The organism is Bacillus sp. ATD (assembly GCF_050585765.1).
Taxonomy (GTDB): domain Bacteria; phylum Bacillota; class Bacilli; order Bacillales; family Bacillaceae; genus Bacillus; species Bacillus stercoris.
This window is the reverse complement of record NZ_JBOBQH010000004.1, coordinates 285,072-342,742: the sequence shown is the minus strand read 5'-3', so window position 1 is coordinate 342,742 and position 57,671 is coordinate 285,072. Positions and strand designations below refer to the sequence as shown.

57 protein-coding genes, 1 pseudogene and 1 other annotated feature (1 of these 59 only partly in view) are annotated in these 57,671 nt (G+C 44.5%); of the genes and pseudogenes, 45 read left to right on the top strand and 13 right to left on the bottom strand.

What is annotated here, in order from left to right; genetic code table 11:
• Positions 1-258 precede the first annotated feature (258 nt).
• Both ACQXR1_RS12420 and ACQXR1_RS12415 read left to right on the top strand, forming a co-directional pair.
• The gene (locus ACQXR1_RS12420) at positions 259-969 is read left to right on the top strand and encodes an ABC transporter ATP-binding protein (protein WP_134975928.1); all 711 of its coding nucleotides are present in this window, start codon (positions 259-261) and stop codon (positions 967-969) included.
• A complete protein-coding gene (locus ACQXR1_RS12415) occupies positions 966-2,123 on the top strand; it encodes an ABC transporter permease (RefSeq protein WP_430772248.1) in 1,158 nt (385 codons plus the stop codon). Before ACQXR1_RS12420 ends, ACQXR1_RS12415 begins: the two co-directional genes overlap by 4 nt.
• Before the next feature lie 39 nt (positions 2,124-2,162).
• Here the strand turns inward: ACQXR1_RS12415 and pbuO are convergent, their stop codons facing one another.
• Complete coding sequence (pbuO, locus tag ACQXR1_RS12410) at positions 2,163-3,461, bottom strand: hypoxanthine/guanine permease PbuO (protein WP_306289570.1); 1,299 nt, start codon at positions 3,459-3,461, stop codon at positions 2,163-2,165.
• Positions 3,462-3,557: 96 nt separating this feature from the next.
• Between pbuO and pepV the strand changes: the two genes are divergently transcribed.
• A complete protein-coding gene (pepV, locus tag ACQXR1_RS12405) occupies positions 3,558-4,949 on the top strand; it encodes a dipeptidase PepV (RefSeq protein WP_069150092.1) in 1,392 nt (463 codons plus the stop codon).
• A gap of 33 nt (positions 4,950-4,982) precedes the next feature.
• Here pepV and cysK read toward each other — a convergent pair whose 3' ends face one another.
• On the bottom strand, positions 4,983-5,918 hold the full coding sequence (gene cysK, locus ACQXR1_RS12400) for a cysteine synthase A (RefSeq protein ID WP_069840143.1): 936 nt from the start codon (positions 5,916-5,918) through the stop codon (positions 4,983-4,985).
• 148 nt (positions 5,919-6,066) lie between these two features.
• On the opposite strand from cysK, the gene thpR reads away from it, so the two are divergent.
• The 5 genes from thpR to ACQXR1_RS12375 all read left to right on the top strand — a co-directional run bounded on the left by thpR (position 6,067) and on the right by ACQXR1_RS12375 (position 11,687).
• Positions 6,067-6,618: an RNA 2',3'-cyclic phosphodiesterase gene (gene thpR, locus ACQXR1_RS12395; protein WP_418657396.1), complete on the top strand. Its 552-nt coding sequence runs from the start codon at positions 6,067-6,069 to the stop codon at positions 6,616-6,618.
• A 25-nt stretch (positions 6,619-6,643) separates the two neighbouring features.
• Positions 6,644-7,552, top strand: a complete 909-nt coding sequence (locus ACQXR1_RS12390) for a hypothetical protein (RefSeq protein ID WP_430772247.1) — start codon at positions 6,644-6,646, stop codon at positions 7,550-7,552.
• A 48-nt stretch (positions 7,553-7,600) separates the two neighbouring features.
• Positions 7,601-8,530 (top strand): YegS/Rv2252/BmrU family lipid kinase, encoded by a 930-nt coding sequence (locus ACQXR1_RS12385; protein ID WP_430772246.1) that lies wholly within the window; start codon positions 7,601-7,603, stop codon positions 8,528-8,530.
• Positions 8,531-8,553: 23 nt separating this feature from the next.
• Entirely contained in the window at positions 8,554-10,710 is a 2,157-nt protein-coding gene (gene pulA, locus ACQXR1_RS12380) for a type I pullulanase (protein ID WP_430772245.1), read from the top strand.
• A gap of 179 nt (positions 10,711-10,889) precedes the next feature.
• Complete coding sequence (locus ACQXR1_RS12375) at positions 10,890-11,687, top strand: phosphotransferase family protein (RefSeq protein ID WP_009967993.1); 798 nt, start codon at positions 10,890-10,892, stop codon at positions 11,685-11,687.
• On the opposite strand, the gene ACQXR1_RS12370 is transcribed toward ACQXR1_RS12375, so the two are convergent.
• Entirely contained in the window at positions 11,688-11,966 is a 279-nt protein-coding gene (locus tag ACQXR1_RS12370; RefSeq protein WP_003237926.1) for a YtzH-like family protein, read from the bottom strand.
• A gap of 206 nt (positions 11,967-12,172) precedes the next feature.
• Between ACQXR1_RS12370 and trmB the strand changes: the two genes are divergently transcribed.
• The 3 genes from trmB to ACQXR1_RS12355 all read left to right on the top strand — a co-directional run bounded on the left by trmB (position 12,173) and on the right by ACQXR1_RS12355 (position 15,513).
• Positions 12,173-12,814 carry a tRNA (guanosine(46)-N7)-methyltransferase TrmB gene (gene trmB, locus ACQXR1_RS12365; RefSeq protein ID WP_014665023.1) on the top strand — a complete coding sequence of 214 codons (642 nt, stop codon included), beginning with the start codon at positions 12,173-12,175 and terminating at the stop codon, positions 12,812-12,814.
• A 70-nt stretch (positions 12,815-12,884) separates the two neighbouring features.
• Positions 12,885-13,730, top strand: coding sequence for a YtnP family quorum-quenching lactonase (locus ACQXR1_RS12360; RefSeq protein ID WP_418657394.1), 846 nt, complete (start codon positions 12,885-12,887; stop codon positions 13,728-13,730).
• Between the two features lie 82 nt (positions 13,731-13,812).
• The gene (locus ACQXR1_RS12355; RefSeq protein WP_040082118.1) at positions 13,813-15,513 is read left to right on the top strand and encodes an NAD-dependent malic enzyme; all 1,701 of its coding nucleotides are present in this window, start codon (positions 13,813-13,815) and stop codon (positions 15,511-15,513) included.
• 51 nt (positions 15,514-15,564) lie between these two features.
• Here ACQXR1_RS12355 and ACQXR1_RS12350 read toward each other — a convergent pair whose 3' ends face one another.
• Positions 15,565-15,882 carry a PepSY domain-containing protein gene (locus ACQXR1_RS12350; protein ID WP_014477682.1) on the bottom strand — a complete coding sequence of 106 codons (318 nt, stop codon included), beginning with the start codon at positions 15,880-15,882 and terminating at the stop codon, positions 15,565-15,567.
• Positions 15,883-16,040: 158 nt separating this feature from the next.
• Here ACQXR1_RS12350 and ACQXR1_RS12345 point away from each other — a divergent pair, with 158 nt between their 5' ends.
• A complete protein-coding gene (locus ACQXR1_RS12345; protein ID WP_430772244.1) occupies positions 16,041-17,114 on the top strand; it encodes a M42 family metallopeptidase in 1,074 nt (357 codons plus the stop codon).
• Between the two features lie 54 nt (positions 17,115-17,168).
• On the opposite strand, the gene ACQXR1_RS12340 is transcribed toward ACQXR1_RS12345, so the two are convergent.
• Entirely contained in the window at positions 17,169-17,615 is a 447-nt protein-coding gene (locus tag ACQXR1_RS12340) for a YtoQ family protein (RefSeq protein ID WP_014665018.1), read from the bottom strand.
• 78 nt (positions 17,616-17,693) lie between these two features.
• Between ACQXR1_RS12340 and ACQXR1_RS12335 the strand changes: the two genes are divergently transcribed.
• The 13 genes from ACQXR1_RS12335 (at position 17,694) to motS (ending at position 29,779) form a co-directional block, all read left to right on the top strand.
• The gene (locus tag ACQXR1_RS12335; RefSeq protein ID WP_004399150.1) at positions 17,694-17,810 is read left to right on the top strand and encodes a hypothetical protein; all 117 of its coding nucleotides are present in this window, start codon (positions 17,694-17,696) and stop codon (positions 17,808-17,810) included.
• A gap of 39 nt (positions 17,811-17,849) precedes the next feature.
• The gene (locus tag ACQXR1_RS12330; RefSeq protein ID WP_014665016.1) at positions 17,850-18,173 is read left to right on the top strand and encodes a thioredoxin family protein; all 324 of its coding nucleotides are present in this window, start codon (positions 17,850-17,852) and stop codon (positions 18,171-18,173) included.
• A 14-nt stretch (positions 18,174-18,187) separates the two neighbouring features.
• The gene (locus tag ACQXR1_RS12325) at positions 18,188-18,997 is read left to right on the top strand and encodes a DUF1444 domain-containing protein (protein WP_151257202.1); all 810 of its coding nucleotides are present in this window, start codon (positions 18,188-18,190) and stop codon (positions 18,995-18,997) included.
• A gap of 15 nt (positions 18,998-19,012) precedes the next feature.
• Positions 19,013-19,618: a YtpR family tRNA-binding protein gene (gene ytpR / locus ACQXR1_RS12320; protein WP_418657393.1), complete on the top strand. Its 606-nt coding sequence runs from the start codon at positions 19,013-19,015 to the stop codon at positions 19,616-19,618.
• A 159-nt stretch (positions 19,619-19,777) separates the two neighbouring features.
• The gene (locus ACQXR1_RS12315; protein WP_151257203.1) at positions 19,778-22,621 is read left to right on the top strand and encodes a DNA translocase FtsK; all 2,844 of its coding nucleotides are present in this window, start codon (positions 19,778-19,780) and stop codon (positions 22,619-22,621) included.
• Between the two features lie 249 nt (positions 22,622-22,870).
• On the top strand, positions 22,871-24,169 hold the full coding sequence (murC, locus tag ACQXR1_RS12310) for a UDP-N-acetylmuramate--L-alanine ligase (protein ID WP_014665012.1): 1,299 nt from the start codon (positions 22,871-22,873) through the stop codon (positions 24,167-24,169).
• A gap of 161 nt (positions 24,170-24,330) precedes the next feature.
• A complete protein-coding gene (locus ACQXR1_RS12305) occupies positions 24,331-24,753 on the top strand; it encodes a DUF948 domain-containing protein (RefSeq protein WP_014665011.1) in 423 nt (140 codons plus the stop codon).
• A 30-nt stretch (positions 24,754-24,783) separates the two neighbouring features.
• Positions 24,784-25,236: a YtxH domain-containing protein gene (locus ACQXR1_RS12300; protein ID WP_040082123.1), complete on the top strand. Its 453-nt coding sequence runs from the start codon at positions 24,784-24,786 to the stop codon at positions 25,234-25,236.
• Between the two features lie 23 nt (positions 25,237-25,259).
• Entirely contained in the window at positions 25,260-25,586 is a 327-nt protein-coding gene (ytxJ, locus tag ACQXR1_RS12295; RefSeq protein ID WP_014665009.1) for a bacillithiol system redox-active protein YtxJ, read from the top strand.
• Positions 25,587-25,823: 237 nt separating this feature from the next.
• Entirely contained in the window at positions 25,824-26,900 is a 1,077-nt protein-coding gene (locus tag ACQXR1_RS12290) for a bifunctional 3-deoxy-7-phosphoheptulonate synthase/chorismate mutase (RefSeq protein WP_040082124.1), read from the top strand.
• Positions 26,901-27,175: 275 nt separating this feature from the next.
• On the top strand, positions 27,176-28,180 hold the full coding sequence (gene ccpA / locus ACQXR1_RS12285) for a catabolite control protein A (RefSeq protein ID WP_014665007.1): 1,005 nt from the start codon (positions 27,176-27,178) through the stop codon (positions 28,178-28,180).
• Positions 28,181-28,242: 62 nt separating this feature from the next.
• On the top strand, positions 28,243-29,061 hold the full coding sequence (gene motP / locus ACQXR1_RS12280) for a flagellar motor protein MotP (RefSeq protein WP_071581142.1): 819 nt from the start codon (positions 28,243-28,245) through the stop codon (positions 29,059-29,061).
• Entirely contained in the window at positions 29,051-29,779 is a 729-nt protein-coding gene (gene motS, locus ACQXR1_RS12275) for a flagellar motor protein MotS (RefSeq protein WP_014665005.1), read from the top strand. Before motP ends, motS begins: the two co-directional genes overlap by 11 nt.
• Before the next feature lie 10 nt (positions 29,780-29,789).
• On the opposite strand, the gene ACQXR1_RS12270 is transcribed toward motS, so the two are convergent.
• The 3 genes from ACQXR1_RS12270 to acuA are packed head-to-tail and all read right to left on the bottom strand — an operon-like array spanning position 29,790 to position 32,253.
• Positions 29,790-30,953: an acetoin utilization protein AcuC gene (locus ACQXR1_RS12270; RefSeq protein ID WP_069840130.1), complete on the bottom strand. Its 1,164-nt coding sequence runs from the start codon at positions 30,951-30,953 to the stop codon at positions 29,790-29,792.
• Complete coding sequence (locus ACQXR1_RS12265; RefSeq protein WP_014665003.1) at positions 30,950-31,594, bottom strand: acetoin utilization AcuB family protein; 645 nt, start codon at positions 31,592-31,594, stop codon at positions 30,950-30,952. The genes ACQXR1_RS12270 and ACQXR1_RS12265 overlap by 4 nt, the downstream gene beginning before the upstream one ends.
• Before the next feature lie 26 nt (positions 31,595-31,620).
• On the bottom strand, positions 31,621-32,253 hold the full coding sequence (gene acuA, locus ACQXR1_RS12260; RefSeq protein WP_014665002.1) for an acetoin utilization protein acetyltransferase AcuA: 633 nt from the start codon (positions 32,251-32,253) through the stop codon (positions 31,621-31,623).
• Positions 32,254-32,412: 159 nt separating this feature from the next.
• Here acuA and acsA point away from each other — a divergent pair, with 159 nt between their 5' ends.
• The 3 genes from acsA to sr7p all read left to right on the top strand — a co-directional run bounded on the left by acsA (position 32,413) and on the right by sr7p (position 36,002).
• Entirely contained in the window at positions 32,413-34,131 is a 1,719-nt protein-coding gene (gene acsA, locus ACQXR1_RS12255) for an acetate--CoA ligase (RefSeq protein ID WP_014665001.1), read from the top strand.
• A 54-nt stretch (positions 34,132-34,185) separates the two neighbouring features.
• Positions 34,186-34,423: a binding site (T-box leader), on the top strand.
• Between the two features lie 50 nt (positions 34,424-34,473).
• Positions 34,474-35,742 (top strand): tyrosine--tRNA ligase, encoded by a 1,269-nt coding sequence (gene tyrS, locus ACQXR1_RS12250; RefSeq protein ID WP_095432436.1) that lies wholly within the window; start codon positions 34,474-34,476, stop codon positions 35,740-35,742.
• A gap of 131 nt (positions 35,743-35,873) precedes the next feature.
• Positions 35,874-36,002, top strand: a complete 129-nt coding sequence (gene sr7p / locus ACQXR1_RS12245; protein ID WP_041521401.1) for a small protein SR7P — start codon at positions 35,874-35,876, stop codon at positions 36,000-36,002.
• Between the two features lie 21 nt (positions 36,003-36,023).
• Here the strand turns inward: sr7p and rpsD are convergent, their stop codons facing one another.
• Positions 36,024-36,626 (bottom strand): 30S ribosomal protein S4, encoded by a 603-nt coding sequence (gene rpsD / locus ACQXR1_RS12240; RefSeq protein ID WP_014664997.1) that lies wholly within the window; start codon positions 36,624-36,626, stop codon positions 36,024-36,026.
• A gap of 294 nt (positions 36,627-36,920) precedes the next feature.
• Between rpsD and ACQXR1_RS12235 the strand changes: the two genes are divergently transcribed.
• Positions 36,921-38,660 (top strand): diguanylate cyclase domain-containing protein, encoded by a 1,740-nt coding sequence (locus ACQXR1_RS12235; RefSeq protein ID WP_430772243.1) that lies wholly within the window; start codon positions 36,921-36,923, stop codon positions 38,658-38,660.
• A 37-nt stretch (positions 38,661-38,697) separates the two neighbouring features.
• On the opposite strand, the gene ACQXR1_RS12230 is transcribed toward ACQXR1_RS12235, so the two are convergent.
• Entirely contained in the window at positions 38,698-39,189 is a 492-nt protein-coding gene (locus ACQXR1_RS12230; protein ID WP_243572125.1) for a GAF domain-containing protein, read from the bottom strand.
• 126 nt (positions 39,190-39,315) lie between these two features.
• Here ACQXR1_RS12230 and refZ point away from each other — a divergent pair, with 126 nt between their 5' ends.
• Positions 39,316-39,939, top strand: coding sequence for a transcriptional regulator RefZ (refZ, locus tag ACQXR1_RS12225; protein ID WP_014664994.1), 624 nt, complete (start codon positions 39,316-39,318; stop codon positions 39,937-39,939).
• Here the strand turns inward: refZ and hisJ are convergent.
• Positions 39,936-40,742 carry a histidinol-phosphatase HisJ gene (gene hisJ / locus ACQXR1_RS12220; RefSeq protein WP_136654343.1) on the bottom strand — a complete coding sequence of 269 codons (807 nt, stop codon included), beginning with the start codon at positions 40,740-40,742 and terminating at the stop codon, positions 39,936-39,938. The genes refZ and hisJ overlap by 4 nt on opposite strands.
• Before the next feature lie 196 nt (positions 40,743-40,938).
• On the opposite strand from hisJ, the gene ezrA reads away from it, so the two are divergent.
• Complete coding sequence (gene ezrA / locus ACQXR1_RS12215) at positions 40,939-42,642, top strand: septation ring formation regulator EzrA (protein ID WP_326272938.1); 1,704 nt, start codon at positions 40,939-40,941, stop codon at positions 42,640-42,642.
• Between the two features lie 104 nt (positions 42,643-42,746).
• Here ezrA and brnQ read toward each other — a convergent pair whose 3' ends face one another.
• Positions 42,747-44,084, bottom strand: a complete 1,338-nt coding sequence (gene brnQ / locus ACQXR1_RS12210) for a branched-chain amino acid transport system II carrier protein (RefSeq protein WP_040082135.1) — start codon at positions 44,082-44,084, stop codon at positions 42,747-42,749.
• A gap of 201 nt (positions 44,085-44,285) precedes the next feature.
• On the opposite strand from brnQ, the gene ACQXR1_RS12205 reads away from it, so the two are divergent.
• The 5 genes from ACQXR1_RS12205 to ACQXR1_RS12185 all read left to right on the top strand — a co-directional run bounded on the left by ACQXR1_RS12205 (position 44,286) and on the right by ACQXR1_RS12185 (position 50,320).
• A complete protein-coding gene (locus tag ACQXR1_RS12205; protein ID WP_326272940.1) occupies positions 44,286-45,431 on the top strand; it encodes a cysteine desulfurase family protein in 1,146 nt (381 codons plus the stop codon).
• Positions 45,432-45,434: 3 nt separating this feature from the next.
• Positions 45,435-46,640 carry a tRNA uracil 4-sulfurtransferase ThiI gene (thiI, locus tag ACQXR1_RS12200; protein WP_014664989.1) on the top strand — a complete coding sequence of 402 codons (1,206 nt, stop codon included), beginning with the start codon at positions 45,435-45,437 and terminating at the stop codon, positions 46,638-46,640.
• A 93-nt stretch (positions 46,641-46,733) separates the two neighbouring features.
• Positions 46,734-46,943, top strand: coding sequence for an alpha type acid-soluble spore protein SspA (gene sspA / locus ACQXR1_RS12195; protein ID WP_003223491.1), 210 nt, complete (start codon positions 46,734-46,736; stop codon positions 46,941-46,943).
• Positions 46,944-47,121: 178 nt separating this feature from the next.
• On the top strand, positions 47,122-48,711 hold the full coding sequence (gene mbcS, locus ACQXR1_RS12190; RefSeq protein ID WP_014664988.1) for an acyl-CoA synthetase MbcS: 1,590 nt from the start codon (positions 47,122-47,124) through the stop codon (positions 48,709-48,711).
• A 19-nt stretch (positions 48,712-48,730) separates the two neighbouring features.
• On the top strand, positions 48,731-50,320 hold the full coding sequence (locus tag ACQXR1_RS12185; protein WP_326272943.1) for an amidohydrolase: 1,590 nt from the start codon (positions 48,731-48,733) through the stop codon (positions 50,318-50,320).
• Positions 50,321-50,352: 32 nt separating this feature from the next.
• Here ACQXR1_RS12185 and ACQXR1_RS12180 read toward each other — a convergent pair whose 3' ends face one another.
• A complete protein-coding gene (locus ACQXR1_RS12180; protein ID WP_040082141.1) occupies positions 50,353-51,156 on the bottom strand; it encodes an NAD kinase in 804 nt (267 codons plus the stop codon).
• A gap of 185 nt (positions 51,157-51,341) precedes the next feature.
• On the opposite strand from ACQXR1_RS12180, the gene sppA reads away from it, so the two are divergent.
• The 9 genes and pseudogenes from sppA to ACQXR1_RS12135 all read left to right on the top strand — a co-directional run.
• Positions 51,342-52,349, top strand: a complete 1,008-nt coding sequence (gene sppA / locus ACQXR1_RS12175; RefSeq protein ID WP_147772362.1) for a signal peptide peptidase SppA — start codon at positions 51,342-51,344, stop codon at positions 52,347-52,349.
• 12 nt (positions 52,350-52,361) lie between these two features.
• Entirely contained in the window at positions 52,362-52,856 is a 495-nt protein-coding gene (locus ACQXR1_RS12170; protein ID WP_128738120.1) for an RDD family protein, read from the top strand.
• Between the two features lie 74 nt (positions 52,857-52,930).
• Entirely contained in the window at positions 52,931-53,611 is a 681-nt protein-coding gene (locus ACQXR1_RS12165) for a DUF2953 domain-containing protein (RefSeq protein ID WP_430772242.1), read from the top strand.
• Positions 53,612-53,624: 13 nt separating this feature from the next.
• Complete coding sequence (ytfJ, locus tag ACQXR1_RS12160; protein WP_003223504.1) at positions 53,625-54,080, top strand: GerW family sporulation protein; 456 nt, start codon at positions 53,625-53,627, stop codon at positions 54,078-54,080.
• A 108-nt stretch (positions 54,081-54,188) separates the two neighbouring features.
• A complete protein-coding gene (gene tpx / locus ACQXR1_RS12155; RefSeq protein WP_003223506.1) occupies positions 54,189-54,692 on the top strand; it encodes a thiol peroxidase in 504 nt (167 codons plus the stop codon).
• A 59-nt stretch (positions 54,693-54,751) separates the two neighbouring features.
• Complete coding sequence (locus tag ACQXR1_RS12150) at positions 54,752-55,741, top strand: class I SAM-dependent methyltransferase (RefSeq protein ID WP_430772241.1); 990 nt, start codon at positions 54,752-54,754, stop codon at positions 55,739-55,741.
• Positions 55,713-55,915: pseudogene (locus ACQXR1_RS12145) on the top strand (hypothetical protein). Before ACQXR1_RS12150 ends, ACQXR1_RS12145 begins: the two are co-directional and overlap by 29 nt.
• Before the next feature lie 172 nt (positions 55,916-56,087).
• Positions 56,088-57,275, top strand: coding sequence for an acetate kinase (locus ACQXR1_RS12140; RefSeq protein ID WP_003223511.1), 1,188 nt, complete (start codon positions 56,088-56,090; stop codon positions 57,273-57,275).
• Between the two features lie 84 nt (positions 57,276-57,359).
• On the top strand, positions 57,360-57,671 hold the 5' portion of the coding sequence (locus ACQXR1_RS12135; protein WP_306289580.1) for a MogA/MoaB family molybdenum cofactor biosynthesis protein. Its footprint extends 201 nt past the window's final position; 312 of the gene's 513 nt are visible here — the first part of the coding sequence; its start codon is at positions 57,360-57,362; its stop codon lies off the right edge, out of view.

The window sequence follows — 57,671 nt, the reverse complement described above, 5'->3', positions numbered from 1 at the left end:
ACTTGACTAACCACAACTCACGACTATCAACTGCGTACGAAATAGCAACAAAGGCAGACATCTGTAATTGTTAAAATAATTCGCCCTCATTATACACGATATTGCAGCAATGAATCTAGGGATAACTCCTATTAATTTTTTCCAATTCTCGTTGGGCAGCCATCCTTGTTGGATTACTATGTATTTCGGCTCAATATTATTATGCTTAAAGAAACTTTTTTTATTCTGTTTCGTAGTAAATTTTGGAGGTGGGTGAGTTTGACAAATTTACTTGAAGCTTCAATAGAACACGCGGGGTATACAAGCCGTAAAAAAGTGCTCACCGATATTTTTCTGGAAGTCGGAAAAGGGGAGCTGGTCGGGCTGATCGGAGCTAACGGTGCCGGAAAAAGCACCGCAATGAAGGCGATACTCGGCCTCTCAGAAGATTTTAAAGGGCAAATTGCCTGGAACGGCTGTTCATTTGCATATATTCCGGAGCATCCGTCCTTCTACGAAGAACTGACGCTGTGGGAGCATTTGGATCTGATCAGCACACTCCACGGCATTGAAGAGAGTGAATTTGCACAACGGGCCCAAAACCTGCTGCAGACATTTTCGCTTGATCATGTCAGGCATGAGCTGCCTGTCACCTTTTCAAAAGGCATGCAGCAAAAACTGATGCTTATTCAGGCTTTTCTCTCTAAGCCTGATATCTATGTGATTGATGAACCGTTTATCGGGCTTGATCCGATATCGACGAAACGTTTTGTGGACATGCTTAAAGCTGAAAAAGAACGGGGAGCCGGCATTCTCATGTGTACACACGTGCTCGATACCGCGGAAAAGATCTGTGACCGGTTTTACATGATTGAAAAAGGTTCTTTATTTCTCCAAGGCACGTTAAAAGATATTCAGGACAAGACCGGATTAGAGGGGCAGTCATTGCTTGACTGTTTTTATAAGGCAGTTCAAGGTGATCGGCCATGAACGGGCGTACGCTCTTTGTTCGGAGGCTGTTTGACTATTACAGGTATCAGTTTAAGGTATTACATGCCGTTATTGACTGGACAGTCGCTCTCTATATCGTTTTGCCGGCTTTTGCTTTTGTCGTCTATCAGTATATTGATTTGATGAACGGAAGAGGCCTTCTTTATGAGTGGTCTGAAGTGGCGGAATGGAGATGGCTGTATGCTGTGTGTGTGCTGATCATGTTTACAGGCTCGATTCGCACATTTTTAATGGAAGCGGACAAAGTGTTTTTGCTGCAAAAGAAAGAAATAATCTATCAGTTAAAACGGTATGCGCTTTTGTATTCTTTTTTGGTCACGCTGGCCAAATGGCTGCTGCTCTTTTTCATTGTCTTTCCTTTAATCAGTCATTCTGTTCACATCACATTCGCAGGAAGCGCGCTTCTAATATGTTACTTATTTGGCCTTCATATGTTCTTTTTATCCTCAAAGCAAGACAGGATCAGAAAGCCGCGCTCCATTTCGAGATGGATTGGCGATATCTCTGCAAGAGCTATTCTTTTTGCTGGTTCTGCTATCTTGATTGTTTTGACTGAGTGGCATTTGCTTGCACTTTTTGGCATTTTATTTTTGCTTTTCTCAGCCGTCCGCAGTTTGAAAAAGACAGCCACGTTTACGGCTTTTGAAGCTGAGGTGACTGAAGAGAAAAAAAGAAGGCTTGCCCTTGCAGGACTTGTGATGATGATGAGCCAGGAGGCGGGAATGCCGAAAGTAAAAGACAGGATGAGAAGAAAACCGTTATTATACCGCAATTCAAAAAGGATATTTAAAAGGCGAACGATCTGCACTGGCTATAAGGAATTGTTTTTCAAAGTCATGCTGAGGAATGGCGAGTATATGAGGGAAATGTACATGCTTTTGTCGGCCTTTACGATTTTGATTTTTGTCTCCCCGATTTGGCTGAAGGTGATCGCGCTTCTGGTTTATACAGGTGTTTGCCGTTATATCCTGACGCTTATTTTTGACAAGGTCATGGATGCCCCTTTTTTAATTGGCACCGATATGGAAAGTGATGAATATTACCGGGCCAGAAAAAGCTGTATCAACACTCTGCACTATGCGTTTGCCGCTTGCTGTTTTTTTGCGGCCGCCGTCTCTTTATTATTCACATAAAAAACCCAAACGACTGAGCGTTTGGTTTTTCTTTATTTTTTATAAAATAAACAACTGGATGAAAAACAGTATGGCGAAAACGATAACGAGCGGATGAATCTCTCTCCATTTTCCCCGTGCCGCTTTTACAATCGGATACGAAATAAAGCCAAGGGCGATTCCTGTAGAAATGCTTGATGTCAAAGGCATAGCCAAAATGACGAGAAACGCTGGGAATGCTTCGTCCATCTCTTTCCAGTTCATATTGGAAACTGAGCCCATCATCAGACTGCCTACAATAATCAAAGCAGGCGAGGTGATGGCAGCTATGCCGGACAAGGCGCTGACAAGCGGACTGAAAAACATTGATGCCGCAAACATCACCGCCACAGTCAAAGCTGTAAGCCCCGTTCTTCCCCCGGCTGCGACGCCTGCGGAAGATTCGATAAATGCCGTCGTCGGGCTTGTGCCGAACACAGCTCCTACTGTCGTCGCGGTTGAATCAGCAAGCAGCGCTTTTCGCACGTTCGGCAGCTTATTGTTTTTCATGAGCCCTGCTTGCTCTGCTACTCCGATCATTGTGCCTGTCGTATCAAAAATGGTGACCAATAGAAAAGAAAAGACGACAGCGTACAGGCCGTGATGAATGACGTCGCTAAAAGCGGTAAATGGATTTGAGATCATCAATCCTTCCGGCAAATGAGGAAACGACATAAATCCCTTTGAAAAATGAAGCTGTCCGGTAAAAAAGGCGATCAAAGCGGTAGCTGCCATTCCGATAAATAAAGCGCCGCTTACATTCAGCACCATCAGGACCACGCTGATCAAAAGGCCGACGAGTGTTAAAATGACACCCGGTGAATGCAGATTGCCGAGAGTAACCAGGTTTGATTCATCAGCTGCCACAATTCCCGCTTGACGCAAACCGATAAAAGCAATAAACAGCCCGATCCCTGTTGTGATCCCGTATTTTAAATTGTTTGGAATCGCTTCTATAAGTTGTTTTCTTAAAGGCGTTAACGATAAAATAATGAAGAGAACCCCTGCTGTAAATACTGCGCTGAAAGCTGTTGCGTATGTGATGCCGCCATCGCTTGCGCTTACGACATGAAAGGCTAAATATGCGTTCAAGCCCATGCCGGGCGCAATAGCAATCGGATAATTTGCTGCCAGGGCCATCCACAGCGTTCCGACAATGGAGGCAATGATCGTTGCGGTGAAAACCTGGTCGAAAGGAACCCCGGCGTTAGCCAAAATGACCGGATTAACCACGACGATATAGACCATTGTGAAAAAGGTCGTCAGCCCTGCTATGATTTCTTGCTTTATGGATGTTTGCTGCTCTTTTAGATGAAACATAGTATCCTCCAATTACGAACGTTTTAACAAAACACCATTAATATTATTCGTTTTATTTGGTTTTTGCAAGTCATTTCTTGCGGAAAGGGGATCATTATGAACTGGGAAGTTGAAGTGATCAGAAGAAAAGAGGATTTAATTCGTGATACGCAGGAATTTTTGAGAATCAACAGTGTCATGGACGAAACAACCGCCGGACCCGGCAAACCGTTTGGAGAAGGGGTAAACGCCAGCCTGACTTCACTGCTGGAGCTTGGAGAAAAAGAAGGCTTTACAACAAAAAATCTTGATGGCTTCGCAGGTCATATTGAATGGGGCGAGGGCGATGACATTGTCGGCGTACTTTGCCATGTTGACGTCGTGCCGCCGGGAGACGGGTGGACGAGTGATCCGTTTTCAGCTGAAATCCGTAATGGGCGGATTTATGCAAGAGGCGCCATTGATGACAAAGGCCCGACAATGGCAGCATTCTATGCGCTGAAAATCGTAAAAGACATGAATTTGCCGCTGTCCAAGCGAGTCAGAATGATTATCGGAACAGATGAAGAAAGCGATTGGAGATGCGTAGAGCATTACTTCAAGCATGAAGAAATGCCAACACTTGGCTTTGCGCCTGACGCCGATTTTCCGATTATTAACGCGGAAAAAGGGATTATCGATGCTTCTTTACTTATCCCGCATGTCTCAAATCAAGCCGAGCCAAAGGCAGTGCTTGTCTCGTTTCAGTCAGGCCTCCGTTTGAACATGGTGCCTGACGCTGCTGAAGCCGTCATTGAAGGGCCGAAAAAAGAAGAGATTCTGTCTTCATTTAAAGACATGCTCCGCACGACGGATCAAAAAGGAGAAGCTGAAATAGAGAACGGACAGCTCATTTTGCGTATGTACGGACTTTCCTGCCATGCGATGGAACCGAACAATGGGATCAATGCCGGCATTTTATTGTGCGAATTTCTGCAGCAGACTGAGCTTGACGATGCAGGACTGCGGTTTGTGCAAGTGGTGACAGACAAATTCTCAGGTGATACAAGAGGAAAGAAACTGAACATCGACTGTGAGGATGAAATCAGCGGTGAGCTGACATTAAACGTCGGAACACTGCGCTATAAGGAAGGGCAAGGAGGCGAGCTCGGGATCAATATCCGCTATCCTGTGACAGCAGAAAGCAAAGCAATCCGGGATGCATTCGAAAGCGCAACTGAATTTGAGCTGGGCGAATTCAAAGACAGCAAGCCGCATCACGTGTCAGCAGATCATCCGCTAGTCAAAACCCTGCAAAAGGTTTATGAAGGCCAGCTGGGTAAAAAAGCTGACTTAATCTCAATCGGCGGAGGGACGTATGCCAGATCGCTAAAAGCCGGTGTCGCCTTCGGCCCGCTGTTCCCCGGACGCCCTGACAGCGCACATCAAAAGGATGAATATATTGAAATTGATGACCTTCTTAGATCGACAGCATTATATGCGCAGGCCATTTACGAGCTTGCAAAATAAAAGGACCGGCTTCTGCTGAAGCCAGTCCTTTTTTTAAATAAATGACCATAAATCAGTTGATAAGTACCGTTCTCCTGTATCGGCTGTCATGCAGACGACAACTTTGTCAGGAGAGAGGCGTTTCGCTGTTTCGATTGCCGCGAAGCAGGCTGCTCCTGATGAAGGGCCGACAAGAATTCCTTCTTCAGCAGCAAGCCGTCTTGTCGTTGTATATGCGTCTTCATCAGAGATTTTGATAATTTCATCATAAACGTCTTCATTTAAAATCGGCGGTATAAAGCCTGGGCTCGTTCCTACAAGTTTATGCGCGCCGGGTTTTCCGCCGGATAATACAGGCGAACCCGCTGGCTCAACAACATGAACCGTGATATCTGGAAAAAGCTCTTTGAGCGCCTCACCTGTTCCGGTAATGGTTCCGCCCGTTCCCGATGAGGCTACAAAAGCGCCGAGCGGTTTTCCGATTTCCTCTATTGCCCGGGCAATTTCAGGCGCCGTTGTTTTCCGGTGCGCATCAGGATTGGCAGTGTTATCGAACTGCATTGGAATATAGCTGTTCGGAATTTGTTCGGCAAGCTCCTTCGCTTTTTTAATGCTGCCCGGCATTCTTTCCTCTCCGGGAGTTAATACAACCTCTGCGCCGTAAGCTTTAAGCAGGTTGATCCGTTCCTTCGTCATCGTATCAGGCATCACTAAGATTGCTTTATATCCGCGTGCTGCCGCATTCATAGCGAGCCCGATTCCGGTATTTCCGCTTGTCGGCTCTATAATAACTGATCCCGGCTTGAGCAAACCGTTTTGTTCAGCTTCTATGATCATTTGATAAGCTGCTCTGTCTTTCACACTGCCGCTCGGATTGAAAAATTCAAGCTTTAAATAGATTTGTGCCGCATTTTCCGGCTGAAGCCGGTTCAATCTCACTAGCGGTGTATCTCCTATCAGATCAGCTGTGTTTTCAACGATTTTCAACATTGTCATTCCTTTCTGAATAAAACAAGTGTCATATAATATCCTAACATAATAAACGTTTGTGCGAGAGTGTTTTCATACACTGTTCCTCTATCCGCACAGCCTCTTTATTGATAAAATAATAGCTGTTAAAGAAGGGAGTGTCAGACGGATGCCAGATATACGGCCTCATTATTTCATCGGCGTTCCCATACCTGAGGGAATTGCAAATCCGATTTACCAGGCTGCGAAAAACGAGCCGCTATTGACGTTTCAAAAATGGGTGCACCCGCTTGACTATCATATCACGTTAATTTTCCTCGGAGCGGCGGATGAGACACAAATAAAGAAGCTTGAAGGTTCGCTAGCCGAGATTGCTTCAGAAATCGATCCATTTTCAATTGAGTTTGGCAAGATAGATGTATTCGGCGACCGCAAAAGGCCGCGCGTTTTACACCTGGAGCCAAAGAAAAACAAAACGCTAGAAAGACTGAGGGAACATACAAAGCAGGCTGTGCTTCAGGCTGGTTTTCAAGTGGAAAAAAGACCGTATCATCCTCATATGACGCTGGCGAGAAAATGGACAGGCGAAGAAGGATTTCCGGCTCATGTTCCGTTTGAAAACGGCGAGGTTTCGATGATGGCTGATCGGTTTTCGCTCTTTCAAATACACTTGAACCAATCACCAAAATACGAGGAAATATTCAAATTTCATTTATCTTAATTCATTGCGGAGTGGAGAAACAAACATGGCACAAATCATCAAAATTCATGATTATATATCGAGATATGAGCTTGATCCGTACCATTATATCAACCAGTTTGTACGGCTGAAAAAAGAGCGCTGGCTTTCACTGGTAGAAGCGGCGGAACGCCAGCAAGAAGAAAGGCAAGCCAGCGCTGAAGAACCGGTGCAAAAACGAAAAAAATTTTCATTGAAAAGAAGAAAAGAAGAGATAAAAGCCGATATACAAGAAGAGAGACACCAATGGTTTGAGGATGAAGAAGATATTCATGTAAGGCTCCCGAAGAGCAGGATGGCGCTTGCTTCTTTTTATAAAAGACATTTATATGATTTTCAGCTCAAATGGGCAAGCTCTACTCTTTCAGAAATATCTCAACTCTCAAACCAGGTGAAGCAGGACCGCATTTTGCGTTATCTGACCCAACAGCTGCCCGATTCTTATTTCATTATGTATAAGCCTGTGCTGAGAATTCAGCAGGCGGCGGTTGAATTAAGCATTGTGATTATTTCTCCTCTGGAAATTTATTGCGTTTCTATTTTAGAGGCCGAGGAAGACAGTGTCTACATAGGGTCTAAAAATCGTTTTTGGGACAAGAAAACAGCCTCTCAGACTGCATCAGTGTTAAATCCGGGGCTGAGCCTGTTTCGCACGGACTCTGTTGTGTCAAAGATCGTAAAGGAAAAACAGGCCGAGATTCCGGTTCGAAAATTGCTTCTGAGCAGAACGTCGTACATCGATTACCCTGAGCCGCCATACGGCTTAGAAATTGCGGATAAGCGGAGCGCGGAAGAATGGATTGAGCGGCAGAAGAAAAACACTGCTCCGATCAAACACCATCAGGTAAAGGCTGCGAAGGCTCTATTGTCTTACTGCATGTCTGACTCCTATCGCAGACAAGAGTGGCTGGAGTAAAAGAGAACGATTTGAGCGGTTTTCTCATAACATAAGCAGGTGAGAAAGATGAGCCATTGGTTTTTTATTATTAATCCGACAGCAGGACATCGAAACGGCCTGCGTGTTTGGAAGTCCATTCAAAAGGAATTAATCAAACGAAAGGTTGAGCACCGTTCGTTTTTAACTGAACATCCGGGACACGCCGAGGTGCTCGCCAGACAGATTTCAACGATACAGGAATATAAGCTGAAGCGCCTGATCGTCATTGGCGGAGACGGAACCATGCATGAAGTTGTCAACGGCCTGAAGGATGTAGACGATATTGAACTGAGCTTTGTGCCAGCGGGCGCGTATAATGATTTCTCACGGGGATTTTCTATTAAAAAAATCGACCTGATACAGGAAATTAAGAAGGTAAAGCGTCCGCTAACAAGAACCTTTCATTTAGGGAGCGTCAATTTCCTTCAGGATAAATCACAAATTCTTTATTTTATGAATCATATCGGGATTGGTTTTGACGCATATGTCAATAAAAAGGCGATGGAATTTCCGTTGAGACGGGTTTTTCTTTTTCTCCGCCTTCGATTTCTGGTGTATCCGCTTTCTCATTTGCACGCCTCAGCAACCTTTAAGCCGTTTACGTTAGCTTGTACAACGGAAGGCGAGACGCATGAATTTCATGATGTCTGGTTTGCGGTTGTATCCAACCATCCGTTTTACGGGGGAGGCATGAAGGCGGCGCCGCTAGCAAATCCCCGCGAGAAGACATTTGACATCGTAATCGTTGAAAACCAGCCGTTTTTGAAAAAATATTGGCTTTTATGTCTGATGGCATTTGGAAAACATACAAAGATGGATGGCGTTACGATGTTTAAAGCAAAAGACATTACGTTTTACACGAAGGACAAAATCCCGTTTCATGCTGACGGAGAAGTCATGGGCACTACCCCGTTTCGTCTGGCATCTAGTCCTGCACCCCTCAGGATCAAAACATAAACGTGTTTGGAGGAGAGCTTCCGATGGTCAGCATCCGCCGCAGCTTCGAAGCGTATGTCGATGACATGAATATCATTACCGTCCTGATTCCTGCTGAACAAAAAGAAATCATGACACCGCCGTTTCGGCTTGAGACAGAAACAACAGATTTTCCTCTGGCTGTCAGGGAGGAATACTCCCTTGAAGCGAAATACAAGTACATCTGCGTATCCGACCATCCTGTGACATTTGGAAAAATCCATTTCGTCAGTGCATCCAGCGGCCACAAAACCGATCTCCAAATCGGCGCGGTCATCCGGACGGCTGCATTTGATGACGAATTTTATTATGACGGAGAGCTCGGCGCCGTTTATACTGCGGATCATACCGTATTTAAAGTATGGGCGCCTGCTGCAACCTCAGCTGCTGTCAAGCTTTCACACCCCAATAAAGGCGGGCGCACATTCCAAATGACTCGCTTGGAAAAGGGCGTCTATGCTGTTACGGTCATGGGTGACCTCCACGGGTACGAGTATGTGTTCTGCATCTGCAACAATTCAGAGTGGGCGGAAACCGTTGACCCGTATGCAAAGGCCGTGACAGTAAATGGAGAGAGGGGTGTCGTCTTGCGCCCGGATCAAATGAAATGGACTGCTCCGCTTAAGCCATTCTCAAACCCTGTGGATGCCGTCATCTATGAGACGCACCTTCGCGACTTCTCCATCCATGAAAACAGCGGCATGATCAACAAGGGAAAATACTTAGCATTAACGGAAACTGATACACAAACCGCAAATGGCAGTTCTTCTGGACTGGCGTATATAAAAGAGCTCGGTGTTACACACGTCGAGCTACTGCCGGTGAACGATTTTGCCGGAGTTGATGAAGAGAAGCCGCTTGATGCTTATAATTGGGGATATAACCCGCTTCATTTTTTTGCCCCGGAGGGAAGCTATGCCTCAAACCCTCATGATCCTCAAACGAGAAAAACAGAGCTGAAACAAATGATCAATACCCTGCATCAGCACGGTCTACGAGTCATTCTGGATGTTGTTTTTAACCATGTGTATCATCGCGAGAATTCACCCTTTGAAAAAACAGTGCCCGGTTATTTTTTCCGGCATGACGAATTTGGGATGCCGTCAAACGGCACTGGCGTTGGCAATGATATTGCATCAGAAAGAAGGATGGCGAGAAAGTTCATTGCGGATTGCGTGGTCTATTGGCTTGAAGAATACAATGCCGACGGCTTCCGTTTTGATCTGCTCGGCATTTTAGATATTGACACCGTGCTTTATATGAAAGAGAAAGCAATTAAGGCAAAGCCCGGAATCCTGCTTTTTGGAGAAGGATGGGATCTGGCTACACCGCTGCCGCATGAACAGAAAGCTACTTTGGCGAACGCACCAAGAATGCCCGGTATCGGTTTTTTTAATGATGTGTTTCGTGACGCTGTAAAAGGGAACACCTTTCACCTCATGGCAGCAGGGTTTGCGCTCGGCAGCGGTGAATCAGCGCAAGCTGTTATGCACGGGATTGCCGGCTCTTCCGGATGGAAGGCATTGGCACCGATTGTTCCGGAACCAAGCCAGTCCATCAATTATGTTGAATCACATGACAATCACACCTTTTGGGATAAAATGAGCTTCGCGCTTCCTCAAGAAAATGACAGCCGAAAGAGAAGCAGGCAAAGGCTTGCCGCCGCGATTATTTTGCTAGCCCAAGGGGTGCCGTTTATTCATAGCGGCCAGGAATTTTTCCGGACGAAGCAGGGAGTGGAAAACAGCTATCAATCCAGTGACAGCATCAACGAGCTGGACTGGGATCGGCGTGAAACGTTCAAAGAAGATGTTGACTATATCCGCAGGCTGATCTCGCTGAGAAAAGCGCATCCCGCATTCCGTCTCAGGTCCGCTGCAGACATCCGGCGCCATCTTGAATGTTTGACGCTAAAAGAACACTTTATCGCATACAGGCTTTATGATCTTGACAAGGTTGACGAATGGAAAGATATCATTGTTATCCATCATGCGAGTCCGGACTTTGTCGAGTGGAGGCTGCCAAACGATAAACCATATCGGCTTTTATGTGATCCATCAGGATTTCAGCAAGACCCAGCAGAAATTAAGAAAACGGTTGCAGTAAACGGCATCGGAACAGTTATCTTATATTTAGCATCAGATCTTAAGAGTTTTGCTTGACGAAGTTTGTGCTATAGCGCTAAAATTTAAAGGACGGCTATTGATTAGCATATGAGACTCTCAATAGCTGTCTTTTTTATTTTCATACGATTCGTACGAAAAAGGCGCTCGCTGGATAGACTAGAGACGATTCGCCTTTATTCTAAAATATTTTAAGAAATGATGGGTTGAACATTGATATGAACTGGTTGGGACAATTACTAGGTAGCGATTGGGAGATCTTCCCCGCCGGAGGAGCTACAGGAGATGCATATTATGCGAAACATAACGGGCAGCAGCTTTTTTTAAAACGTAATAGCTCACCTTTTTTAGCTGTTTTATCCGCCGAAGGCATTGTTCCGAAGCTGGTTTGGACAAAACGGATGGAAAATGGGGACGTCATTACGGCCCAGCACTGGATGACCGGCAGAGAGCTGAAGCCTAAAGACATGAGCGGACGGCCCGTTGCTGAATTGCTTCGTAAAATACACACATCAAAAGCCTTGCTGGACATGTTGAAGAGACTTGGAAAAGAACCGCTGAACCCGGGGGCTCTTTTGTCTCAGCTGAAGCAGGCTGTATTTGCTGTGCAGCAATCTTCGCCGCTGATTCAAGAAGGGATCAAGTATTTGGAAGAACACCTGCATGAAGTGCATTTCGGTGAGAAAGTCGTTTGCCATTGTGATGTCAATCATAATAACTGGCTATTGTCTGAAGACAACCAGCTGTATTTAATTGACTGGGACGGCGCCATGATCGCTGATCCGGCGATGGACCTCGGACCTTTGCTGTACCACTATGTCGAAAAGCCAGCTTGGGAGAGCTGGCTGAGCATGTACGGCATAGAGTTGACAGAAAGCCTTCGGTTGCGAATGGCTTGGTATGTGTTATCTGAAACAATCACTTTCATTGCCTGGCATAAAGCAAAAGGCAATGACAAGGAATTTCATGATGCAATGGAAGAACTGCATATCCTCATGAAACGAATTGTTGACTAATCAGGAATACGAATCCATTTGCTCTACCCATTGAGACAGGCTGTTCTGATGCTCTTGTATGTGTGAGTCGATGGATTTGGACGATATTCCTGATTGGCTGTAACGGTAAACATCCTCAAGCACGTTTTTAAAATTTGAATCAAGCTCGGTGTTTGCCATCAGTGATTTAATCACACGCTCAAGCTGCTCGTACTCTGCGACTGTTCCGCAGCAGTCCAATTGATGGTCAGTCAAGATATCCTTCAATAAATGAACTTGATGCTCATAATGTAAACCCATAACGGTACACATCCCTTCAGTATCATACGGGTTAAATTGTTCAAAACAGAGCGTTTTTATACATGTGAATGGAGTGTTCCAGCAGACGGGACCCTCTTTTTTTATGCACTCGGCCTTAAGAGAGATGCACTGGAAAAACGAGCTTGCGGGTCTTTTTAATTCATGGTATGTTGTTAGTCGAAATAATAGATAGAGGTGTCAATCATATGAGAATGCGCCACAAGCCTTGGGCTGATGACTTTTTGGCTGAAAACGCAGATATTGCCATCAGCAACCCTGCTGATTATAAAGGGAAATGGAACACAGTGTTTGGCAACGACAATCCGATCCATATCGAAGTTGGTACAGGAAAAGGTCAATTTATTTCTGGGATGGCCAAACAAAATCCCGACATCAATTATATTGGTATTGAGTTATTTAAAAGCGTCATTGTGACAGCCGTCCAAAAAGTAAAAGACAGCGAAGCGCAGAATGTAAGGCTTCTGAATATAGATGCGGACACGCTGACGGATGTGTTTGAGCCGGGTGAAGTGAAACGGGTCTACTTGAATTTTTCTGATCCTTGGCCGAAGAAACGGCATGAAAAACGCCGCCTGACATACTCCCACTTTCTCAAAAAATATGAAGAAGTAATGGGAAAAGGCGGAGCGATTCATTTTAAAACCGACAACCGCGGTTTGTTTGAGTACTCTTTGAAGAGTTTCTCTGAGTACGGCCTGCTGCTGACATACGTCAGTCTCGATTTGCATAACAGCAACCTGGAAGGCAATATTATGACAGAATATGAAGAAAAATTCTCTGCACTCGGCCAGCCGATCTATCGGGCTGAGGTTGAATGGAGAACGTAAAGACAGACTCTGGCAGGAGTCTGTTTTTTTTATGGCCCGTTTGCTACCATGAGGACAGGGGGGGATGAAAATGGAAACAATGAAAATTGGAAACATCACGTTGACCTGGCTTGACGGAGGCGTGACGCATATGGATGGAGGGGCGATGTTCGGCGTCGTTCCAAAGCCGCTTTGGTCTAAAAAATACCCAGTCAATGAAAAAAACCAGATTGAACTAAGGACAGACCCCATTTTGATTCAAAAGGATGGGCTTAATATCATCGTTGACGCCGGAATTGGATCAGGCAAGCTGACTGATAAACAAAAACGAAACTATGGCGTGACACAAGAGTCGAATGTGAAACCATCATTAGCTGCACTCGGGTTAAACGTTGCCGATATAGATGTGATCGCGATGACACACCTTCATTTTGATCATGCATGCGGTTTAACGGAATATGAAGGTGAACGGCTCGTCTCTGTCTTTCCGAATGCGGTGATTTATACATCAGCTGTCGAATGGGATGAAATGCGCCATCCAAATATCCGGTCGAAAAATACGTATTGGAAGGAAAATTGGGAGGCTGTAGCCGGCCAAGTCAAAACCTTTGAGGATTCTTTAACCATCACAGAGGGGATTACCATGCATCACACCGGAGGCCATAGCGACGGACACAGTGTCCTGATATGCGAGGATGCGGGTGAAACTGCTGTACATTTGGCTGATCTGATGCCGACGCATGCCCACCGCAATCCGCTTTGGGTTCTGGCTTACGATGATTACCCGATGACCTCTATCCCGCAAAAGCAGAAATGGCAGGCGTTCGCAGCAGAAAAAGACGCTTGGTTTATCTTTTATCATGATGCCGAGTATCGCGCCCTTCAATGGGAGGAGGACGGAAGCATCAAAGAGTCAGTCAAGCGAATGAAGCAATAGCATATTTTTATGTTTACCCTGCATGTTTTCCGGCTAATAATGCAAACCTAGTACTAATTATGCTCAGAAAGGAAGAGGCAGGGTGAAACAATTCAAAGTAACAAACGAAGGAGACATTCAAACAACATTAAGAGGCCTTGAAGTGCTTTCTGTTCCTTTTTTGAACAAAGGTGTCGCTTTTACTGAGGAAGAAAGAAAAGAACTTGGTTTAAAAGGCTTTCTGCCGCCTAAGGTATTAACAATTGATGATCAGGCGAAAAGAGCGTATGAGCAATATTCCGCACAGCCAGACGATTTAAGCAAAAATGTTTATTTAACGGCGCTGCACGATCGGAATGAAACGCTGTTTTACCGCCTGTTAAATGACCATTTAGGGGAAATGCTTCCGATTGTCTACACACCGACAGTTGGAACGGCCATCCAGAGATACAGCCATGAATATAGAAAACCACGAGGGCTCTATCTGTCAATCGATGACCCGGACGGTATGAAAGAAGCCTTTAAACAGTATAAAGATCAAAGCGATACGATCGATTTAATAGTTGCAACTGATGCGGAAGGAATTTTAGGAATCGGTGACTGGGGCGTCGGAGGAATCGCGATTTCTATCGGCAAGCTGGCGGTTTATACGGCGGCTGCGGGCATTGATCCGAGCAGAGTGCTTGCTGTTGTTTTAGATGCGGGGACAAATCAGGAGAGCCTCCTGAACGATCCGCTTTATGTCGGCAACCAGCATTCCAGAGTGCGCGGGGAACGCTATGACCAATTTATTGACGACTACGTTGCGCTGGCGAGAGAGACATTTCCGAATGCATTGCTGCATTGGGAGGATTTCGGAGCGAAAAACGCGCGAAGCATTTTGAAACGCTATAAAGATAAAGTTTGTACGTTTAATGATGATATCCAAGGGACAGGCGCTGTTTCTTTGGCGGCAGTCTTATCCTGTGCAAAAGCGTCTAAAGTTCCGCTGAGGGATCACAGAGTTGTTATATTCGGAGCAGGAACGGCTGGAATCGGAATTGCCGAACAGCTGCGGGAAGCATTGGTGCGTGAGGGGCTGAGTGAGGAAGAATCATATCAGCGCTTCTGGTGCATAGACAGAAACGGACTGTTGACAGATGATATGGATCAGCTTCTTGATTTCCAAAAGCCGTATGCCCGTTCGGCTGATGAAGTGAAGGATTATCAGCGGAATGGAGATGGCGGAGGCATTGATCTCCTTGAAGTGGTCCGTCAGGCGAAACCGACAATCCTGATCGGGACGTCAACGGTTTCGGGTGCTTTTACTGAAGAAATTGTCAAAGAAATGGCGTCACATGTGAAACGGCCGGCGATTTTGCCAATGTCAAATCCGACAACTCTTTCTGAAGCAAAACCGGAGGATTTAATCGAATGGACAGAAGGCCGTGCGCTGATCACGACAGGAAGCCCGTTCCCGCCAGTGGAGTATAATGGCGTAACGTATCATATCGGCCAAGCGAACAACGCGCTTGTCTTCCCAGGGCTTGGTCTTGGAACGATTGTCACCAAATCAAAATTAATTACAGACAGCATGTTTGAAGCATGCGCCCGGGCGATCGCAAGTATGGTCAATGTCGGGGTGCCTGGCGCGCCGATGCTTCCGAAAGTAGAGGATTTGCGGACTGTATCGGCAACCGTTGCGGTTGAAGTTGCAAAAACCGCAATGAAGGAAGGCGTCGCGACAGAAGAGCCTGAAGACATTATACAGGCTGTGCAGGATGCGATGTGGTATCCGGTATACAAACCGATTCGCGCGATATAATAAAAAGAGCCGCTGCGTAGGCAGCGGCTTCTATTTTATGCTTGTCCGGTGTTAAGAAGCGATTGTATCAATGACATCTACAATTTCCCCCGTTTTCGCATCCACCATGACTTCATACTGTTCTAATTCTCCGAAAGCTGATCGTGTAATGCCGGTTTTGTATACCTGTACCGTTTCTCCATTAATATTGTAAGGCTCCGGCTGGGTGTAAATCCATGATCCGTCAATCGGGCCCCGCTGCTTAAAAGCGGATTTTACAATTCGAAGCGCTTTTTCTGAAGAAATATAAGGCTTCATCACATATTGTTTCACAACGACAGCCGTACAAATTCCAAGTCCTGCTCCTAAAAGAAGATGACGCAATTTCAAAATAAAGCACCTCCTGGTTGATCGTACTTTTCATTATACAGAAACAGCCAAAACCTGTTAAGCAATACGCGGCTGATTGAGCAGATTCGGTCAGGGTGCTTGGAAAACTTGATTGTTTCTAATAAAATAAAAGGACTACATAGAAATGAGGGGAAAACATGAATCAAGAAACGAAAGCGCTTTTCCAAACACTGACGCAGCTTCCCGGCGCGCCGGGCAACGAGCATCAGGTTCGTGCTTTTATGAAGCAGGAGCTAGCCAAATATGCCGATGACATCGTTCAGGACAGACTGGGAAGTGTTTTCGGAGTCAGACAAGGCGCAGAGGGTGCACCGAGAATTATGGTAGCCGGGCACTTGGACGAAGTCGGCTTCATGGTGACATCCATCACAGACAACGGGCTGCTCAGATTCCAGACGCTCGGAGGCTGGTGGAGTCAGGTTTTGCTTGCGCAGCGGGTTGAAGTTCAAACAGATAACGGGCCGGTTCCGGGTGTGATTTCAAGCATACCGCCGCATTTATTGACAGATGCACAGCGAAACCGCCCGATGGATATCAAAAACATGATGATCGATATTGGAGCGGACGATAAGGAAGACGCCATCAAAATCGGCATAAAACCGGGACAGCAGATCGTGCCTGTCTGTCCGTTTACGACGATGGCGAATGAAAAGAAAATTTTATCAAAAGCATGGGATAACAGATATGGATGCGGTTTGAGCATTGAACTTTTGAAGGAATTACACGGCAAAGAGCTTCCAAACACGCTCTATGCGGGTGCAACGGTTCAGGAAGAAGTTGGGCTAAGGGGGGCACAGACGGCTTCTCACATGATTAAACCGGACTTATTTTTCGCCCTTGATGCCAGTCCGGCAAACGATATGAGCGGAGACAAAAATGAATTTGGCCAGCTTGGAAAAGGCTTTTTGCTCCGTATTCTTGACAGAACGACAGTCATGCATCGCGGAATGAGGGAATTTGTTCTTGATATGGCTGAAACGCATGATATTCCATATCAATATTTTGTATCCGGCGGGGGAACAGATGCAGGCAAGGTTCATATTTCGAACAGCGGCGTTCCGTCAGCGGTTATCGGAATTTGTTCCCGCTACATTCATACAAACGCTTCTATCATTCATATTGATGATTATGCTGCTGCTAAGGAAATGCTCATCAAACTTGTAACAGCCTGCGATAGACAGACGGTAGATGCAATTAAGAAGAATATGTAGAATTTATAAAAGCTTGTTGAACGAGCAGTGAGCCCGGTTCGACAAGCTTTTTTCTTATTCTGTTTCAAATAGATAGGAAAGGGCCTTGATGGCTTGGTTGACGGTTTCCACTGTTATATTCGCTTTATTGGAAAGCTCTTTTAATGGATGGTGGAGTGATTCCGGCCGGATGATAATCAGAGGTTTTCCTTTTGCGATCGCATATGATGCATCCATTGCCGTGTTCCACTGTTTGTATTTTTCGCCAAACAGGGCGATCACAAAGTCTGCTTTATTCATCAGGACGGCGGTTCTGAAGTTGTTGATGTCAGAGGCTTTGTCATCCTTCAAAACGGCATTTGGCTGTACGCCCATAATGTCTTCACCAATATTGTCTGAGCGGTCATGATTCTCCATCGGGCCGACAAACGTAATCGGCAGCTTCAGCGATTTTGTTTTCTCTTTGATTTCCTCGCGCCAATTGCTGTGGATTTCTCCTGCTAAATAGACGATAAACTCCATACTAAAATCCCTCCTTATGTATGTCCAGCTGTAAATTTTACCCTCATGTACACGATGTTAAACGAAACGAGCTTGATAATGCAAATAAAATATGATAATGATAATGGGAAAGCCAATCTTACATATTCATTCGTTGCATATAAGTGGTTTTGCCTCAAGCAGTTTGGTATGATCCAAATGGACGAGTATCGATAAACAAACATGTAAGAACATAAACAACTGGAGGGATATGAAATGAAAAAAATTGAATCAACTCAAGAGCTGGAAAAAGCGGTACAGGATGACTGGGCTGTATTTATGTTTTCTGCCGACTGGTGCCCGGATTGCCGTTTTGTAGAGCCTTTCCTGCCTGAACTGGAAGCGGATTTTCCTGAATTCACCTACTATTACGTAGACCGTGACAAATTCATTGATACATGTGCAGAATGGGAAATTTACGGAATCCCAAGCTTTGTTGTTTTTAATGAAGGAAAAGAAGTAAATCGTTTTGTAAGCAAAGACCGCAAAACAAAAGAAGAAATCGAACAGTTTTTAACAGATTCTCTCGCTAAAGCGTAAAGGAGGACATCGGTTTGAAAATGACCTCAAGGAAGCTGTCAGATATACTGAAACAGCGCCTTCAGCACGAGAATCGCTCCTTTCTGTTTGACAGAGAAAAAGACACTCTCCGTGTTGAGGATCAAACGACAAAAAAAGGGATTACGCTCGATTTGCCGCCGATTATTGCGAAATGGGAACTGAAAAAAGACGAAGCCATTGATGAGATCGTGTACTATGTTTCCGAAGCAATGACGGCAATGGAAGGGAAGGCTCAGGAAATGACCGGGAAAGAAACTCGCATTTATCCGGTCATCCGCTCGACTTCCTTCCCGGACAAGTCCAGCGAAGATATCCCGCTCATTTATGATGATCATACCGCAGAGACAAGAATTTATTACGCGCTCGATCTCGGGAAAACATACCGTTTAATTGACCAGCGCATGCTTGAGAAAGAAAACTGGACAAAAGAGCGGATCAGAGAGACGGCCGCATTTAATCTCCGTTCTCTGCCGACGGTTGTCAAAGAGGATACGGTTGCCGGCAATTACTTCTATTTCTTCAGGGCAAACGATGGATACGACGCCAGCCGGATTCTGAACGAGGCGATTTTAAATGAGTACAAGCAGTGTGCAGAAGGGGAGCTGGCGATCTCTGTTCCGCATCAGGACGTTCTGATTCTTGCTGACATCCGGAATGAATCAGGGTATGATATTCTAGGACAAATGTCGATGAGCTTCTTTGCAGGCGGCACCGTTCCGATTACCGCTCTTTCATTTTTGTACAATGAAGGAAAGCTGGAACCGGTGTTTATCCTGGCGAAAAGCCGTCCGAAAAAGGATTAGAAAGGATTTTTACTTATGAACGCTTTTTATAATAAAGAAGGTGTGGGAGACACGCTCCTGATCTCTCTTCAAGATGTGACACGTGAACAATTAGGCTATGAAAAACACGGCGACGTCGTCAAAATTTTCAATAACGAAACAAAAGAAACAACGGGCTTCAACATTTTCAATGCGTCTACATACTTAACCATTGATGAAAACGGCCCTGTTGTGCTCTCAGAAACATTCGTGCAAGATGTGAATGAGATTTTAAACAGAAACGGCGTTGAAGAAACATTAGTCGTTGATTTATCTCCGAAGTTTGTTGTGGGTTATGTAGAATCAAAAGAAAAACATCCGAATGCCGATAAATTAAGCGTATGTAAAGTCAATGTAGGAGAAGAAACGCTTCAGATCGTCTGCGGCGCGCCTAACGTTGACCAAGGACAAAACGTTGTCGTTGCCAAAGTCGGCGCTGTGATGCCTAGCGGACTTGTCATTAAGGATGCAGAGCTTCGCGGCGTTCCGTCAAGCGGAATGATCTGCTCAGCGAAAGAGCTTGATTTGCCTGACGCCCCTGCTGAAAAAGGGATCCTTGTGTTAGAAGGAGATTATGAGGCGGGAGAGGCATTTCAGTTTTAGACTCCCATAAATCCGCCCAAAAAAACGAATCATGTAAAAAGCCGCTAAGCCCCTGTTTAGCGGCTTTGTTTCTGCTGATAGCTTAATCTTTTCTGGGCCGACCAGCAGTGGTATACTAAAAACCGTCCCAGAAAACTATAAGGGAGTTAGAGATAAATTATGAGTTGGCTTCATAAATTTTTTGATTTGTTTTTAGGCGAGAGCGAAGAGGATGCTGAACGGGAGACAAAACCCGCTCAAATTCCGCAGCAACAAGAGGTGCATCATCCTGAAGGACAATTAAAAAGATTGGAAGATCCTAAAATATATTATGAATATCCAAAAGGCAAGTTCCGTTTTCCAGTCGTGCCTGATGGATACAAAAATCATGACCTGAGAAGGCGCCGCGAACCATCGGACGAACCGAAATCTGCGCCTCGTCCAAGCGCTGCACCTTACAGAGAGCGTCCCAGAAATGAAGAAGAGCAGCATACATATCAAGCATCAGAGCCGGCGAAGAAACCGTTTAAACCGACAAATATCCCTTCGCCAATCTATGGATTCAATCAAAAACCATCCGTTAAAAAGGATGTGCCGAAAAAGCCTTCTGAAACATTGAACGAACCGGATAAACCGGTAAAAGAGAAGGTAACATTGCTGTCAGAAGAGATCGAACGTGAACGCGGCTATCCTGCTTCAGACACACAGGCGCACTCCAAAAAAGAAAATCCTTTCTTTCCGGATATCCAATTTGAAAAACAGCCCTCTGGCGTTTTAAACAGAAAGGATACAGAGCGTGATGGGGCACCAGGTAATGAAGTGCCATTTGAATCGGGCGTTCAACAGCCGCAAAAAGAGGAGTCTTTCTTCCCAGCTGAACATGCCGAAGGGCAAGCAATGCCTGAGATACTCACAGATACGGCGAATGAAGGCCTTTCAGGCAGTGAAGTAAGCCGCGAAGACACCATGCCTGCAACGGCTGAGGAAAAACAAAGGGAAGAGCAGTCAGAGAAATTTGACGAGCCTGTTTTCTCCGCTGAACTTGATGAACAGCCAACAGCTCCTGAACCTCTGGCAGAGGCAGCATCTGAGGAGGAAAAATCAGAAGAGCCGTCAGACAGCACAGTATACAATCATCACGAAAACGCGGCAGAAGGTGCTGAGTCTCCGTTCGTTCAAGAAGAACAAATGGAATTTCATCAGGAAGAGCCTTCATTATTTACTGATCACCAGCATTCATTTGGAGCTCTGGATCAAGCAGAAACCGAGGCGGAAGAATTAGAAGAGCCATCAGACAGCATAATAAATAATCAGTATGACATCCCGGCAGAATCTAAGGAAACGAAGATAGATGTTCAGCCAGACAGCCATACAGAGCTTGAGGAAACTGATCGGATGGACCAAGGTTCCAAACCGTTTTCTGCAACCCATGAAAACCGGCAGGAAATCCGGGCAGACAAACCTCACGAAGCTTCAAAAGAGCCGAAACCAAGGCCTGGTGTGCAAGAGAACAGGTCCGAACAAAACGCACCTTCTCAAAAAGGGCCATCCGTTCCTTTTAATGTCATGATGCTGAAAAGAGATACGCATAAACAGCAAAAAGCAGAGGAACGCCGCGGCAGCTATGTATTTCCGAATGTTGCACTGCTAGATGTCCCGCCAGCGCAGGTCCAAGATGATACTGCGTGGATCGAAGAACAGCGTCAGCTTCTTGATTTGACCTTGAAAAATTTCAATGTCCGCGCCAATGTCGTCCATGTAACCCAGGGTCCGTCTGTCACGAGATTCGAAGTGCATCCTGAACCAGGTGTAAAGGTGAATAAAATCACCAACTTGTCTGATGATATTAAACTCAGTCTCTCAGCAAGAGATATTCGGATTGAAGCGCCGATTCCGGGGAAAAACACGATCGGGATTGAAGTGCCGAACCGCACGAGCAAGGTGGTTGATTTGCGCCAAATGATTCGCAGCTCAGCTTTCAGGACAAGCAAGTCACCGCTTACGGCTGCGCTGGGATTAGATATTTCGGGAAATCCTGTCGTTATCGACTTGAAGAAAATGCCGCATGGCTTGATTGCCGGCGCCACAGGCTCGGGAAAAAGCGTATGCATCAATACAATATTAGTCAGCCTGCTTTATAAAGCTGATCCGAGTGAGGTAAAGGTGCTGCTGATTGATCCAAAAATGGTCGAGCTGGCTCCTTACAATAAAATTCCTCACCTCGTCAGCCCTGTCATTACTGATGCTAAAGCGGCTACAGCTGCTTTGAAATGGGTCGTTGAGGAAATGGAGCGCCGCTATGAGCTGTTCGCCCATTCAGGTGTACGTGACATAGACCGCTTTAATCAATTAACCGGGGAACACCAAATGGGTGAAAAGCTGCCATATTTAGTTGTCATTATTGATGAGCTTGCAGATCTAATGATGGTGGCGCCAAACGATGTGGAAGAAAGCATAGCGCGGATCGCCCAAAAAGCAAGAGCATGCGGTATCCATCTTCTCGTCGCAACTCAGCGTCCGTCAGTAGATGTCATTACAGGCCTGATTAAGGCGAATATCCCGACGAGAATCGCCTTTTCTGTTTCTAGCCAGGTTGATTCCCGAACGATTATTGACATCGCCGGTGCAGAAAAGCTTCTCGGAAAAGGGGATATGCTCTTTTTGGAAAACGGCTCGGGAAAACCGGTCCGTCTGCAAGGTAACTTTGTGTCGGATCGTGAAATCGACCGCGTTGTTTCTCACGTCAGAAACCAAATGCCGCCAACCTATTTATTTGAACAAGAAGAGCTCGTAAGACAAGGATCAGCCCTGAAAGAAGAGGATGAACTGTTTTACGAAGCGTGTGAGTTTGTCGTAGAGCAAAACAGTGCAAGCACTTCAAGCCTGCAGAGAAGATTCAGAATCGGTTACAACCGGGCGGCAAGGCTGATCGATATGATGGAAGCGGAAGGCATGATCTCAGAGGCAAAAGGAAGCAAACCCCGTGAGGTGCTGATCACCGCAAGTGATTTAATAAACGAATAATATGGGTTCATTTTCACACCAAACATGGTATGATAGTGTTTAGAGCATTTAACAGCTATGCCACTTTACAGCAGCTGCGCATAGACAAATCTTGATATCTAGGTTTAATCGGAAAGAAATAACCGGATACTGAACATAACAAAACATATAAAATACGCCGCTAAGGGAGGCTTTTCACCCGCCGCGGTCGCAAATTGAAATGAGCGTCATATACTGGGGAACAGATAGACGTTTGTTGGAGGTACAATTATGACTGTTTATCATTTTGTTGGAATAAAAGGGACAGGTATGAGTCCGCTTGCCCAAATACTTCATGATAATGGATATACTGTCCAAGGATCGGATATCGAAAAATTTATTTTTACGCAAACAGCGCTTGAAAAAAGAAATATTACGATTCTTCCTTTTAGCGCGGAAAATATTAAGCCCGGCATGACAGTTATCGCCGGAAATGCATTCCCAGACACGCATCCAGAAATAGAAAAAGCGATGTCTGACGGAATTCCGGTGATACGTTATCATAAGTTTTTAGGCGACTACATGAAAAAGTTCACAAGTGTTGCCGTTACAGGTGCACATGGCAAAACGTCGACTACGGGTTTGCTGGCTCACGTGATCCAAAATGCAAAACCGACGTCTTTCTTAATTGGAGACGGAACAGGCCAGGGAAATGAAAACAGCGAATACTTTGTGTTTGAAGCGTGTGAATACCGCCGCCATTTCTTAAGCTATCAGCCAGACTACGCGATCATGACGAATATTGATTTTGATCACCCTGATTACTTCTCAAGCATTGACGATGTATTTGACGCTTTTCAAGAGATGGCTCTTCAAGTCAACAAAGGCATTATCGCCTGCGGAGACGATGAGCATCTGCCGAAAATCCATGCGAACGTCCCGGTTGTGTATTACGGCACAGGGGAAGAAAATGATTTTCAAGCCAGAAACATCGTAAAAAGCACGGAAGGGACAACTTTCGATGTCTTTGTCCGCAATACGTTCTATGATACGTTTTATATTCCTGCGTACGGCCACCACAATGTATTAAACTCATTGGCGGTCATTGCGTTATGCCATTATGAAGAAATTGATTCCAGCATCATTAAGCATGCTCTCAAATCCTTTGGGGGCGTCAAACGCAGATTCAATGAGAAGCAGCTAGGGGATCAAGTGCTGATTGATGACTATGCTCATCACCCGACAGAAATAAAAGTGACAATTGAGGCGGCAAGACAGAAATATCCTGATCGTGAAATTGTTGCGGTATTTCAGCCTCATACATTTACGCGAACGCAGCAATTCCTTGACGAATTTGCAGAAAGTCTGAGCGGCGCTGACTGTGTGTATTTATGCGATATTTTCGGCTCAGCCCGTGAAAATGCTGGAAAGCTGACGATCGGCGATCTGCAGGGAAAAATTCATAATGCCAAGCTGATTGAAGAAGATGACACTTCTGTTTTAAAAGCTCATGATAAAGCCGTTCTCATCTTCATGGGGGCAGGAGATATCCAAAAGTATATGAGAGCCTACGAAAACGTCATGGCATAATAAAAAGCAGTGATCTCACTGCTTTTTATTTATCTGACGAGAAAGCTTATTAAAGGATTTTCTTACATAACGGAGAATAGTATGTATACAGCCCAGTACACATGTTTATGATTGAAGAAAACGGGTAAACAGCAGTATATCCTGCAGCAAGGAGGTTTGAGATGATTATTATTCTTTATTTGAGCGTTGCACTCATCGCAATTGCATTTCTCGTATTAGTGATCTACTTGTCTAAAACATTGAAGTCACTGCAGCTGACACTAAAACACGTCGCATCCACTCTTGAAGGGCTGGAGGGACAAATGAAGGGCATCACAACTGAAACAGCCGAGCTTTTACATAAGACTAACCGCCTGGCTGAAGATATTCAGGAAAAATCAGAAAAGCTGAACACGGTCGTTCATGCTGTTCAAGGGGTGGGAACTTCTGTACAGCAGTTCAATACATCCATGAAACAGGCGGCAGGGTCTGTATCGGCATCAGTTAGAGAAAATCAAGACAAGATCAATCAAGTTGTCACATGGAGCCAAGCAGCAATGGAAATTTGGGAGAAATGGAAGCAAAAGAAAAAATCAGCTCTGTAAGAGAAAAAAATACCTAGAGGAGGAATAATGATGAGCAAAGATGGAATTAATAGTAAAGATTTTTTAATCGGAACTTTAATCGGGGGAATCATCGGTGCCACTACAGCTCTTTTTCTAGCGCCTAAATCAGGCAAAGAACTTCGCGACGATCTCGGCAGCCAAGCGGTTGCATTACGGGACAAAACAGATAAAATGACGGCTGATGCGAAGGAAAAAGGCACGCAATATGTCAGCATCGCAAAAGACAAAACTTCCAACATCACACAGCTTGTAGCGGATCAGTCTGGGCAGATCATGAACAAGGTAAAGGATTTAAGAGACCGTTCCAAATCTGACAAAACGGATTCATCAACAATGCAAGATATGAAGGAAGAAGCGATGCAGGCAGCCGGCGAAACAAAAGATCAAGTCCTCCAGGCGAAAGAAGATGTAAAAGACGAACTGAAAGATGCACAAAAACAGGCTGAGCATATGAATCGCTGAGCAGGGAAGGAAGAGCTTGAATCATGGCTAAACAGCTTATTCAATCTGAAGAAGAATTTAAACGGATTGCAGAACAGGAAGGCGCTTTTGTCTTCTTTAAACACAGCACCACATGCCCGATCAGCCAGGCAGCATTTCATGAGTTTGATGCCTTTGCAAATCAGCATGAGGATGTGCCGGCTTACTATCTTCAAGTACAAGAAGCCCGGCCGCTGTCAAATTTCATCGCAGAAACATATGGGGTAAAGCATGAAAGCCCTCAAGTATTCATCATTCAGAACGGTGAAGTGAAATGGCATACCTCACATTCACAAATTACAGAGGCCGCCATTGAGCAGCATTTGTCATAGAAAAAAGCGTCCAGATATTATCTGGCGCTTTTTTTTTTGTAAAAAACCCTTGAACATTGCCCTCACATCATGTAGGATAGCTTCATAGATTACTTTATCACTTAAAAGCGTTTGGGTAATAAAGTAGAGTTTTTATAAAATTTTTTGTATTTCAGTATTTCCATTTGGAATTACTTATAGTAAGATGCATGATAACTACAAAATAAAAAATGAATGTGCAGGGAAAGGATGAAAAAAATGAGCAACACAGAGTTAGAGCTTTTAAGGCAGAAAGCAGACGAATTAAACCTACAAATTTTAAAATTAATCAACGAACGCGGAAATGTTGTAAAAGAGATCGGTAAAGCGAAGGAAGCACAGGGTGTCAACCGATTTGACCCTGTCAGAGAACGCACTATGTTAAACAATATCATTGAAAACAATGACGGTCCGTTCGAAAATTCAACCATCCAGCACATTTTTAAAGAGATATTCAAAGCCGGTTTAGAGCTTCAAGAAGAAGATCACAGCAAAGCACTGCTTGTCTCCCGCAAGAAAAAACCTGAAGATACAATTGTTGATATCAAAGGCGAAAAAATCGGAGACGGCCAGCAAAGATTCATTGTCGGCCCATGTGCGGTAGAGAGCTATGAGCAAGTAGCTGAAGTGGCTGCAGCTGCGAAAAAACAAGGCATTAAAATTTTGCGCGGTGGAGCCTTTAAGCCTCGTACGAGCCCATACGATTTCCAAGGGCTTGGCGTAGAAGGCCTTCAAATTTTAAAACGTGTAGCGGATGAATATGATCTGGCGGTTATCAGTGAAATCGTAACGCCGGCTCATATCGAAGAAGCGCTTGACTACATTGATGTCATTCAAATCGGAGCGCGCAACATGCAAAACTTCGAATTGCTGAAAGCTGCCGGTGCAGTGAAAAAACCAGTGCTTCTGAAGCGCGGCCTTGCAGCAACGATCTCTGAATTCATCAATGCTGCTGAATACATCATGTCACAAGGAAATGACCAAATTATCCTTTGTGAGCGAGGAATCAGAACATACGAAACAGCAACGAGAAACACGCTTGATATTTCAGCTGTGCCGATTTTGAAACAAGAAACGCATTTGCCGGTCTTTGTTGATGTTACGCATTCAACAGGCCGCCGTGACCTCTTGCTTCCGACAGCTAAAGCTGCTTTAGCGATCGGTGCAGACGGTGTCATGGCTGAGGTTCACCCTGATCCGTCAGTCGCGCTTTCTGATTCTGCTCAGCAAATGGCGATTCCTGAATTCGAAAAATGGCTGAATGAACTGAAGCCAATGGTGAAAGTCAACGCTTAATTGAACAATCCAAAAGGCCGCGCCTGCGGCCTTTTTTTATGCTTTCTCGTTTATTTAGTTATAAAAACCAAGTATACGTTTTCATCATCTATAAAAACGTGTATAATTTCATGAGAAGTAATTAAATTTGATGAATAATGAAAAATAATGTACACTACTGACTTACGCTTACAAATCATAAACGACATAAATTCGGACATTATGACATTTCTCTACATAAAGTGTTTATGCTATAGATAAGGATAAGTGTATCCAGTAAAAGGAGTGGTTTTAGGATGAGCAATATTACGATCTACGACGTAGCGAGAGAAGCTAATGTAAGCATGGCAACCGTTTCCCGTGTCGTGAACGGCAACCCGAATGTAAAACCGACAACACGGAAAAAAGTCTTGGAAGCCATTGACCGTCTCGGTTACCGTCCAAACGCGGTGGCAAGAGGGCTGGCAAGCAAAAAGACAACAACTGTAGGTGTTATCATTCCCGATATCTCAAGCATTTTCTATTCAGAGCTTGCGCGCGGAATTGAAGATATCGCGACAATGTATAAATACAATATTATTTTGAGCAACTCTGACCAAAACATGGAGAAAGAGCTGCACTTATTAAACACAATGCTCGGCAAACAAGTGGACGGCATCGTGTTTATGGGCGGAAACATTACGGACGAGCATGTGGCGGAATTTAAGCGTTCCCCAGTGCCGATTGTACTTGCCGCTTCTGTAGAAGAGCAGGAGGAAACACCGTCAGTCGCTATCGATTACGAACAGGCGATTTATGACGCAGTGAAGCTTTTGGTTGATAAAGGACATAAAGATATCGCATTCGTTTCCGGACCAATGACAGAGCCGATCAACCGCTCGAAAAAACTCCAAGGCTACAAACGTGCGCTTGAAGAAGCGAACCTTCCGTTTAATGAACAATTTATAGCTGAAGGGGATTACACATATGATTCCGGACTCGAAGCGCTGCAGCATCTGATGAGCCTGGATAAAAAACCGACAGCCATTCTTTCTGCAACTGATGAAATGGCACTCGGCATTATCCATGCCGCTCAGGATCAGGGCTTATCCATTCCGGAGGATCTCGACATTATCGGCTTTGATAATACAAGATTAAGCCTCATGGTTCGTCCGCAGCTTTCAACAGTTGTTCAGCCGACATATGATATTGGCGCCGTTGCGATGAGACTGCTGACGAAGCTCATGAATAAAGAGCCGGTTGAAGAGCATATCGTCGAACTGCCGCACCGTATCGAACTAAGAAAGTCAACCAAGTCATAAGAAAAACAAAGAGCAAGCTTCACCTTCATGGTGAATTCTTGCTTTTTTCATGGGGAGAAATGATGAAACGTTTTGATTATCTTACACCTGTTGGATTTGTGTTAGGAACGATTATTATTGTTATCGGGATTATTTCGGGATCGGGAGTAAGCGGTTTCCGCTCTTTTCTTGATCTAACCTCTTTCTTCATCGTAACAGGGGGACTATGCGCCGCTGTTTTTATCAGTTTTCCGCCAAGAGAGCTGAAAAAAGCGCCCTCTGTATTAAAGCAGGCATTCATCCGCCAGGAAGACAATGTGAAAGATCTTGTGAAAACCTTTGTCTCCCTTTCCGATCACGCGCGTAAACATGGGCTTTTATCATTGGATGATCAGGCTCGGGGAATCAAAGATCCATTCTTGAAAAAAGGGCTGCTTTTAGCAATTGACGGCTGGGATGAAGAAACGATTCGGCTTGTCATGGATTCAGAAATCGCAGCAATGGAGGAACGGCACCGCAAAGGACGGCGTGTTTTTGAAAAAGCGGGAGAATTTGCTCCGGCGTGGGGAATGATCGGAACACTCGTCGGGCTCGTGCTGATGCTCAAAAACTTAAATGATCCGCATATGCTCGGACCGAATATGGCAGTTGCGCTTCTGACGACTTTATATGGTTCATTACTGGCCAATATGGTCTTCAACCCAATCGCGTCAAAGCTTGAAGAGAAAACAGAAAGTGAAATTTTCATCAAACAGGTAATGGTGGAAGGGATTATCGGTGTTCAATCCGGAAAAAACCCGCGCAACCTTGAAAGCCAGCTGGTCGTTTTCAGTTCACGGGAAGAATGGCAGAAACAGCCGAATCAAGTAAAAACAAAAAAGGGATCTATACATGAAGCTTAGAAGAGAACGTTTTGAAAGAAGGAACGGAAACGGGAAAAACAGTCAATCTTCATCCAGCTGGATGGTTACCTTTACAGATTTGATCACCCTGGTCCTTGTGTTCTTTATTTTGCTTTTTTCGATGTCCCAAATCGATCTTCAAAAATTTAAAGCGGCAGTCGATTCGATTCAGAAGGATGGCGGCGGGCTTCAGCCGGACCAAACGTCCATAGAAAAAAAGAAAACACCTCCATCCGATGCGAAGAAGCAAGCGGATCAGCAGGATCAGCTTCTCAAGAAAGTAAATACATATATAAAAGACAATCACTTGAAGGCCCAAATGACAGCCAAACGGGATGAACGCGGTGTCGTGCTCGTTCTGCAGGAGGCGGTGCTGTTTGATACAGGTGAGGCAAAGGTGCTGAAAAATGCTGAAACACTTCTTCACCAAATCGCCGTACTTCTTCAAACCATTCCAAATGACATTCAAGTCGAAGGCCATACAGACAGCCGAAACATTTCGACATACCGATATCCGTCGAACTGGGAGCTATCAGCAGCAAGGGCAAGCGGAGTGATTCAATACTTCACATCAAAAGAGAAACTTCCCTCGAAGCGCTTTATTGCTGTCGGTTATGCGGATACAAAGCCTGTAAAGGACAATAAGACAAACGAACACATGAAAGAAAACCGACGTGTGGAAATCGTCATCAAAAAATCAAAAACGACCTCTTCGTGAAGGTCGTTTTTTACTTTGTTCGTTGTTGCTCGGACCGTATCGCATATAATGCTTTGCTGACGGTTTGGGCATTTTTTTCTGTAATTTCAGGTTTGCGGGGAATCGGAGGATATAAATCAGCCGGATCGCTCCAGCTGGACGGCAGGGAGACAGGGCATTGTTTTTGCCATTTAGCGATCCATTCCGGCGGGATCTCGTGTCCCGGATCAATCCCCTTCATTTCAAGCCATATTCTGGCCCAGGCGCGGGGGACAACTCGCCAAATATCATATCCGCCGCCTCCGACTGCAATCCATTTCCCTCCGCAATATTGGTGAGCCAAAGTATGTGCAAGCCGGGGAATTTCTTCGTATATATTGATTGTTGCTGATAAATGCGTCAGCGGGTCGTAGTAATGGGCATCGGCGCCGTTTTGGCTGATAATGACATCGGGCTCGAAATACGCGGCGACTTCTGAAACTGCTGTCCGGTAAGCTTCAAGAAAAGAATCATCCTCTGTAAAAGCGTCAAGCGGGATATTAAAGGAATAGCCATATCCTTTTCCGCTGCCTTTTTCCTGGATCTGGCCGGTTCCGGGGAATAAATACCTTCCTGTTTCATGAATGGACAGCGTGCATACGTCAGGATTATCGTAAAATGTAAATTGCACACCGTCCCCGTGGTGGGCGTCTGTATCAATATAAAGCACTCTGGCGCTGTATTTTTTCTGGATATATTGAATCGCCACAGCGCTGTCGTTGTATATGCAAAACCCTGAGGCTCTCCCGCGAAAGCCATGATGAAGCCCTCCACCAAGGTTTGCCGCATGCAGGGCTTGTCCTGACATGACCCAGTCTGCGGCCGTTAAAGTGCCGCCGACCAAGAGTGATGCCGCTTCGTGCATGCCGGCAAAGACGGGTGTATCTTCAGTGCCGAGCCCGTAGCTTTCTCCTTCTTCAGCGGGAAGCTTTCCGGCGCCCGCAAGCTTTACGGCCTGAATGTAATCATCCGTGTGGACAAGGGCTAGCTCCTCTTCTGAGGCGAGTCTGGGACTGACAATGTCTCCATCATCAAAGGCATTGATCGTCTGAAGCAAATCATATGTTAACAGAACCCGCTGCTGATTAAAGGGATGCTCTTGATGAAACATGTAGGTTTGATAGGATGGAGAATAGATAAATACACTGTCTCTCATAGCAGATCCCTTTGCTCTGACGGCCATACGACGTGGTGCCCATTTCTTTGCAGTTCCTGCAAAAACGGCAGCGGATTCATCGTTTTTACACGGAAGACGAGCACTTTTACACCGGGATCGTCATGCGGATAAACAAGCACGCTTAATATTTTCACTTGAAGGTCTTGGCAAAGGCTGCTGATCTCAGCGAGGCTTTTGGTGATGTCGTTTACTTTTATTTCAATTTGCGAGCCCGGCTGGTCAGCGCCTGTCAATTTGACAAACGTCCGCAGCAAATCGGTTTTTGTCAAAATGCCTACTAATTTTTGATGCTGTACGACTGGAAGGCAGCCGATGCCATGCTCGTAGAACACCGCAGATATTTCTTCGACAAAATCTAACGGGTGGGCGCACACGACCTCTTTTTTCATAATTGAATCTACGCTTCGTGTGAGAAATAGGCTTCGTTTGTTTTCTTCAAAAATACTGGGGCTCGCCTGTTTCATGTCTCTGTCTGTAATCATGCCGATCACGTGTCGTTCTTCATCTACAACAGGCAGATGCCTGATATGGAATTCCTTCAGTTTGCATATTGCTGTTTCAAGCGTATCCGTCTTCGTTAATGTAATGACATCTCTTTTCATGATTTGCTCAACAATCATTATTTTTTCCCCTTTGTCAGTGTCAGTTAATACATATAACGATGATAAAAACGGAGCCTGTCAAATTGTTCAATTGATTCTTGGCTGACGTTTTTTCCGATGCGGGCCATCAGACAGTTTGCAGGGTGGGAGCTGATCTCCGGCTCATCCGTTGCAAACCAGACCAATCCGCCTGCATTCATCATCTTTTCCATGATCTTTCTGTATTCCCACACATCTTTTTTCATCCCTTTTAAATCCCAATGCCAGTAATATTCTGTTGTCATCACAATATAGTTTTCCATTTGTTCATCCATCATGCTGACGGTCAGAAGGGTCTTTCCGACAGCGCATCCCCGATAGTCCGGCGCTACTTCGATGGCTCCGAGCTCAAGCAAATCCTCCATATTTCCTTCAGACCATCTTTCGAGCGGGTCAGGATATAAATACGTGACATAGCCGACAATGGTTCGGCCGTCTCTGGCAATAATAATGCGCCCTTCTGGAAGGCCTGCAATATCGACTAGCGCTTCATGCTGCTCGCGAGGCGGGCGAAATGCGGTTAAATCTTTATGAAACTCATAACCTGCCAAATCCTCTGGAGAGACAGGCCCTTCTATCAGTAAAGAGCCGGTTGCTGTTTTGATGTTTGCTGAATGGTATGTTTTATGATGTTCCACTAATTCACCGTCCCATCAATTCTTATAAAAATACATGCCTTCTTTAAGAATACCAAAATATAAAGCGTTTTCAACATGGTTTATATTTTAAAAATTGAGAAGAATATGAATTTATACTATAATAATTGTGACAACTTCAGCAAAGGGGGATGTTTGGGCATGAATTTGAAAGCGTTACCAGCAATAGAGGGGGATCATAACTTAAAAAACTATGAAGAAACGTACCGGCATTTTGATTGGGCCGAGGCAGAGAAACATTTCTCTTGGCATGAGACAGGGAAACTGAATGCGGCGTATGAAGCGATTGACCGCCATGCCGAATCGTTTCGAAAAAACAAAGTAGCACTTTATTATAAAGACGCAAAACGGGATGAAAAATACACATTTAAAGAAATGAAGGAAGAATCAAACAGAGCCGGGAATGTGCTGAGACGGTATGGAAATGTGGAAAAAGGGGACCGCGTTTTTATTTTTATGCCGAGATCACCCGAGCTTTATTTTATTATGCTTGGCGCTATCAAAATTGGCGCCATCGCCGGGCCGCTGTTCGAAGCATTTATGGAGGGAGCGGTGAAGGACCGGCTTGAAAACAGTGAGGCAAAGGTTGTTGTCACAACGCCTGAGCTGCTGGAGAGGATACCGGCAGACAAACTGCCTCACTTGCAGCATATATTCGTAGTCGGCGGAGAGGCTGAGAGCGGTACAAACCTCATCAATTATGATGAAGCAGCGAAACAGGAGAGCACAAGACTGGATATCGAATGGATGGATAAAAAAGATGGTTTTCTGCTTCACTATACATCAGGTTCCACTGGAACGCCAAAGGGTGTGCTGCATGTCCATGAAGCGATGATTCAGCAATATCAAACAGGAAAGTGGGTCCTTGATTTAAAGGAAGAAGACATTTATTGGTGCACGGCTGATCCAGGCTGGGTGACAGGTACGGTATACGGCATTTTTGCACCGTGGCTGAACGGGGCGACAAATGTCATCGTCGGCGGACGTTTCAGCCCGGAAAGCTGGTATGGAACGATTGAACAGCTTGGCGTCAATGTCTGGTACAGCGCGCCGACCGCTTTTCGGATGCTGATGGGAGCGGGAGATGAAATGGCTGCGAAATATGATCTAACCTCACTCCGGCATGTACTCAGTGTCGGTGAGCCGCTAAATCCGGAGGTCATCAGATGGGGACACAAAGTTTTTAACAAACGAATCCATGATACATGGTGGATGACCGAAACGGGCAGTCAGCTCATCTGCAATTATCCTTGCATGGATATTAAACCCGGTTCGATGGGTAAGCCGATTCCGGGAGTGGAGGCTGCGATCGTTGACAATCAAGGAAATGAGCTTCCGCCATACCGAATGGGCAATCTCGCTATCAAAAAGGGCTGGCCTTCCATGATGCATACCATTTGGAATAACCCTGAAAAGTATGAATCGTATTTCATGCCTGGCGGCTGGTATGTGTCTGGTGATTCTGCTTACATGGATGAAGAGGGATACTTCTGGTTCCAAGGCAGAGTAGATGACGTCATCATGACCTCCGGTGAGCGCGTAGGTCCATTTGAAGTGGAGAGCAAGCTTGTCGAACACCCGGCCATTGCAGAAGCGGGTGTAATCGGAAAGCCTGATCCGGTACGGGGAGAAATCATTAAAGCCTTTATTGCACTCAGAGAAGGATTTGAGCCGTCTGACAAACTGAAAGAAGAGATCCGCCTATTTGTAAAGCAGGGTCTTGCAGCCCATGCGGCTCCGCGTGAGATTGAATTTAAAGATAAGCTTCCGAAAACCCGAAGCGGAAAGATCATGAGACGCGTGCTGAAGGCATGGGAGCTTAATCTCCCAGCCGGTGATCTGTCAACGATGGAGGATTAAAAGGCGACGTTGACACGGGATTTTATTTATGTTAAAAATGATATAGCTTCATATGAAAAGGTAAAGATTGAGACAAGTAGAATATCCTTACGTTCCAGAGAGCTGATGGCCGGTGAAAATCAGCACAGACGGATATATCGAATACACTCATGAACCGCTTTTGCAAACAAAGCCGGCCAGGCTTTCAGTAGTGAAAGAACGGACCTGATCCGTTATCAGGCAAAGTGATAAGGCGAATGTTTTGCATTCTCTTATTAGTAGGGTGGTACCGCGATAATCAATCGTCCCTTCGTGTAAACGAAGGGGCGTTTTTTATTTTAATCAAAAAAGGAGCTTTATCTTATGACAAACTTACTTGAAGATTTATCCTTCCGCGGATTGATTCAGCAAATGACAGATGAAGAGGGATTAAATAAACAGCTGAATGAAGAAAAGATCCGCTTGTACTCAGGTTTTGATCCGACAGCAGACAGCTTGCATATCGGACACTTGCTGCCTATTTTAACACTTCGCCGTTTTCAGCTTGCAGGGCATCATCCGATTGCACTTGTTGGCGGCGCTACGGGCCTCATCGGTGATCCAAGCGGAAAAAAAGCAGAGCGTACTTTAAACACTGCTGACATCGTTTCCGAATGGTCCCAAAAAATCAAAAACCAGCTGTCCAGATTTCTAGATTTTGACGCAGCAGAAAACCCAGCTGTCATCGCAAACAACTTTGACTGGATCGGCAAAATGAATGTGATCGATTTCCTTCGTGATGTCGGTAAAAATTTCGGCATCAATTACATGCTGGCAAAAGACACGGTCAGCTCAAGAATCGAATCCGGCATCTCGTATACGGAATTCAGCTACATGATTCTTCAATCTTATGATTTCTTAAATCTTTACAGAGACAAAAACTGTAAACTGCAAATCGGCGGTAGCGATCAGTGGGGCAACATCACAGCGGGTCTTGAACTGATCAGAAAATCAGAAGAAGAAGGAGCAAAAGCGTTCGGCCTTACGATTCCGCTTGTCACAAAAGCAGACGGCACGAAGTTCGGAAAAACGGAAGGCGGCGCGATCTGGCTTGATAAGGAAAAAACATCACCATATGAATTCTATCAATTCTGGATCAACACAGATGACCGTGATGTTATCAAATACTTGAAATACTTTACGTTCCTATCAAAAGAGGAAATTGAAGCATACGCTGAAAAAACAGAAACAGCGCCGGAAAAACGTGAAGCGCAAAAACGCCTGGCAGAAGAAGTGACATCGCTTGTTCACGGACGCGAGGCGCTGGAGCAAGCCATCAACATCTCCCAAGCGCTGTTCAGCGGCAATATTAAAGAGCTTTCCGCTCAAGACGTAAAGGTAGGCTTTAAAGATGTTCCTTCTATGGAAGTTGACAGCAGCCAAGAGCTTTCACTTGTAGATGTGTTGGTGCAATCTAAATTATCTCCTTCTAAACGTCAAGCGCGTGAAGACATCCAAAACGGAGCTGTTTACATTAACGGCGAACGCCAGACAGAAATAAATTATACCCTATCGGCTGAAGACCGTATCGAAAATCAATTTACTGTTCTGCGCCGCGGAAAGAAAAAATATTTCCTTGTGACATATAAATAAGAAAAAGATCCTTTGCCACTGAAGGCAAAGGATCTTTTTGTTTACCGCATAGGAATGAAAGGAAAAGAGTATATTAGATAGGGCAAACACGATCAACCACATCACCTTTTAAAAGAAAGGAGCGCTAAAGCGTGAATCTCATGTGCACGATTGCTAAAGAACGGATACAGCGGGATTATTGGGAGCGGCAGGCGCAAGATAGTGTTGGCCAGCAAGAGGCGAAAGACGAAACAGACGATAAAAAAACCCCAACCGCATAGCGGCAGGGGTTTTTAAAACGATTAACGAGAGTAGAACTCAACGATAAGCGCTTCGTTAATTTCCGGAGCAAGTTCAGAACGCTCAGGAAGACGAGTGAAAGTACCTTCAAGCTTTTCAGCGTCGAAAGTAAGGTATTCAGGAACGAAGTTGTTCACTTCAACAGATTCTTTGATGATAGAAAGGTTTCTTGATTTTTCGCGAACACCGATTGTTTGACCAGGCTTTACTTGGTAAGACGGGATGTCAACGCGGCTTCCGTCTACAAGAATGTGACCGTGGTTAACCAATTGGCGAGCTTGACGGCGAGTACGTGCTAAACCTAGCTTGTACACAACGTTATCAAGACGAGAATCTAAAAGAACCATGAAGTTTTCACCGTGTTTACCAGCTAGTTTGCCAGCTTTGTCAAACAAAGTGCGGAATTGGCGTTCGTTTACACCGTACATGTGACGAAGCTTTTGCTTTTCTTGCAATTGCAAACCGTATTCTGATAATTTTTTACGTTGTCCTGGGCCGTGTGGGCCTGGAGCGTAAGGGCGTTTTTCTAATTCTTTTCCTGTACCGCTAAGAGAGATTCCTAGACGGCGGGACAGTTTCCAAGATGGACCTGTATAGCGAGCCATAATGTGACTCCTCCTTTGGTTTTATTTTTGTGGAAAATAAAAACCGTCTGCTCTATTCGACCATGCACATTTTGTTTTCATGTATCCTCGCTCCAGCAGCAGAGAGTTACACGATACACCTTATGGATAAGGAACAAAATGAAAACATAGAAGCTGAACAAAAAGGCTGCAATATTTCACACAAAGGTCATTATATAATTTATTTGTTTTGAAGTCAACCGTTCCTCCATTATTGCTTCACCGTTTATGATATAATAAACAAAAATTAGTGGTAAACTTTTAGGTGATAAAAACATGGTAGAACAAACTAAAGATCAATTATCCGCCTTTCATTATCATATGCTCGATTTTTTATTAACCAAATCGGAAAAAGTCACATTCACCGACTCTTTCATATGGCTGACTTCGGCTATTCAAACCTATTTTTCAACCCTTTGTGTTTCGCTTACACCGTCATCATCAGACTTTGTGACAAAACTGGCAGATGGTGAAGCCCGTTTTTCCGTTTCAAAAATAAACACTTCATGTTATCTGATAGAGGACGGCTCAGGCAGGCGTTTCCATCTTGCTTGCAGGCAGGATGAAGAGATTCCTGAAGGGCTTCCGGATGTAGTTGCTTCATTTTTAAACCAGTCGATGAAACAAGAAAGACTCTATAACAAAACGATCTACCAAAAAAAAATATACAAAATGACAGAGCTGTTCCATTCACTGCTTGATCAGACAGATGTGCTGAAGCAGCTTTTAGAAAGCTTGACAAGCACATTTTCTCTTTTTGAGTTTTCTTTATTTATATCGCACGATCAAGATCAATGTTTAGGGGTTCCTGCAAAAGAGCTGTATATGGAAGGGGAGAAATCCGATTCCTTTGCGCTCAAAGTGTATTTGTCCGGGGATATTTTGCGAAAAAATGAATCGGCCGCCTATATTCCAATCAAAGGACAGCAGGGCACATATGGGGTTTTGAAAGCTGAGGGAACGGGCGACAGCTTTCTTACTGATTCCTGCCTTGATGAAATGTCGCTGTTAGCAAACGCGGCGGGAAAAGCGTTTGAAAATGCCCAGCTCTACGAACAATCAAAAGCAAGCATCGCAAATTTGGAATTGATCAATGAAACATCACGCCGCTTGAATCAGCGGCTGACACTGACTGATACAATGAATGATCTGGCTGTGAGAATGGCAGAATCGTTTCAGGCAGAAGAAGTGGGATTTTTTCATATCGACCATTTTGAAAATCTAGCATTGCTCCCAGGAAGCACAGCATTTTTTAAAGAACAGAAGCCATCAGACTTTTATAATGAGCTGAAAGAAAAGCTGTATGAAGGTGAAAAAGGGGTTTTCATCGGGAATGGCCAGTCTGTTTTTGGGCAGGCGGGGTACGGCTCGCTGATGGCTGCTCCGATGATTCAAAACGACCGTCTTTTAGGCTTTGCGGTTTTATTGAAACAGGAGCTATACGCTTTTACATTTGAAATGTACAAGCTGTTTCAGGCGCTGATTCATCACGCGACACTGGCTGTAACCAATTCAATGCTTCGCGACCGTTTGGAGCATCTCGTAAAAACAGATCAGCTGACTGAACTGTATTCACGGGCGTATTTAGATGAAAAAATTCAATACAGCATGAAAATCCACCAAAAGGGTGTTTTTATTCTTGTTGATATTGATAATTTCAAGAATGTAAATGATACGTACGGCCATCAGACTGGGGACGAGATTTTAATTCAAGTTGCTTCAGTGATTAAAAGCAACATCCGAAAGCATGATGTCGGTGCCCGCTGGGGAGGCGAGGAGCTTGCGGTTTATTTGCCCAATGTGCCGGTTGCGGTGGGGAAACGGATTACCGAGCGGCTGGTTTATGCGGTCAGAAAAAATACGAAACCCAAGGTAACCATTTCCTGCGGTATCTCCTGCTGGACGACAGAAACAAGAAAGTCTCTTAAAGAGCTTGTGCATGAAGCTGATGAAGCACTCTATAGCGCGAAACGGAGCGGGAAAAACCGCTTGATGATTCATGATTCAATAAAATGAAAAAAGCCCAAAACGATGTCAGTTTTGGGCTTTTATATTACTGCGCTAATGCTTTTTCTAGCTTTTCGGCAAATTGAGTTAAGTATTTTTCATCAATTTCGTCGAAACGGTTTTTCACTGGGCTGTCGATGTCTAAGACGCCGACAATTTTTCCGTCTACACGAATCGGAAGCACAATTTCTGATTGAGACGCTGCATCGCAGGCGATATGTCCCGGAAACGCGTTTACATCCTCCACACGCTCCACTTTTCCGTTTGCGTACGCTGTGCCGCAAACCCCTCTGCCGAAAGGAATCCGTACACATGCCGGAAGGCCTTGGAATGGACCTAACACAAGCTGTCCATCCTCTTCTTTGGCAAAATAGAAACCAGCCCAGTTGACCTCAGGCAGCGAATGATACAGCAATGCTGAGGCATTTGCATAGTTAGCTATTGGATCTGTTTCGTCTTCGGTCATGGCTTCGAGCTGTTTTAGCAGAAGCTGATAGTCTTTTTCTTTATCTCCAGATTGTTTTTCGACATGGAACATGGAAAACCCTCACTTTTTCTATAATATAAAACAAAGTTCCGGCTTTTCTGCCGGCATTTGTCGATAAGTTCTTACAGGAACAGCGGCTTCCTGCTTGAATAATATCAAGAGGAAGGAGTGAGCCGTATGAAAGTAAGCACCAAAGACAAAATTATTGAATCTGCTGTCATGCTTTTTAACCAAAAAGGATTTTCTGGCACGTCTGTCCGTGAAATCGCAAAGTCAGCTGATGTAAATGTTGCGCACATCTCCTACTATTTTAAAGGCAAAGGAGGCTTGATGGAACACTTAGTTTCAGAGTTTTATGAAGGCTACAGCAAAACGCTTGAAACAGCGGCAAGCAATATCTGTTCTCAAAGCACGCAGGAACAGCTTCTCCAATTGGTTTTCGATATTTTATCCTATCAGCATAATCATCGTCAATTAACTCGTTTTGTCTACCGGGAAGTCACAATTGACTCCACGTTAATCAGGGAAATTATGTCGACATATTTAATGAAGGAAAAGTATATCTTCCAGCTGATCATTGAGGAAGGAGAAAAACAGCGTGAACATTTAACACTGCCGCTGCCTCATTTTATTCTTCAATTAAAATCTCTCTTGATGATGCCCTATCTCCAGCCTCAATATATTTCAGAAGTGCTCTACATGCAGCCGCACGAGCCGTATTTTTATAAAATGTATTTTGAAGAGATCAAGATTTGGATCAAAAGCGTCTTCCGGACAGGAGACGTGGCGCTCACCAATTAGCATCGTTCCAAAAACGCCTCATACGCATATCCGACATCTCCCGCTTGATGGGCATCAGACCCAAACACAAGCGGGATCTTCTTTTGCTTCGCTTCATTCAGCATCCAATCCTCGATATAAATACCGCCAGCGTACATTTTTCTTAAGCCGGAAGTATTAAAGTCGAGCTCCATTCCATTTTTTTCAATGGCATCCAGACACTCAGAAACGAGACCGCGAATATGCTCTGACATGCTATACGGAAACAGCTTGATGAATTTTTGGACGAGTGTGATGTGACCGACTCTTTTTGGCTTATAGACGCCGAGAGATGCTACAATGGAAGAATAGATACTCCGGTAATATTGTTCATATACAGCTTCAATGCTTCCGCAGGCTGAAATCAGCTCTTTAAAGGTATGCTCGTCATAATCAAGGCACAGATAGGAAGAGCCTGTGCGCAAAAAATGAACGGATAAGATGCTGTCATCTAAATATGGCCCGTATGTATCCAGGAATAATGTAATTTCATCTTCAAATCCAGCAATATAATCGACTTCAAGCCCCGTCCGGATAGAAAGCTGTCCGCCATACTCTTTTTTTAATCCGGAAATTTCATGAATATAGCGTTCCAAAGAAGCTTGCGCCATCGCGCTGTCCTTCAGCGGGGTGGGATCGGTGAAAGAGGGCGGCAATGGGGCGTGTTCGGTAAAAGTAATCGATTCGAACCCTTTTTTTAAGGCTTCTTCTGCATATTGTCTGAGTGTGTCATTGGAGCCGTGAGGGCAAAATGGTGTGTGAATATGTCCGTCTCGCTTTTGCATTGATGTCACCCCATGAAAAAATAGTAAAATCCTGCCGATTTTGCACAAAAAGTTTTTGATTTCTGGTCAAAAAATGTTTGTTACATGGTATCATAATAACAATGAAAACGACAGTTTTTCTCAATACATATCCTGAAATCTTTCTGAATAAATAAAACACCCTGACAGATTAAGGTAAACAGCAAGGGGGCTCATTATGGAGTTTGTCATTGGATTATTAATTGTACTGCTTGCGCTGTTTGCGGCAGGCTACTTTTTCAGGAAAAAAATCTACGCCGAAATCGACCGGCTGGAATCGTGGAAGATTGAAATTCTGAATCGGTCGATCGTGGAAGAAATGTCCAAAATTAAACATTTAAAAATGACGGGTCAGACAGAAGAGTTCTTTGAGAAGTGGCGTGAAGAATGGGATGAGATTGTCACAGCCCACATGCCGAAAGTTGAAGAGCTCCTTTATGATGCCGAGGAAAATGCAGACAAATACCGGTTTAAAAAGGCCAATCAAGTGCTCGTTCATATCGACGACTTGCTGACAGCGGCGGAATCAAGCATTGAAAAGATTCTTCGGGAAATCAGCGACCTTGTCACAAGTGAGGAAAAGAGCCGTGAAGAGATTGAACAGGTGAGGGAGCGCTATTCGAAATCTCGAAAAAACCTGCTGGCATACAGCCACCTTTACGGGGACCTTTATGACAGCCTTGAAAAGGATCTGGACGAAATTTGGAGCGGCATCAAACAATTTGAAGAAGAAACAGAAGGCGGAAACTATATTACTGCACGAAAAGTATTGCTTGAGCAGGACCGGAATCTTGACCGGCTTCAGTCATACATAGATGACGTGCCGAAGCTGTTAGCTGATTGTAAGCAGACGGTGCCAGGCCAGATTGCAAAGCTCAAGGACGGCTATGCCGAGATGAAAGAAAAAGGGTACAAGCTTGAACATATCCAGCTTGATAAGGAATTAGAAAATCTGTCAAATCAGTTAAAACGGGCGGAGCATGTCCTGATGACTGAGCTGGATATTGATGAAGCGTCCGCAATTCTGCAGCTTATTGACGAAAATATTCAATCTGTTTATCAGCAGCTGGAGGGCGAAGTTGAAGCCGGTCAATCTGTACTAAGCAAAATGCCTGAATTGATTATTGCTTATGACAAGCTTAAAGAAGAGAAAGAGCATACGAGGGCGGAAACTGAGCTGGTGAAGGAAAGCTACAGGCTGACAGCCGGCGAGCTCGGCAAACAGCAGGCTTTTGAAAAGCGCCTTGATGGAATTGGCAAGCTGCTATCATCTGTTAAAGATAAGCTTGATGCAGAGCATGTCGCCTACTCACTTTTAGTAGATGAAGTTACTTCAATAGAGAAGCAGCTTGAAGAAGTGAAAAAAGAGCATGCCGAGTATCGTGAAAATCTGCAAGCGCTCAGAAAAGAAGAGCTTCAGGCGAGGGAGACGCTCAGCAATTTGAAAAAAACAATTTCTGAGACAGCAAGACTGCTGAAGACAAGCAACATTCCAGGCATTCCGGGCCATATTCAAGAGATGCTGGAGAACGCGCATCATCACATTCAAGAGACAGTCAATCAACTAAACGAACTTCCATTAAATATGGAAGAAGCCGGAGCCCATTTGAAGCAAGCAGAAGATATCGTCAACAGGGCAAGCCGGGAATCAGAAGAACTTGTCGAGCAGGTCATCCTCATTGAAAAAATCATTCAGTTCGGAAACCGGTTCAGAAGCCAGAATCATATTTTATCTGAACAGCTGAAAGAAGCGGAAAGACGTTTTTATGAATATGATTACAGTGAAGCGTATGAAATAGCAGCAGCCGCAGTTGAAAAAGCCGCACCGGGTGCTGTCCGAAAAATAGAATCGCAAAAGACAAAAGAGCATCAATACCAATAAAGAGTATATAAAAGGCCGGCGCATACATGCTCGGCCTTTTATATGTATTCAGAATATAAAAAAGCCTTATTGGATGTGGATCCAATAAGGCTTTTTGGTTTTCGCTAGTTGATATTAGCTGGTTTTTTATTCGAACCGGTAACAAGAGAAATCAGATAACCGGCAACGCCTCCAATGATTGCAGGGAGGACCCAGCCAAATCCTAAGCTGTAAAGCGGCAGCGATTGACTGAGAACTTTATTTAAAGAACCGAGCGGAATGCTTGCGGCATTCAGGCCATCGATAATGCTAAAAATACCAGTTGCGATCAAACAAAGAATATATACTTCACGTCTGCCTTTAAATGATTTTTCAATAAATGAAAGCAGAATGATAACAATTGCTAACGGATAAATAGCTGATAAAATAGGAACTGAGAACAAAATGATATTTGACAACCCAAAGTTAGAAATAATAAAGCTGAACACAGTGACAATCGTTACAACGGCTTTATAAGATAAAGAAGGAATCAGCTTTGAGAAATAATTTCCGCATGAAGAGACAAGGCCAATGCTTGTAGTCAAGCACGCGAATAGGATAGCGACGCCTAAAATGATATTTCCTAATGATCCGAACAGGTGCTGTGAAGATTCAGATAAAATTTTGCTTCCTGAACCGAGGAGTCCTACAGAATCTGTGCTTGTTGCTCCTAAATAGGCGAGTGAAACGTAAACCAGACCGAGTCCCGCTGCTGCAACAAGTCCCGCTTTAATACATACAGAAGCAACTGATTTACGGCTGGTGATGCCTCTGTCCTTAACAGCATTGACAACGACAATTCCGAACACAATAGAAGCAAGTGCATCCATTGTTTTATAGCCTTCTAAAAATCCTTTAAACAATGATCCGGAAGCATACGCTTCAAGCGGTGACCGAATGTCCCCCATCGGCGTTACGATGCTTTTGATGACTAATATAGCAATAACAGCAAGCAAAATAGGTGTTAAAACTTTTCCAATACGGTCAACAAGCTTTGTAGGATTTAAAGCCAGATAGTACGTAATAGCGAAAAAAATAAATGTGAAAACAAGCAGCGCGACCCAAGAAGGTATCCCGCTTACAAACGGTACAGCGGCAATCTCATAAGAGACTGTGCCTGTCCGCGGAATCGCGAACAGCGGTCCGATTGTTAAATAAAGAACGACAGTAAAAATTGTTCCGAAGACCGGATGTGCTTTATCAGCAAGGCCTTTGGCATCCGTCCCTGTTAAAGCGACAGCTACAACACCTAAAAGTGGCAAACCGACACCCGTCACGAGAAAGCCAGCCATCGCTTTCCAAACATTTTCCCCGGCTGCTTGTCCAAGTTCCGGCGGAAATATCATATTTCCTGCACCAAAGAACAGTGCAAAGAGCATAAGCCCAATCGCGATCGTTTCCTTGGCTGATAGTGATGATTTCATAATGTATAAGTCCTCCTAATTTTACTATGGTAGAATATTCTGTCAATTAATTGTCAGATAATATGACGAAAGTAACAAATCTAATTATAGGTGAATGCATGAAGAAGTCAATAGTAATTTTATTTACTTTTTCAGCAGTAATTTGTTATGGTAACATATAAAATTAGTTTTGTATCGCTTTCATATTAAAGGAGTAAAATGATGTTATATTTAGACAATAGTTCAACAACGAAGCCTTATGATGAAGTCTTGAACGTGTATGAACAGACAAGTAGCCAATATTTTGGCAATCCTTCATCTTTGCACCGATATGGAGCCGAAACGGAACAGCTGCTCCAGGCAGCCAAAAATCAAATCAAAAGGTCCTTAGGCCTAAAAAAATATGATATTGTATTTACGTCAGGCGCCACAGAAGCCAATAATGCGGCTTTAAAAGGAGCCGCTTTATCAAAAATAAAAACAGGCAAACATATCATTACCACTTCTATTGAACATCCATCCGTTACGGAATCGTTAGAACAGCTGAAAGAGTTGTTCGGGTTTGATGTTACTTATCTTTCTGTAAACGAAGACGGATTTGTTTCTATTGAAGAACTAAAAAAAGCCATCCGTCCCGATACCGTCCTAGTCAGCATGATGCATGTGAACAATGAAGTTGGTTCCGTGCAGCCGATTGAAGAGGCAGGAGAAGTGCTGAAAGAGCACTCGAACATTTTGTTTCATGTTGATTATGTGCAGGGCATCTATAAAGTGCCCTTGGCAATTGAAAAGGCCGGCATTGATCTATGTTCAATATCAGGGCATAAATTTCACGGTCTAAAGGGGACAGGCGCACTTATTATAAAAGAAGGAACACGCCTTATTCCGCTCATAACGGGAGGCTCTCAGCAAAAAGGCATACGGGCCGGAACGGAACATACTGCGGGTGCGGTTTCGCTTGCCAAGGCCATTAATCTTGCCGCTGCTGATTTTGCTGCACGGCTTGATACGATGACTGCCGCAAAGGAATTGTTTATGAAAAGGCTGAGTGAAATTGAGGGCGTCGTTATCAACACGCCTCAAATGAATAGCGCACCGCACATTATTAATTTCTCTGTTCCGGGGATTAAAGCAGAAGTGCTTTTACACATGCTTGAAGAACAAGATATATTCGTCTCCACAACGTCTGCTTGCTCAGCAAAAGAACATAAGCCCAGCAAGGTTCTTTTAGAGATGGGCAAAGGAGAGCAGATTGCCGGAAGCAGCATCAGAATCAGTTTAAATTACAGCCAGACAAGCGATGTGGCAGAACCGTTTATAAACGCGCTTCGTCCTGGCATCAAAAAATTAAGGGAAATGATGAGGTAGAACATGAATTACGATCATATATTAATTCGTTTTGGGGAAATTTCGACCAAAGGCAAAAACAGAAAAAGCTTTATTGAGCGCTTAAAACAAAACGTGAGACTCGTTTTGAAAGACTATCCGAATTTGAAATACTTTTCCAATAGGGATCGCATGACGATTACATTAAATGGTGAGGACCCTGAGGCTCTTTTTCCTCATTTAAAGCAGGTGTTTGGGATTCAAAGCTTCAGCCTGGCGATTAAGTGTGACAGCCGCCTTGATGATATTAAGGCAACTGCTTTGCAGGCTATCAAGGATCAGTATAAACCAGGTGATACGTTTAAAGTTGCGACAAAGAGAGCGTATAAACAATTTGAATTAGATACAAACCAGATGAACGCTGAAATCGGCGGCCATATTTTGCGAAATACAGAAGGCTTGACGGTCGATGTCCGCAACCCAGACATCCCGCTCAGAATCGAAATCAGGGAAGAAGCAACATTTTTGACAATTCGTGATGAAAAAGGTGCAGGCGGGCTGCCGGTTGGTTCAGCAGGAAAAGCGATGCTCATGCTTTCCGGCGGTTTTGACAGTCCTGTAGCCGGTTTTTATGCGATGAAACGGGGGCTGTCGGTAGAAGCTGTTCATTTCTTCAGCCCGCCATACACGAGTGAGCGCGCAAAGCAAAAGGTAATGGATCTGGCAAAATGCCTGTCCCGTTTTGGGGGAAGCATGACGCTTCATATCGTTCCATTTACAAAAACGCAAGAGCTCATCCAAAAACAAATTCCTGAAAATTACACGATGACGGCAACCCGCCGCCTTATGCTCCAGATCGCCGACAGAATCAGAGAAAAGAGAAACGGGCTTGCCATCATTACGGGAGAAAGCCTCGGTCAGGTAGCGAGCCAAACGCTTGAAAGCATGTATGCGATTAATGCGGTGACGTCAACACCGATTCTGCGTCCGTTAATCGCCATGGATAAAACAGAAATCATCGAAAAATCACGGGAAATCGGCACTTATGAGACAAGCATTCAGCCGTTTGAAGATTGCTGCACGATCTTTACGCCGCCAAGCCCGAAAACACGCCCTAAAAAAGAAAAAATTGAACACTTTGAAAGCTTTGTTGATTTCGAGCCGTATATTCAAGAAGCGGTTGATAACATTGAAACAATGACCCTGTATAGCGAACAAGAGGCTAACGATAAATTCGCTGAACTCTTTTAAAGCCATTTCTAGCTCCTGTATACAATTACCAAAGTTTTTGTGAATGAAGCCATGTGTTTTAACACATTCTATACTCACAAGGAGGTGAGACACATGGCTAACAATAACTCAGGTAACAGCAACAACCTTTTAGTACCAGGAGCTGCTCAAGCGATCGACCAAATGAAATTAGAAATCGCTTCTGAATTCGGTGTAAACCTTGGAGCAGACACAACTTCTCGCGCTAACGGTTCTGTTGGAGGAGAGATCACAAAACGTCTTGTATCTTTTGCTCAACAAAACATGGGCGGAGGACAATTCTAATTTACAATTTCACATAATGGCTTTGGAGTGGGGGAATCCCCACTCCTTTTCATTTTTTACATATAAAAAAGGACCAGCGGCCTATAAAATCTATGTTTACAGAGGTTGTTTTTAGGCATATCCTTACGGAAAGAGCCTGTATTTATGTATAATGGGTGGAGAAAGTGAGGAGTTGTTCGTGTTAAAACGTGAAGATTTAATTGCCCCTATGCAATATAATTTAGTGAATGAAATGGAAAAGTTCAGTGCCGCTGGACAAAAAACCGCTCTTCTATGGGAGGACGAGTCGGGCAAGCAAGAATCATGGTCTTATGAAAAGCTGATGGAAGAAACAAATAAAATCGGAGCGGTCTTAGCTGATCTTGGATTTAAAAAGGGAGACAAGCTGATTGTAATGGTTCCGCGGGTGCTAGAAGCCTATGCAGTTTATTTGGCTATCCTGAAATCTGGAATGGTTGTCATTCCGTGCTCTGAAATGCTTCGTGCGAAGGATCTTGAATACCGAATTGAACATGCAGAGGTAAAAGGCGCCATTGTCTATTCCGAATTTATCGGCGCTTTCCGTGATGTCAGTACGGCTGACAAACTGATTACACTGTCTATTGGTGAGAATGATGCCGGCTGGAAAAATCTCTTATCAATTGAAGCGGACGGAAGCCAATTTAAAACAGCTGACACAACAAGAGATGATATGGCTTTCTTATCTTATACTTCCGGGACAACAGGTCAGCCGAAAGGTGTTGTACATACACACGGATGGGCATTTGCTCATTTAAAAACTTCTGCCGGCGCTTGGCTTGATATTTCTGAAAAGGATATCGTCTGGGCGACTGCTGCCCCAGGCTGGCAAAAGTGGGTGTGGAGTCCATTTTTAGCGGTGTTAGGCAGCGGAGCAACGGGTTTTGTGTACCACGGCAGATTCAAAGCAGAAAAATATTTAGAGCTTTTAAACCGCTACAAAATCAATGTTTTCTGCTGTACGCCGACAGAATACCGCTTAATGGCGAAGGTCGAAGGCTTGGACCGCTTTGATCTTTCTGCCCTTCACAGCGCTGTTTCAGCAGGCGAGCCGCTCAACCGTGAAGTCATTGATGTTTTCCAAAAGCACTTCGGCATTAAGGTACGGGACGGATACGGCCAAACAGAAAGCACGCTTTTAGTCGGTGTTTTGAAAGATACGGCTATTAAACCGGGAAGCATGGGAAAACCAACACCGGGAAATCAGGTGGAAATCATTAATGAAGACGGTGAAGTCTGCAAACCTGGTGAGGTTGGCGATATCGCTGTTCACCTCAGCACGCCTGCGCTCTTTAAGGAATATTTTAAAGATCCGGAAAGAATGAAAACACAAATTCGCGGCGATTATTTCCTAACTGGAGACAGAGCGAGAAAAGATGAGGAAGGTTACTTCTGGTTTGAAAGCCGAAATGACGATATCATTATCAGCTCCGGCTACACGATCGGGCCATTCGAGGTGGAAGACGCGCTTGTTAAGCACCCTGAAGTAAAAGAGTGTGCTGTTGTCGCAAGCCCTGATGAAATCAGAGGCTCCATCGTTAAGGCATACGTTGTCCTGCAAAATCATGAAAAACGAAGTGATGAGCTTGTCAAAATACTGCAAAATCATGTGAAGACAATTACCGCTCCATACAAATACCCAAGAGAAATTGAATTTGTGGAAAGCCTGCCGAAAACGGCTTCTGCAAAAATCAGACGAGTGGAATTAAGAAAACGTGAAGAACAGCTCAAAGCCAATAAAAAGGCGTAAAGAAAGAGAGTGAACGTGAATGAAGGCGATATGGCACGGCGGTTTCATTTATACGATGCTCGAAGAAGGCGATCGGACAGAGGCAGTTTATGTTGAGGATGGTGTCATAAAAGGCACCGGCAGCTATGAACATCTGAAGGAAAAGTACGGCTCCCCGGAAACAGAAGAAATCAGCCTGAATGGAGCAGTGATGTTCCCCGGTTTTGTTGACAGCCATCTACATTTGATCGGCCACGGCGAAAAACAGCTTCAGCTTGATCTGTCCGCACTGACGTCTAAAGAAGCGATTGTACAGGCTGCAAAGGAAAGAGAGCTGCAGCTTCCTGAAGACGAGTGGCTCATTGGAGAGGGCTGGAATGAAAATCAGTTTGAGACACCGGACTATTTAAATAAGCATGATCTAGACCGCCTGTTTCCAGACAGGCCCGTCTTGCTCAAGCGAGTATGCAGGCATGCAATAGCCGTTAATTCTGCGGCTCTTCAAGCGGCGGGAATTTCAAGAAACACTCCTGATCCTGACGGCGGCGTCATCGTAAAAGATGCAAATGGAGAGCCGACGGGCCTCCTTTTTGATAAGGCGCAGGATTTGATTCTGAAGGCTGTCCCGCCAGTCTCCCAGCACTATGTTGATGAGGCATTAACGGCTGCAATAGAGGACTGCTGGACAAAAGGCCTGACAGGCGGACATTCGGAAGACTTGTCCTATTATGGTGATGTTTCGGTGCCGATGAAAGCTTATGAGAAAGCTGCCGCTAGCGGAAAGTATCCGTTCCGCTGCCATCTGCTCGTTCATCATGAGGCTGTCGACCGATGGGAGGAGCTGGAGAAGCCGTCCGGCCCGTATGTGGAGTTTGGAGCGATGAAAATCTTTGCGGACGGGGCGCTTGGCGGGAGAACAGCTTTATTGAAAGAACCATATCAGGATGATCCATCAACTCAGGGGGTTCAGGTTCATGATGACGAAACCCTTGGCCGGCTCATTCGCAAAGCGAGAGAAAAAGGGATGGAGGTTGCTGTTCATGCAATCGGCGATCTTGCTTTTGAAAAAGTGCTCAACGCAATAGAAAAGCATCCGCCCCAAAACGGCCGGCATGATCGGCTTATACATGCTCAAGTGCTTGATAACGAATTAATCGAGAGAGCAGCAAACATGCCGATCGCGCTTGATCTTCAGCCGCATTTTGTTGCAAGCGATTTTCCGTGGGTCATTGACCGTCTCGGAAAAGACCGGATGAAGACTGCATTTGCCTGGAAAACCTTAATGTCTAAAGGCATTTTATGCGCTGGCGGTTCAGACGCTCCGATTGAGCCTGTTGACCCGCTTCTTGGGATCCAGTCCGCGGTGCTTCGCAAGAGCATTCATGAGCATAACGGGCCAAGCTATAATGAAAGTGAATGTTTATCTGTATATGAAGCGATAAAGCTTTATACAGAAGGAAGCGCCGGAATCATTTATAAAGAGAAGTCACGCGGAAAAATTGCGGAAGGCTATCACGCGGATTTTACAGTTCTCAGTGGTGATCCGTTTGCCATTGACCCCGCACAGCTTCATCTTTTAGATATTAAAAAAACCGTGATTAACGGCCAGATAGTATATGAGAAATCATAAAAGGACAGGCAGCAGCCTGTCCTTTTAATTTTTTATAAAAAAGTACGCTTCACTTTTTCCCAAAATGAATTGTCCTTTAGTTTGACTGTTTTAATTTTTTTATTAGACAGTTTGATTTCGATCGTTTTCACATTTCTCGTGCTGAGTGCTTCGTTGTCCAAGCCGATGATTGGGTGTTCGTTGCCGTCTTGCACCACACGAAGGGTCAGCTTTCGGTCAGAGCTGAGGACAAATGGCGAGCCGAGTGTCCGGTAGGTGTTATTGTTAAGGGATGCCAGCTCTGATACCTGCATGCATGGAAGCAGCGGATCAACAACCGCTCCTGCAACAGACTTGTTATAGGCGGTGCTGCCTGTAGGCGTTGAGATAATCATCCCGTCACCTCTAAACGTTTCAAAGTGCAGATCGTCAATCAGCACGTCCATCACAAAGGTTTTAATGATGCTTGAACGGATGGATACCTCGTTTAAGCAGTGAAAAGGACTGGCATGATCCACTGTCACTTCAATCAGCGGATATTTTCTGACTTCAATTTGTTCAAACGTCATGGCATCGACCATTTTTTCTCGCTCATCACTATGAAAGTCGCAATATAAATGAGCTTTCCCCTTTTTGGTAATGCCGACGTACAAGCAGTCGTCGCGAAAATTCGTTTTTCTGACTGCCTGCAAAAATGTGCCGTCCCCGCCAATGCTGGCAATAATATTGGCATCTGAGTGCTGGTTCACAACGGTAAATCCATGCTCTTCAGCCAATTGTGTTAACGAGCGGGCTTGTTCGTTTGTTTCCTGGTCCTGTTTGTGAAAAAAATAAACATTACGGCGTTGTTCGGTCATATCCCATTTCCCCTTTGCTGTCATATTTAAGTTTTTCTGCCATCCAGTATTTGTGATAAAATACCTTTGGCCATAAGTGTACCACGTTTGCCGGCAGCCCGTTAAGCCGGAGCTTTCTCATGAAGTGAAACATTTTTCATATTGAATCGTATAATGAGAGAGTTTGGGAAAAAGGAGGAGAAAAAATGAATGCAAAAAGATGGATCGCATTAGTGATAGCTCTGGGGATTTTCGGCGTGTCTATTATCGTCAGCATCTCTATGAGTTTCTTTGAAAGCGTCAAAGGCGCTCAAACGGATCTTACATCATTGACGGATGAATCGCAGGAAAAGACGCTGGAAAACGGCAGTCTCTCAAGTAAAATTGCCGTATTAGAGGTCAGCGGCACCATCCAGGATAATGGGGACTCAAGCAGTCTGCTTGGTGCAGACGGATATAACCACAGAACGTTCTTAAAAAACCTTGAGCGCGCAAAAGATGACAAGGCGGTCAAAGGCATTGTTCTGAAGGTGAATTCTCCGGGCGGCGGAGTATATGAAAGTGCTGAAATACATAAGAAGCTGGAAGAAATCAAGAAAGAAACAAAAAAACCGATTTACGTATCAATGGGTTCGATGGCAGCTTCCGGAGGCTATTACATCTCAACGGCGGCTGATAAGATTTTTGCGACACCGGAAACCCTGACCGGGTCACTCGGCGTCATTATGGAAAGCGTCAATTATTCAAAGCTTGCCGATAAGCTCGGCATTTCTTTTGAAACAATTAAGAGCGGGGCTCACAAGGACATTATGTCTCCTTCCCGTGAGATGACGAAAGAAGAAAAAAACATCATGCAATCGATGGTTGATAATTCGTATGAGGGCTTTGTTGATGTTATTTCAAAAGGCCGCGGCATGTCGAAAGCAGAGGTAAAGAAAATTGCGGACGGCCGCGTGTATGACGGGCGTCAGGCGAAAAAACTGAATCTCGTTGATGAGCTTGGTTTTTATGATGACACTATTTCGGCGATGAAAAAGGATCACAAGGATTTGAAAAACGCTTCTGTCATTTCTTATGAGGAAAGCTTCGGATTAGGCTCATTGTTTTCCATGGGCGCAAACAAAATGTTTAAAAGTGAAATTGATTTTTTAAATATGAGAGAAATGCTTTCGCAATCCGGTTCGCCGAGAATGATGTATCTCTATGCGAAGTAGGAGGGAACAATAATGGACGCGACATATGAAGAGTTAGAGCGCAATGACATCAAAGGCCCGCAAGAAGCGGAGCAGCTGACACATGCCTATGCCGGCTTTTGGGTCCGTTTCTGGGCTTTCCTGCTTGATTGGCTCGTGGTATGGGGATTAAACCATTTACTCGTTTCTCCCCTTTTTACCGTATTGGATCTGCCGAAAACATCCGGCATGTTTACCTTCTCGGCCTACAGTGTGACAACGCTTATTGTTTATCTTGCCTATTTCGCACTCATGACAAAATACTTTAGGCAGACGCTGGGTAAAATGGTGTTCGGCCTCAAAGTGGTTTCTGTGAAGCAAGATTGCAAGCTGACATGGAGTACAGTGATTTTTCGTGAAGTGGTTGGACGGTATATTGATAAGATTTGGATTTTATATATCGTTGTTGCTTTTTCACCTACAAAACAAGGAATTCATGATTACATCGCGGATACCACCGTGGTGCATGAAAAATTATACCGCAAATAACTGATAACCCGGACCTCTGTCCGGGTTTATTTTTTTAGGATTTGGCGATAATGCTCCTAGAGGAAGTGAAGAATATGGTGTATGCACTGACAGCCATTCTTATTCTCATAGGGGTCGTACTGCTTCTCAGAATGAAAATCCATGTTGCGCTGGAGTATCTTCATGCCGATGATAATGACAAATTGACATTGAAGATTACGGCGCTGTTTGGCCTGATAAGGATCAAAAAAACAATCCCGGCGATTAAGCTGAACAAAGAAGACGGAACAGTGGATATCAAACAAAAAACTGAATCTAAAATGAAAAAAAGCAGCGGAAAGAAGAAAATCACACAAAACGATGTGCAGCAAAGCATTAATAAAATCGAAATGCTTTTGCATCAGGTCACCAGACTACGGAAAATCAGCGCGTCTTTTCTCGCGCATTTACATATCACAAAGCTGGAATGGATTACAGTTATCGGAATTCAGGACGCGGCAGTGACAGGTGTGTTAACAGGTGCTGTATGGGGTGTGAAGGGCGGTATCGCAGCAATGCTCTACGACCACCTGGACTTTGTGAATAAACCTGTCTATGAGGTGATCCCGTCGTTTCAAGTCCCTGTTTCCAAGACCCATTTTCAGTGTATATTCTTTTTTCGCTTTGGACATGCTATGCTTGCAGCTTTCAAATTCGTCAAATACGGACGGGAGCTATCCGTATTAAAGAAGAATCCGTCGGCTAGAATGACTTCAAAGAATGATTCATCAGTTTAAGGAGGAAGCGTATATGGCAGACCATCCCATCCAAGGTTTAATGAAAACCGCAATGGAAAACTTGAAGGAAATGATTGATGTTAACACCATCATCGGAGATCCAGTAGAAACGCCTGATGGAAGTGTGATTTTAACTGTTTCTAAAGTTGGATTCGGATTCGCCGCAGGCGGAAGCGAGTTTGGCGGAAAGCCGGCCGAAAAGAAATCGGAAGACGATGAGACAAGAGAACAGAAACTTCCTTTCGGAGGCGGAAGCGGGGGCGGTGTGTCCATTACGCCGATCGCGTTTTTAATTGTCGGATCGACAGGGATCAGAATGCTTCATTTAGATGAAAATACTCATTTAATAGAGAAAATTTTAGACGCAGCCCCTCAAACACTTGAACGCATTCAGCAAATGTTCAAGAAAAATAACAAGAACCAAGGCCAGGGCCAAAATCAAAACCAAATGAACAATATGAATTATTAAAAAAGGTTAACTGCGCCGGCCGCAGTTAACTTTTTTTTGGCATAAACTTTGCAGTTTGCATGAAACTTTACTATGATAGAGACATACATACAAAAGGGAGGAATTATAATGGCTGAAATTACATTCAAAGGCGGTCCGGTTACACTTGTCGGACAAGAAGTGAAGGTAGGAGATCAAGCTCCTGATTTCACAGTGCTGACTAACAGCCTTGAAGAAAAATCGTTAGCTGACATGAAAGGAAAGGTAACGATTATTTCTGTTATCCCTTCAATTGATACAGGTGTTTGTGATGCACAAACACGCCGTTTTAACGAAGAAGCTGCAAAGCTTGGAGATGTCAACGTCTACACAATCAGTGCAGACCTTCCATTTGCACAAGCGCGCTGGTGCGGTGCTAACGGAATCGACAAAGTGGAAACACTGTCTGACCACAGAGATATGTCATTTGGCGAAGCGTTCGGTGTGTATATTAAAGAACTTCGTCTGCTTGCGCGTTCCGTATTTGTCCTTGATGAGAACGGAAAAGTCGTTTACGCTGAATATGTAAGCGAAGCAACAAACCACCCGAACTATGAAAAGCCAATTGAGGCTGCTAAGGCATTAGTGAAGTAAGCAGGGAAAAAAGCTCCAGGCTGCCGCCGGAGCTTTTTTCATGGCAAGGAGGAACACATATGCAAAAAGACCATGTAGGTGCGGTGTATGAGCTGTTAGACGAAGCCGCGATTATGATAAAGAATGAATTGCAGATTTCATATATAGAGGCCCTGGCCGAAGCAGGAGAAATGTATTTTCTTGAAAAAACAGATCAGCTGAAACTGCCTGCTGATCAGAAAACCAAACAGCTTCAGGCTCTGCTTGAAAAAGCGGAATTCGGCTCATATGAGCATGAGTGGGTGCGCAAAGCTTTTCAGCTTGCCGTCCTTAAAGGAATGAAGGATATCTCTCATCCGAACAGACAAATGACGCCGGATACGATCGGGCTTTTCATCAGCTATTTGGTGAATAAGTTTATGGCGGATAATAAGGAACTGACCGTTCTTGATCCAGCCTTGGGAACCGGAAACCTTCTGTTTACCGTGCTGAACCAGCTGGCTGAAAAAACGGCAACCAGCTTTGGCATTGAAATTGATGATGTGCTTTTGAAGATCGCGTACGCCCAAGCGAACCTTCTGAAAAAAGAGCTTGAGCTTTTCCATCAGGACAGCCTTGAGCCGTTGTTTATCGATCCAGTGGACACGGTCATTTGTGATTTGCCAGTCGGCTATTATCCAAATGACGAAGGAGCAGAAGCGTTTGAGCTCAAAGCTGACGAAGGCCATTCCTTCGCGCATCATCTGTTTATTGAACAGAGCGTCAAGCATACCAAACCGGGCGGCTACTTATTTTTTATGATTCCGAATCATTTGTTTGAGAGCTCCCAAAGCGGCAAGCTGAAACAGTTTTTAAAAGATAAGGTTCATATCAACGCGCTGTTGCAGCTGCCAAAATCTATTTTTAAAGACGAAGCTCATGCCAAAAGCATCCTTGTGCTTCAGAAACAAGGAGAGAAGACGAAAGCACCGGGGCAAATTCTGCTTGCGAATCTTCCGTCTTTCTCCAATCAAAAGGCGATGCTTGATATGATGGCTCAATTTGATGATTGGTTTAAAAAAGAAAAGTAAGTGTTTTAAAAGCAGCTTAGGCAGCCGTATGAGGCCGATGCCTAAGCTGCTTTTATTTATGCTTTGGAAGACGGACTTGACGAATTGAATCCAGCTTTGAAACACAAAATACAGAGGGAAAAACCGCAAATTGTAAGCGTTCATCAATACAAAACCTATAGGGAATGTGTCTGAAAATAACGACTTCTTTTTGAAAGCGTTATCAATACGCAAGTTGACTTGAAAAGCCGACATGACAATGTTTAAATGGAAAAGTCAGATATTTTTCGGAGAAGATGTTGATATTTTCTGGGAAAAAAGTACGAAAAACGAAGTTGTTGATACAGAGTATAAAGGAGCGTCAATCATGTCCAAAATTATTGCAATTAACGCAGGAAGCTCGTCTTTGAAATTTCAGCTTTTCGAAATGCCTTCAGAAACCGTTTTAACGAAGGGTTTAGTTGAACGAATCGGTATCGCCGACAGCGTATTCACAATTTCTGTGAATGGCGAAAAAAATACAGAAGTAACTGATATTCCGGATCATGCGGTAGCTGTTAAAATGCTGCTGAATAAGTTAACGGAATTTGGCATTATTAAAGACTTGAATGAAATTGACGGAATTGGCCACCGTGTCGTTCACGGCGGAGAAAAATTCAGTGATTCTGTTTTATTAACGGATGAAACCATTAAGGAAATCGAAGATATTTCTGAATTGGCACCACTTCACAACCCGGCAAATATCGTTGGAATTAAAGCGTTCAAAGAAGTGCTTCCAAATGTTCCTGCGGTAGCTGTTTTTGATACGGCATTCCACCAAACAATGCCTGAGCAGTCTTACCTTTACAGCCTGCCGTATGAATACTATGAAAAATTCGGCATCCGTAAATACGGCTTCCACGGCACTTCACATAAATATGTAACTGAGCGTGCGGCAGAGCTTCTTGGCCGTCCGTTAAAAGACTTGCGCCTGATTTCCTGCCACCTTGGAAACGGAGCAAGTATTGCTGCTGTTGAAGGCGGAAAATCAATTGATACTTCAATGGGCTTTACGCCGCTTGCCGGTGTTGCAATGGGTACGCGCTCTGGAAACATCGACCCTGCCCTGATCCCATACATCATGGAGAAAACAGGCCAAACGGCTGACGAAGTACTCAATACATTAAACAAAAAAAGCGGACTGCTCGGCATTTCCGGCTTCTCTAGCGATCTTCGTGACATCGTTGAAGCAACGAAAGAAGGAAATGAGCGCGCGGAAACGGCTCTTGAAGTATTCGCAAGCAGAATCCACAAATACATCGGTTCTTATGCTGCTAGAATGAGCGGTGTAGATGCGATCATCTTTACTGCCGGTATCGGTGAAAACAGTGTGGAAGTCAGAGAACGCGTTCTTCGCGGTTTAGAATTCATGGGCGTATACTGGGATCCTGCGCTTAATAACGTGCGCGGCGAGGAAGCTTTCATCAGCTATCCGCATTCTCCAGTAAAAGTCATGATCATTCCGACTGATGAAGAAGTCATGATTGCGCGCGACGTTGTTCGTTTAGCAAAATAAATCGCATGAAAGCACATTCTCTTGAATGTGCTTTTTTGTTGATGCATGATAGTGACAGACAGAAAACATAAAAGAGGTGGGCCAATGAGCGTTCAAGAGCATAAACAAGAAGCTCCCGATATCGTTCGGTGTAAAGTGATTACTGTCAGTGACACGAGGACAGAGGAAACCGATAAAAGCGGCAAGCTGATGATCTCATTTTTAGAAGAAGCCGGTCATCATATTGCTGCATATGAAATCGTAAAAGACGAAAAGGATGCTTTGCAGCGGTCAGTGCTTACGGGCTGCATGGATGAACAGACAGACGCGGTACTCTTAAACGGAGGGACAGGCATAGCAGATCGGGATGTCACAATTGAAGCCATAACGCCGCTGTTTTCGAAAGAGCTGCCCGGT

Bases quoted from the DNA above. Each gene is read 5' to 3' on its own strand.
- ACQXR1_RS12415 (WP_430772248.1), top strand. From the start codon at position 966: ATGAACGGGCGTACGCTCTTTGTTCGGAGGCTGTTTGACTATTACAGG.
- pbuO (WP_306289570.1), bottom strand. From the start codon at position 3,461: ATGTTTCATCTAAAAGAGCAGCAAACATCCATAAAGCAAGAAATCATA.
- pepV (WP_069150092.1), top strand. From the start codon at position 3,558: ATGAACTGGGAAGTTGAAGTGATCAGAAGAAAAGAGGATTTAATTCGT.
- cysK (WP_069840143.1), bottom strand. From the start codon at position 5,918: ATGTTGAAAATCGTTGAAAACACAGCTGATCTGATAGGAGATACACCG.
- thpR (WP_418657396.1), top strand. From the start codon at position 6,067: ATGCCAGATATACGGCCTCATTATTTCATCGGCGTTCCCATACCTGAG.
- ACQXR1_RS12390 (WP_430772247.1), top strand. From the start codon at position 6,644: ATGGCACAAATCATCAAAATTCATGATTATATATCGAGATATGAGCTT.
- ACQXR1_RS12385 (WP_430772246.1), top strand. From the start codon at position 7,601: ATGAGCCATTGGTTTTTTATTATTAATCCGACAGCAGGACATCGAAAC.
- pulA (WP_430772245.1), top strand. From the start codon at position 8,554: ATGGTCAGCATCCGCCGCAGCTTCGAAGCGTATGTCGATGACATGAAT.
- ACQXR1_RS12375 (WP_009967993.1), top strand. From the start codon at position 10,890: ATGAACTGGTTGGGACAATTACTAGGTAGCGATTGGGAGATCTTCCCC.
- ACQXR1_RS12370 (WP_003237926.1), bottom strand. From the start codon at position 11,966: ATGGGTTTACATTATGAGCATCAAGTTCATTTATTGAAGGATATCTTG.
- trmB (WP_014665023.1), top strand. From the start codon at position 12,173: ATGAGAATGCGCCACAAGCCTTGGGCTGATGACTTTTTGGCTGAAAAC.
- ACQXR1_RS12360 (WP_418657394.1), top strand. From the start codon at position 12,885: ATGGAAACAATGAAAATTGGAAACATCACGTTGACCTGGCTTGACGGA.
- ACQXR1_RS12345 (WP_430772244.1), top strand. From the start codon at position 16,041: ATGAATCAAGAAACGAAAGCGCTTTTCCAAACACTGACGCAGCTTCCC.
- ACQXR1_RS12340 (WP_014665018.1), bottom strand. From the start codon at position 17,615: ATGGAGTTTATCGTCTATTTAGCAGGAGAAATCCACAGCAATTGGCGC.
- ACQXR1_RS12335 (WP_004399150.1), top strand. From the start codon at position 17,694: ATGCAAATAAAATATGATAATGATAATGGGAAAGCCAATCTTACATAT.
- ACQXR1_RS12330 (WP_014665016.1), top strand. From the start codon at position 17,850: ATGAAAAAAATTGAATCAACTCAAGAGCTGGAAAAAGCGGTACAGGAT.
- ytpR (WP_418657393.1), top strand. From the start codon at position 19,013: ATGAACGCTTTTTATAATAAAGAAGGTGTGGGAGACACGCTCCTGATC.
- ACQXR1_RS12315 (WP_151257203.1), top strand. From the start codon at position 19,778: ATGAGTTGGCTTCATAAATTTTTTGATTTGTTTTTAGGCGAGAGCGAA.
- murC (WP_014665012.1), top strand. From the start codon at position 22,871: ATGACTGTTTATCATTTTGTTGGAATAAAAGGGACAGGTATGAGTCCG.
- ACQXR1_RS12305 (WP_014665011.1), top strand. From the start codon at position 24,331: ATGATTATTATTCTTTATTTGAGCGTTGCACTCATCGCAATTGCATTT.
- ACQXR1_RS12300 (WP_040082123.1), top strand. From the start codon at position 24,784: ATGAGCAAAGATGGAATTAATAGTAAAGATTTTTTAATCGGAACTTTA.
- ytxJ (WP_014665009.1), top strand. From the start codon at position 25,260: ATGGCTAAACAGCTTATTCAATCTGAAGAAGAATTTAAACGGATTGCA.
- ACQXR1_RS12290 (WP_040082124.1), top strand. From the start codon at position 25,824: ATGAGCAACACAGAGTTAGAGCTTTTAAGGCAGAAAGCAGACGAATTA.
- ccpA (WP_014665007.1), top strand. From the start codon at position 27,176: ATGAGCAATATTACGATCTACGACGTAGCGAGAGAAGCTAATGTAAGC.
- motP (WP_071581142.1), top strand. From the start codon at position 28,243: ATGAAACGTTTTGATTATCTTACACCTGTTGGATTTGTGTTAGGAACG.
- motS (WP_014665005.1), top strand. From the start codon at position 29,051: ATGAAGCTTAGAAGAGAACGTTTTGAAAGAAGGAACGGAAACGGGAAA.
- ACQXR1_RS12270 (WP_069840130.1), bottom strand. From the start codon at position 30,953: ATGAGAGACAGTGTATTTATCTATTCTCCATCCTATCAAACCTACATG.
- ACQXR1_RS12265 (WP_014665003.1), bottom strand. From the start codon at position 31,594: ATGATTGTTGAGCAAATCATGAAAAGAGATGTCATTACATTAACGAAG.
- acsA (WP_014665001.1), top strand. From the start codon at position 32,413: ATGAATTTGAAAGCGTTACCAGCAATAGAGGGGGATCATAACTTAAAA.
- tyrS (WP_095432436.1), top strand. From the start codon at position 34,474: ATGACAAACTTACTTGAAGATTTATCCTTCCGCGGATTGATTCAGCAA.
- rpsD (WP_014664997.1), bottom strand. From the start codon at position 36,626: ATGGCTCGCTATACAGGTCCATCTTGGAAACTGTCCCGCCGTCTAGGA.
- ACQXR1_RS12235 (WP_430772243.1), top strand. From the start codon at position 36,921: ATGGTAGAACAAACTAAAGATCAATTATCCGCCTTTCATTATCATATG.
- ACQXR1_RS12230 (WP_243572125.1), bottom strand. From the start codon at position 39,189: ATGTTCCATGTCGAAAAACAATCTGGAGATAAAGAAAAAGACTATCAG.
- refZ (WP_014664994.1), top strand. From the start codon at position 39,316: ATGAAAGTAAGCACCAAAGACAAAATTATTGAATCTGCTGTCATGCTT.
- hisJ (WP_136654343.1), bottom strand. From the start codon at position 40,742: ATGCAAAAGCGAGACGGACATATTCACACACCATTTTGCCCTCACGGC.
- ezrA (WP_326272938.1), top strand. From the start codon at position 40,939: ATGGAGTTTGTCATTGGATTATTAATTGTACTGCTTGCGCTGTTTGCG.
- brnQ (WP_040082135.1), bottom strand. From the start codon at position 44,084: ATGAAATCATCACTATCAGCCAAGGAAACGATCGCGATTGGGCTTATG.
- ACQXR1_RS12205 (WP_326272940.1), top strand. From the start codon at position 44,286: ATGTTATATTTAGACAATAGTTCAACAACGAAGCCTTATGATGAAGTC.
- thiI (WP_014664989.1), top strand. From the start codon at position 45,435: ATGAATTACGATCATATATTAATTCGTTTTGGGGAAATTTCGACCAAA.
- sspA (WP_003223491.1), top strand. From the start codon at position 46,734: ATGGCTAACAATAACTCAGGTAACAGCAACAACCTTTTAGTACCAGGA.
- ACQXR1_RS12185 (WP_326272943.1), top strand. From the start codon at position 48,731: ATGAAGGCGATATGGCACGGCGGTTTCATTTATACGATGCTCGAAGAA.
- ACQXR1_RS12180 (WP_040082141.1), bottom strand. From the start codon at position 51,156: ATGACCGAACAACGCCGTAATGTTTATTTTTTTCACAAACAGGACCAG.
- sppA (WP_147772362.1), top strand. From the start codon at position 51,342: ATGAATGCAAAAAGATGGATCGCATTAGTGATAGCTCTGGGGATTTTC.
- ACQXR1_RS12170 (WP_128738120.1), top strand. From the start codon at position 52,362: ATGGACGCGACATATGAAGAGTTAGAGCGCAATGACATCAAAGGCCCG.
- ACQXR1_RS12165 (WP_430772242.1), top strand. From the start codon at position 52,931: ATGGTGTATGCACTGACAGCCATTCTTATTCTCATAGGGGTCGTACTG.
- ytfJ (WP_003223504.1), top strand. From the start codon at position 53,625: ATGGCAGACCATCCCATCCAAGGTTTAATGAAAACCGCAATGGAAAAC.
- tpx (WP_003223506.1), top strand. From the start codon at position 54,189: ATGGCTGAAATTACATTCAAAGGCGGTCCGGTTACACTTGTCGGACAA.
- ACQXR1_RS12150 (WP_430772241.1), top strand. From the start codon at position 54,752: ATGCAAAAAGACCATGTAGGTGCGGTGTATGAGCTGTTAGACGAAGCC.
- ACQXR1_RS12140 (WP_003223511.1), top strand. From the start codon at position 56,088: ATGTCCAAAATTATTGCAATTAACGCAGGAAGCTCGTCTTTGAAATTT.